The sequence below is a fragment of the Carboxylicivirga longa genome (genome assembly GCF_050589825.1).
Lineage (GTDB): Bacteria > Bacteroidota > Bacteroidia > Bacteroidales > Marinilabiliaceae > Carboxylicivirga > Carboxylicivirga longa.
In genome coordinates this window covers 1-57671 of sequence record NZ_JBNGOZ010000019.1, presented here as the reverse complement: position 1 = coordinate 57671, position 57671 = coordinate 1, and the positions used below count along the sequence as shown (strand labels likewise).

29 protein-coding genes are annotated in these 57671 nt (G+C 39.6%); 27 read left to right on the top strand and 2 right to left on the bottom strand.

Going from position 1 to position 57671, the window contains the following annotated elements; genetic code table 11:
- Window positions 1-1234 precede the first annotated feature (1234 nt).
- From ACRD7A_RS14995 to ACRD7A_RS14900, 20 genes are all read left to right on the top strand, one after another.
- Entirely contained in the window at window positions 1235-4249 is a 3015-nt protein-coding gene (locus ACRD7A_RS14995; protein WP_430812557.1) for a SusC/RagA family TonB-linked outer membrane protein, read from the top strand.
- Between the two features lie 102 nt (window positions 4250-4351).
- Entirely contained in the window at window positions 4352-5833 is a 1482-nt protein-coding gene (locus ACRD7A_RS14990; RefSeq protein WP_430812556.1) for a RagB/SusD family nutrient uptake outer membrane protein, read from the top strand.
- Between the two features lie 324 nt (window positions 5834-6157).
- The gene (locus ACRD7A_RS14985) at window positions 6158-8275 is read left to right on the top strand and encodes a glycoside hydrolase family 2 TIM barrel-domain containing protein (RefSeq protein ID WP_430812555.1); all 2118 of its coding nucleotides are present in this window, start codon (window positions 6158-6160) and stop codon (window positions 8273-8275) included.
- A complete protein-coding gene (locus tag ACRD7A_RS14980; protein WP_430812554.1) occupies window positions 8191-9273 on the top strand; it encodes a beta-galactosidase small subunit family protein in 1083 nt (360 codons plus the stop codon). Before ACRD7A_RS14985 ends, ACRD7A_RS14980 begins: the two co-directional genes overlap by 85 nt.
- Before the next feature lie 279 nt (window positions 9274-9552).
- The gene (locus ACRD7A_RS14975; protein ID WP_430812553.1) at window positions 9553-13584 is read left to right on the top strand and encodes a hybrid sensor histidine kinase/response regulator transcription factor; all 4032 of its coding nucleotides are present in this window, start codon (window positions 9553-9555) and stop codon (window positions 13582-13584) included.
- Between the two features lie 78 nt (window positions 13585-13662).
- Window positions 13663-15747, top strand: a complete 2085-nt coding sequence (locus ACRD7A_RS14970; protein ID WP_430812552.1) for a family 16 glycosylhydrolase — start codon at window positions 13663-13665, stop codon at window positions 15745-15747.
- Window positions 15748-15916: 169 nt separating this feature from the next.
- Window positions 15917-16087: a transposase gene (locus ACRD7A_RS14965; protein ID WP_430812559.1), complete on the top strand. Its 171-nt coding sequence runs from the start codon at window positions 15917-15919 to the stop codon at window positions 16085-16087.
- Between the two features lie 1049 nt (window positions 16088-17136).
- Complete coding sequence (locus ACRD7A_RS14960) at window positions 17137-17472, top strand: hypothetical protein (RefSeq protein ID WP_430812551.1); 336 nt, start codon at window positions 17137-17139, stop codon at window positions 17470-17472.
- Window positions 17473-17690: 218 nt separating this feature from the next.
- Window positions 17691-20318 (top strand): helix-turn-helix transcriptional regulator, encoded by a 2628-nt coding sequence (locus tag ACRD7A_RS14955; RefSeq protein ID WP_430812550.1) that lies wholly within the window; start codon window positions 17691-17693, stop codon window positions 20316-20318.
- A gap of 482 nt (window positions 20319-20800) precedes the next feature.
- The gene (locus tag ACRD7A_RS14950; RefSeq protein ID WP_430812549.1) at window positions 20801-23872 is read left to right on the top strand and encodes a SusC/RagA family TonB-linked outer membrane protein; all 3072 of its coding nucleotides are present in this window, start codon (window positions 20801-20803) and stop codon (window positions 23870-23872) included.
- Between the two features lie 53 nt (window positions 23873-23925).
- The gene (locus tag ACRD7A_RS14945; RefSeq protein WP_430812548.1) at window positions 23926-25449 is read left to right on the top strand and encodes a RagB/SusD family nutrient uptake outer membrane protein; all 1524 of its coding nucleotides are present in this window, start codon (window positions 23926-23928) and stop codon (window positions 25447-25449) included.
- Window positions 25450-25469: 20 nt separating this feature from the next.
- On the top strand, window positions 25470-26453 hold the full coding sequence (locus ACRD7A_RS14940) for a hypothetical protein (RefSeq protein ID WP_430812547.1): 984 nt from the start codon (window positions 25470-25472) through the stop codon (window positions 26451-26453).
- 28 nt (window positions 26454-26481) lie between these two features.
- Window positions 26482-27660: a PKD domain-containing protein gene (locus ACRD7A_RS14935; RefSeq protein WP_430812546.1), complete on the top strand. Its 1179-nt coding sequence runs from the start codon at window positions 26482-26484 to the stop codon at window positions 27658-27660.
- Window positions 27661-27785: 125 nt separating this feature from the next.
- Window positions 27786-30998 carry a cellulase family glycosylhydrolase gene (locus tag ACRD7A_RS14930; protein WP_430812545.1) on the top strand — a complete coding sequence of 1071 codons (3213 nt, stop codon included), beginning with the start codon at window positions 27786-27788 and terminating at the stop codon, window positions 30996-30998.
- 22 nt (window positions 30999-31020) lie between these two features.
- Complete coding sequence (locus ACRD7A_RS14925; RefSeq protein WP_212230084.1) at window positions 31021-31680, top strand: hypothetical protein; 660 nt, start codon at window positions 31021-31023, stop codon at window positions 31678-31680.
- Between the two features lie 133 nt (window positions 31681-31813).
- Window positions 31814-34138, top strand: a complete 2325-nt coding sequence (locus tag ACRD7A_RS14920; RefSeq protein WP_430812544.1) for a glycoside hydrolase family 3 N-terminal domain-containing protein — start codon at window positions 31814-31816, stop codon at window positions 34136-34138.
- A 253-nt stretch (window positions 34139-34391) separates the two neighbouring features.
- Window positions 34392-35717 carry a T9SS type A sorting domain-containing protein gene (locus ACRD7A_RS14915; RefSeq protein ID WP_430812543.1) on the top strand — a complete coding sequence of 442 codons (1326 nt, stop codon included), beginning with the start codon at window positions 34392-34394 and terminating at the stop codon, window positions 35715-35717.
- A 381-nt stretch (window positions 35718-36098) separates the two neighbouring features.
- Entirely contained in the window at window positions 36099-37112 is a 1014-nt protein-coding gene (locus ACRD7A_RS14910) for a glycoside hydrolase family 130 protein (RefSeq protein ID WP_430812542.1), read from the top strand.
- Window positions 37113-37141: 29 nt separating this feature from the next.
- Window positions 37142-38776 (top strand): sodium:solute symporter, encoded by a 1635-nt coding sequence (locus ACRD7A_RS14905; protein ID WP_212230093.1) that lies wholly within the window; start codon window positions 37142-37144, stop codon window positions 38774-38776.
- Window positions 38777-38788: 12 nt separating this feature from the next.
- Window positions 38789-40270, top strand: coding sequence for a sulfatase family protein (locus ACRD7A_RS14900; RefSeq protein WP_430812541.1), 1482 nt, complete (start codon window positions 38789-38791; stop codon window positions 40268-40270).
- Window positions 40271-40672: 402 nt separating this feature from the next.
- Here ACRD7A_RS14900 and ACRD7A_RS14895 read toward each other — a convergent pair whose 3' ends face one another.
- Both ACRD7A_RS14895 and ACRD7A_RS14890 read right to left on the bottom strand, forming a co-directional pair.
- Window positions 40673-42250 (bottom strand): sulfatase family protein, encoded by a 1578-nt coding sequence (locus ACRD7A_RS14895; RefSeq protein WP_430812540.1) that lies wholly within the window; start codon window positions 42248-42250, stop codon window positions 40673-40675.
- Between the two features lie 29 nt (window positions 42251-42279).
- A complete protein-coding gene (locus tag ACRD7A_RS14890) occupies window positions 42280-43185 on the bottom strand; it encodes a carboxylesterase family protein (RefSeq protein ID WP_430812539.1) in 906 nt (301 codons plus the stop codon).
- Between the two features lie 215 nt (window positions 43186-43400).
- On the opposite strand from ACRD7A_RS14890, the gene ACRD7A_RS14885 reads away from it, so the two are divergent.
- The 7 genes from ACRD7A_RS14885 (at window position 43401) to ACRD7A_RS14855 (ending at window position 57605) form a co-directional block, all read left to right on the top strand.
- Window positions 43401-44948 carry a sulfatase family protein gene (locus ACRD7A_RS14885; RefSeq protein WP_430812538.1) on the top strand — a complete coding sequence of 516 codons (1548 nt, stop codon included), beginning with the start codon at window positions 43401-43403 and terminating at the stop codon, window positions 44946-44948.
- Window positions 44949-44986: 38 nt separating this feature from the next.
- Window positions 44987-48814, top strand: coding sequence for a hybrid sensor histidine kinase/response regulator transcription factor (locus ACRD7A_RS14880; protein WP_430812537.1), 3828 nt, complete (start codon window positions 44987-44989; stop codon window positions 48812-48814).
- Between the two features lie 340 nt (window positions 48815-49154).
- The gene (locus tag ACRD7A_RS14875; RefSeq protein ID WP_212230105.1) at window positions 49155-50408 is read left to right on the top strand and encodes a hypothetical protein; all 1254 of its coding nucleotides are present in this window, start codon (window positions 49155-49157) and stop codon (window positions 50406-50408) included.
- Between the two features lie 6 nt (window positions 50409-50414).
- On the top strand, window positions 50415-51623 hold the full coding sequence (locus ACRD7A_RS14870) for a hypothetical protein (RefSeq protein ID WP_212230107.1): 1209 nt from the start codon (window positions 50415-50417) through the stop codon (window positions 51621-51623).
- Window positions 51624-51637: 14 nt separating this feature from the next.
- Entirely contained in the window at window positions 51638-54049 is a 2412-nt protein-coding gene (locus ACRD7A_RS14865) for a T9SS type A sorting domain-containing protein (RefSeq protein ID WP_430812536.1), read from the top strand.
- Between the two features lie 16 nt (window positions 54050-54065).
- Window positions 54066-57311, top strand: coding sequence for a SusC/RagA family TonB-linked outer membrane protein (locus ACRD7A_RS14860; protein ID WP_430812535.1), 3246 nt, complete (start codon window positions 54066-54068; stop codon window positions 57309-57311).
- Between the two features lie 18 nt (window positions 57312-57329).
- Window positions 57330-57605, top strand: coding sequence for a hypothetical protein (locus ACRD7A_RS14855; RefSeq protein WP_430812534.1), 276 nt, complete (start codon window positions 57330-57332; stop codon window positions 57603-57605).
- Window positions 57606-57671 lie beyond the last annotated feature (66 nt).

Here is a 57671-nt window from a genome sequence, read left to right as displayed (position 1 = left end):
ATAGAATCCAATAATTCCTAAGGGTGTCGTTAATATGCGATGCCCTTTTTTGGGAGCCTTATTTCAATTGAGGCCCATTGACAGGGGCGATTAAAAATTAAGTAAACATGACTTATTGAACTTGTTACGCTCTTAGTCATTTTGAAATTTAGTTTCCTGTTTAGCGCTTATGAATACTTGAGTTTTTGGGTGATTTCATGTAGCTTACAACTTATATTAGACGATGAAGATAAATGCAACTTTAGTTAAAATGGTCAAATTTGTTTTAGGATTATATGTTTTGTTTTATCTCAATAGCAAAAGATCTTCAAGTTTTAATTAGAGGCATCTTAGATTGTTTTAATTGACACTTTCTCACAAGGTGTGTGAGTATAGTATTTCAGGGTTCAGTTAATTAGAGCTGAATCCTTTTCTTCAAATGCATTAATGAATTGGATAAGAAGGAGTCCGCAGTTTCTTATTGCTTGGCTCGACTTTTTTGTGGTTAGTAACTGTCTCCACAATAAATCTCGCATATTTCTTAGTCAGCTACTTTATTTTATGAAGAGTGTAGAGAACCAAAAGCGCTTGAAACGAAAGTTTTAAGCGCTTTTGGTTTTGAAAGAATCCAGTTTTGTACGCGGGGCGGGTAGGTTATAATCCTTTGTAATGCTTAAAGTTTATAAAATTAAGAATAGTTACTCTTCAAGCTCCAATTATTGCCTTCAATCCTTACCTATCTTTCAGCGTTTCAAAACACTTGCACATGTAATTATTAAGTTTCGTGTTTGAAATAGTTTACTTCTTAGGTCTTGTACTTGTATATATTCTAATCCATTGTTTGGCATTTGCACAACGGAATGGTCAGGCTCGTAAGGTTTTAATCATGAAACAACTTGCTTATTATTAAGTCGCATGTGATGAGGTGCTTACCGGCTTAATCTGAGTAAAAAAATCCCTTTTCTGAATTATAAAGAGACTGATTATTGCTTAAAATGAGGTGACAATTTGCAAAAATATGCCCTTTCTGAGTGTGAAAAAAAACTGATTTTGTGCATGCATTTAGAAAGGGAAATAGATGATGAATAAACAAAAACAACAGGATGCAAATGTCTCTATAAAGCGGCTCAAATATGCGAGTTATATATTATACGTTCTCCTATTTGTAATAATTGCCGGCGTGATTGCAATACTCTCCTTCTGATTAAGATAAACCCAAATATGTATATAACAGTGTTAATTTAAATTACAGACTATGAAAAAAAGGTTAACGTTATTATTGCACTTTAGTGCAATAGCAATTCTAATGTTTTTTTGTTTGGTGGAGGCCAGTGCCCAGACCAAACAAATTAGCGGACAAATAAAAGATTCATACGGAGGGGTTTTGCCTGGTGCCTCCGTAGTAGTGCAGGGAACAACCACTGGAACGATTTCAGATATCGATGGAAAGTATACACTTAACGCTCAATCGAGCGATGTACTCATATTCTCCTTCATTGGTATGAAGTCCCAAACTATAAAAGTAGGTGATCAGGAAACGATCAATGTAACTTTAAGTGAAGATGCTATTGGCTTAGATGAGGTGGTGGCTGTTGGGTATGGTACAATGAAGAGAAGTGATTTGTCGGGCGCATCAACCACTATTAAAGCCGATGATTATAAAGATATGCCAACTGTTGATATTGCCCAATCCATACAAGGGCGTGTCGCAGGAGTGTCTATTTCTCAAACTTCAGGTTCTCCTGGTGCGACAACTAAAATTCGTATTCGTGGAGGCAATTCCATGTTAGGCTCAAATAATCCTTTGGTTGTTTTAGATGGAGTTGCAATGAATATTGATTTGAACGAATTAAATCCCAATGATATTGAATCAATGGAGATTTTAAAAGATGCCTCATCTACTGCTATCTATGGTTCAAGAGGTGCCAATGGTGTAATTGTGATAACAACCAATAAAGGGCAAGCAGATAAAATGCGGGTTCAAATAAGTTCAAATTATTCTTTTGATCGCATTGCCAATACCTATGATTTGTTAGAAGCCGCCCCTTATGCAGAATTAATTAATGCCATGAATAGTGGATCGGAGATTTTTTCCCCTGCAGAAATAGAGGAGTTTAGGAAAAAAGGGGGTACTGATTGGCAGGATGAAATTTTTCAGCCAGGTTACACAAGTAATAACCAGGTTACACTATCTGGGGGCTCAAAAAAAATTCAATATTTTATTTCCGGAAGTTATATTGATCAGAAGGGGCTTTTAGTTAATACCGGACAAAAAAGATATTCTGTAAGGTCAAATGTTGATGCTCAGATTTCGGAACGCTTTCATTCATCTTTTAATGTTTCTGTAACCAAAAGCGAAAAGAATAATAGCAATGATATGGCCGGCTCAAAAGGAAGTTCGATATGGAACTCTTTAATTTGGTCGCCTACAGAGCCTGTCTATAACGCAGATGGTACTTATAATATCAATGATCAATACGGCTCTATTGCACTAAATCCATATATGGTTTCTATGGAGCGCATGAATGATGTTTTTGAAACCATTACAATGGCCAATGCAACCTTTAAATATGATTTAACTGATAAACTGCAGTGGAGTGCAATTTTGGGTGCAGAAAATAGTGATGTTGAGTATGCAGATTTTACTAATCGCTATGTGAGTACAACTACTGGTTCATCAAGAACTTATGGTAACTCCCTTTTTGCACAATTGAGTACGTTCTTAACGTATAGTAATACGTTTAATGGAGGTCATCGTTTAACTGCCATGGCGGGTTATGAGCAATCTTCACGAACATTTAAAAGTTTCAAGGCCGAAGGTTCAAACCTTATTTCTGAATCAGTAGGGTATCATAATTTATCACTTAACCAATCACAAGGTATTTTATCAGATTATGAGCGTTGGGCCTTGCAATCATATTTAGGACGATTCGCTTACGCTTACAAAGATCGGTACCTTTTAACAGCAACTTATCGTATCGATGGTTCCTCTCGTTTTAGAGAGGATAATAAGTTTAGTGGCTTTCCCTCAGCGGCATTAGGATGGCGTATAAGTGAAGAAGGATTTATGAGTGATATGAGTGCTTTCCAAAACCTTAAATTGAGGGCTAGCTGGGGCGTAACTGGTAATCAGGCTATTCCTCCATACGGAACTATGGCTTTGCTTTCAAAATCAGTCTATTCGTATGGAAGCCCAACAGCACATATCGGTTATTCACCTGTAGGAGCTGAAAATCCTTACTTAAAATGGGAAGAGACAACACAGGTGAATGCTGGTCTGGATGTTACAACATTAAATGGACGTTTGAATTCAACAATCGACATATTTAAAAAGGATACGAAAGGGCTTTTACAGGCCAAGGCTTTACCAGCTTATAACGGAGGAGGAAAAATTATTCAGAATATCGGAGAGATTGAAAACAAAGGGTTTGAGTTGATGATTGCTTATGATATTATTCGGAAAGGTAATTTAACCTGGAATGCTGCCTTTAACTATTCATCCATTAAAAATGAGGTGATTTCAATTGGAGATGAAGAGCAAATATTTCCCGGTAATTCCTATGGAACTGGTTTTTTGGATAGTAAAACATTTATTGTGAAGCCAGGAGAGTCATTGGGGACCTTTTATGGATACCAATTTTTAGGATTATGGCAGGCCGATGAAGCGGCTGAAGCTGCATTGTATGGCTATAAACCAGGCGATTCTAAATATGAAGATTTGAACGGCGACAAAGTAATTGACGGCAAAGATTTACAGGTTATTGGTAATGCCTTGCCAGATTTTAGTTGGGGATTCAATAATCAGATTCGTTACAAGGGCTTTGATATTAATGTGATGATTGAAGGGGTTCACGGACGTGATGTTTTAAATTTAGGTTATGCAGCCGCCGGTGCCGCCGTAGGTGATGCCCGATCAATTACCTTGGCTGAAGCCGCCAATGCCTGGACTGAAAATAATACTAATACAATATGGCCCGCCTTGAACAGCTCTACCAATGTTGATCATATTAACTCATCAAAATGGCTGCAAGATGGAAGTTACATTAAGCTTCGTAATATTAGTGTTGCTTATCATTTCTCAAAGGATAGAATTAAAATTGGTGATTTGAAATTGTCCGTAAGTGCTCAGAACCTTCTGACCATCACCAATTATAAAGGCTTTGATCCCGAGGTGACCTCAACTGGAGGAAGCGATATTGATCAAGGATTAGACTTAGGGTCTTATCCATCTGCAAGATCATACACCTTGGGTCTTACTTTAAATTTCTAATTGATAATGATAAAAAAGTATAATGTGAAGTGTGTCGCTGTTTTAGTAGATACAGATGTATTAACAACAACCTTCGCATTAGTAAAAGAAAAAATTGTACACATGAAAAAGTATATAATTTATTTATTTGCCCTTGGGATCATCTTTTCATCATGCTCTGATTTTTTAGATGAAGATCCTAAAGGAAAGTTAACCAATAGTGGCTCTTTTAAAACAGCCTCTGATTTAGAATTAGGTTTGGTGGCAATGTACAACAAAGTGAATGGTATGTACAATGAAACTAATTTTGCAACTGTACTAATGGGAGGCGATGATGTAACAACACGTTCGGGAAGTAACAAAGGGCCGTTCCGCGAGTTTGATACCTTTTCGGCAACAGATGCTAACCCAAGGATGAGCTGGGGGCAGGCTTACGCCTGTGTATGGGCAGCAAATAATGTCATTGTAAATTATGAATATGCAACAGAGGCGAGTGAAGAAGAGCGTTTAGAGGCAGCCGGGCAAGCTTACTTTATACGAGCTTTGACGTATTTTTATTTAGTGCGTGGGTGGAATGAACTACCACTTGTTACTGATTTGCAGTTTAGCTTTGATATCGAAAAGTCGAGTCCGGAAGCTGTATATGAGTTGATCGTTGAAGATTTGAAAAATGCAGAGAAATACCTGCCGGAAGCCTGGGAGGGAGTTAAAAAAGGAGTAGCACCGACTAAAGGAGCCGCCAAAGCTCAATTGGCATCCGTATACCTGACAATGGCCGGTTATCCGCTTAAGGATGAAACAAAGTATGCGCTGGCAGCGCAAAAGGCAAAAGAGGTAATTGATAATGCAGCTGTTTATGGATATCGATTATTGGATAATTTTGCTGATTTATGGACTCGGAAGCAATTCAATGATGAGATCGTTTTTGGCTTATTTTACGACCGTAACATTGCACCATGGACATGGGAAAATGGTAATATGCGGGCGCCTTTACCCTCAAAACCTGAAGAAGAAGGTGGCTGGGATGACTACTTTGCCGAAATTAATTTCTTTAACGCTTTTCCCGAAGGACCACGTAAGGATGCCACATTTCAAACAGTTATTCGCCCGGATGCTGAAACCACTTTGCACTGGACCGAAGGTGTGCAAAAGCACCCTTATTATAAGAAAATGCGCGATATGGATGGCTATAATCCGGATGAGCCTTGGGCATATGTAGACTGGTGGTCAAGCCGTACGAATATGGTCATCCGTTATGCGGAGGTATTATTGGTATATGCCGAGGCACAAGCGATGGCTGCAGGACCTGATCAGACCGCATATGATGCAGTTAACGTGGTTCGTAATCGTGCAGGGCTCGAGGACTTGCCTGATGGCTTGTCGAAAATTGCCTTTCGTGATGCTGTGGTTATGGAGCGTGCCTGGGAGTTTGCAGGTGCTGAAATCAATACAGCACGCTGGTACGATTTAGTTCGTTTAGAGCGAGTAGAGGAGGCTGCATCGAATAGGCATGAATCAGAATTGCCTATTCTGAATCCTCCAACAAAGGATGATTATTTTGCACCAATACCTATTGGCGAGAAGTTGATTAATCCTAATTTGTAATATTTATAGATATTAAGTGTGTTTGGGTTGGTGATCTTAGTGAGTATTTGAAGGTTTTAAATGGATTTACTTCCAAATAGTATAAGGTCACTACCTGAACATTCTTTCCCCTGTTATATTATCAACGCCTATTCATTTTGTTAAATGGGTAGGTGCTTTTAATGAGCCAACTAATCCTTATTAAAACTTTTGGTATAAAAATAACCCAGTGCTAAAATTTAGTCTTGATGATGGACAATGCACACTGTATACTATGCAAACAGTTTTATAATAATGAGTAGTACGATACTAAAGTGTAACCCCCGGATTTTTTAGATAAAACAAATGAACTATTTTAAAATATTATTGCCTTTACTTTTTATAGCTACTAGTTTGGTAGGGCAGAACGACTGGGAGAATCCTCAGGTATTTCAGATTAATAGGGAAGACGCAAAGGCAACCTTTTATTCTTATTCAACCGAGAATAAGGCTTTAAAAAATGAAGTCGCGGAGGGCGACTTTATTAAATGTTTGAATGGAAAATGGCGGTTTCACTATGCAGCAAGAGTATCACAAAGTCCAACCGACTTCTATCACTTAAACTATGACCACACATCGTGGGATACAATTACTGTACCAGGCAATTGGGAGCTTCAAGGGTATGGTTTTCCACATTATACAAACATTATTTACCCGTTTAAAAAAGACCAGCCAAAGATTGATGATCAATACAGTCCGGTTGGATCTTATATTAGTTATTTTGAGATGCCTGATCATTGGGATGGCCGGGAAATATATATCCAACTGGGTTCAGTTAAATCCGGTTTTTATATTTGGATAAATGGCAAGCAGGTAGGTTATAGTCAAGGCTCAAAATTACCGGCAGAGTTTAATCTTACGCCCTATGTCAAAAAAGGAAAAAATAAGCTGGCAATAAAAGTGTTTCAGTTCACCGATGGCAGTTATTTAGAAGATCAGGATTTTTGGCGTATTTCTGGTATTCAGAGAGATGTTTATCTGTTTGCTCGCCCCAAAATGCATATACGCGATTTCAGCGTTAAAGCCTTATTAGATGAGTCTTATACAGATGGTATATTTCATCTTGACGTAGAGTTATTGAATAAAAGTAAACGATTAGAAAAGGATTATTTGTTAGATTATCAGATATATAATGCTAACAATGCACTTGTGTATCAGGGAGCACCTTCAAAATTGGCAGTAAAAAGTGGAAAAGTTAAAAAGCTGACTTTTAGTGCTGAAATTACCGGAGTGAAGCGCTGGTCGGCCGAAGAGCCCAACCTCTATAAATTATTGATTCGTCTCCGCGACTCAAAAAATGATTTAGTAGAAGCCACTTCTATTAATATTGGCTTCAGAACAGCAGAAGTAAAAGAAGGGCAATTGCTGGTTAATGGACAACCCATATTAATTAAAGGTGTTAACCGACATGAGCACGATGAGTTTTTTGGCCACGTGATAAGTGAGCAATCGATGGAGGAAGATATTAAGCTAATGAAGCAGTTTAATATTAATGCAGTACGAACGGCTCATTACCCCAACGATCCCAAGTGGTATGAGTTATGCGACAAATATGGCATTTATGTTTATGATGAGGCCAATATAGAATCACATGGTTACGGGTACGATCCTGATGAGACCCTGGCCAATAAACCGGAGTGGAAAGCCGCACACATTGAAAGGTGCCTTAATATGGTTCAACGGGATAAAAATCATCCATCTGTTATTGTTTGGAGTTTAGGCAATGAGTCCGGAGCAGGTTTAAATATGTTAGAGGCTTATAATAAGGTTCATCAGATTGATGGTAGCAGACCTGTTCACTATGAACGGGCTGAAAAGCAGACCAACCTAACGGAAAGACAAACTGATATTATTGGGGTCATGTACCTGCCTATTGAGAATGTGAAAAATGACTGGTTAGGAACTGATAACGAGCGACCTTTTATATGGGCAGAGTATGCGCATGCCATGGGCAATAGCACCGGTAATTTTAAAGAGTACTGGGATTTTGTGGATTCTCATGAGCAACTTCAGGGTGGTTTTATCTGGGACTGGATGGATCAGGGAATAGCAGCTTATAAAAATGGGGAAAAATATTGGGCCTACGGTGGACATTTTGAGCCGGAAGGCCTTCATCATGATGAGAATTTTTGTTTAAATGGCCTCGTCGATCCTGATAGAACGCCCCATCCGGGCTTGTTTGAAGTTAAAAAGGTGTATCAGAACATCGACTTCAAAATCAAAGATATAGCGCTAGGTATGGTAACGATCAAAAACCGCCGGTTTTTTAAAGATCTTTCAGATGTGCTTTGTAGCTGGGAGTTACTCAAGGATGGTAAGCTTGTAAACACAGGTCAGTTTTGCCAGGAGCGATCGCGCCTCAAACAGAGCGTGAGTTTAAAATCGGATATGGAGAACTGGAAGAAGGAGCAGAATATTACTTAAACATCTCGGCCATTAATAGGGTAGCGCGCCCATTTATTGCCATTGGTCATGAATTGGCCATGGAGCAATTTCAATTGAGCAAAGGCAGTCTTAAGAAGCTTGTTAATGAAAGTAATTTAAATCTTGCTTTAGACGAAAAGGATAATCAAATTATAATAGCAGGCCAGGACTTAGAGATTTCCTTTTCTAAAGTAAGCGGGGCTTTAAGTTCGTATATCATCAATGGATACGAGTTGATAAAAAGTCCGTTAATGCCTGACTTCTGGAGAGCTCCAACCGACAATGATTTTGGAAACAATATGCCGGAGCGTTGCAAGGTATGGAAAGAAGCAGTGACGAAAGCTGAGTTGAAGAAAATTTCTAAAACTCAAATCTCCGATAAGGAGGTGTTCATTGAGTCGGAGATAGCGCTGCCTTCCATTCAGGGCCTGCTTCATGTTGATTATCGCATATTTGGTAACGGGCAAATCGACGTAGCTTATACTTTTAATGCATCAGCCGATAGCTTACCCGAAATACCGCGCATTGGAATGGTGATGCAACTAGATAAGCAGATTGATAACCTTCAGTTTTATGGAAGAGGACCATGGGAGAATTACATCGACAGAAAATCGGCCTCTTTTGTTGGGGTATACCAGTCTAAAGTAGCAGATCAGTATTTTGCGTATGGTCGTCCCCAGGAGAATGGTCATAAAACCGATGTTCGTTGGATCAGCTTACAAAATCAAACAGGAATGGGGCTTAAGATAGTGGCTATTGACCAGCCATTGGAATTTAATGCCCTGCATGTTGCAACAAGCCAGTTGGATCCGGGTTTGAAAAAGCAACTACGCACGCCTTTAGATGTGAAAGAAGCAGACTTTGTGGAGTTGCATATCGATCATAAAATGATGGGATTAGGTGGAGATGATAGTTGGGGATCTAAACCACATCAACCATATTTAATGTATGCCAATCAGGAATATAAGTATGCGTTTACCATCGTACCTACGTATTGATTGTAGCGAAGCGGTTTATCCCGATATCAACGATGGCTTTTAGACTTATAATTATTTTTAAGGGGGTATGAATATTTGTTTTTGAGAAAAATAAGCACAGAGATGCAGAGTAATTTTCTGTTGGATTACAGAGCTCTGCCTTTCTGTGCTTCAGTGTTGTCATCTTATTTAAGATGTAAAAATGGATTCCTGAAACAGTTTGTGTTTCGCCCTTAAGGGAAATACGAGTTGATCAAGTAAAAAGAATAACTTATTGCGATACCATATAAACGAGTTAATATGATTAATGCAAGGTGCTTATTTTTGATTTTAGTAGGTTTCTTACCATCTGTGCTTAATGCTCATGATTATCAAATAAGTTACCTTTCCATTAAAGATGGCCTTACACAGAATGAAGTTACTTCTATCATCGAAGATAAATATGGATTTATATGGTTTGGAACAAGGGGAGGACTAAATAGGTATGATGGTTATAGCTTTAAGCATTATAAGCCTGAAGAAGGAATGGATGTTTCACTGTCTAACCCTTCGGTGGAGTCATTATTTTATGATTCAGAAGGTTATCTGTGGGTGGGGACGAAGTCAGGAGGAATTAGCTTATTTGATCTAAAGCAGGATAAGTTTATTAGAAAAGCAAATTTAAGCATGTTGCCCAGCCGCATCACTTCATTGATGGAGGATCATAACAACAATATGTGGTTAGGTACTTGGGGAGATGGATTATGGAAATACAATCGCACTGAGGATGTCGTCAATGAGGTTATCTCCAATACCAATGTTAAAGCCTTAGTTGCAAGCAGAGACGGGGAGGTGTGGGCAGAAACAAAAGATGGCGTTTATAATAGCATACAGGAACGCGTGACGATAAATTTTCAATCTAAAGACATTGAAATTGTTGATATGATTGAAGATAATGATGAATCAGTGATCTGGATAGCCGGATGGAATATGCATCTGATCAAATATAATTACCTTACCAATTCGGTTACGCAATACAAAATTAAGGATGTTACAGGGCAGTTGTATGAAGATACTTATTCATTATGTCTTGATGCAGACGGCAATATACTGGTTGGTACCTGGGGGCAGGGATTGTTCGTCTTTGATAAAAAAACAGAAACGTTTCAACCAATAGAAATTGAACCTCCTGTCGTTACAAAATCATCCATTAACTATAAAGTAATACTTGATATTTATCGAGATTCAAACTCTATTATCTGGTTAGGTACGGATGGTGGAGGTATCGTTAAATTAACACATAAAAGTTATTTTAATTGTGTTGGTATCCGCACCAGGAATAAGGTGCTTGATTTACACGTTAATTCCTTTCTTATAGACTCTAATAATAGAAAATGGGTGGGCACAAGAGGGAATGGCTTATATGTTGCTGAAGATAGTATTTATAAAAAAGTAGCGTTTCCGTTAAATAGAAAATACAATGCAGATCCTATCACCATAGTAAAAAAAGTTTTTGAAGATCCATCGGGAAGGATTTGGGCGAGCGTGGATCAAGGGCTTTATTTTGCCCAACAAAATGCAGAAAACAAATATAGTATGCATTTGGCAAGTAGTTTGGGGAGTGATATTGATACAGTCCGAAAAGTGCATGATGTATTATTTTGCAATAATGAAATGTGGGTGGGAACTCAGCAACAAGGACTTTTTCTTTTTGTAAAACAAAAAGAAGGTTATAAACTGCATAGGCATTATAGCAGTCGCAGCCCAAAGTTTTTTATTCCGGATGATAGAGTTACTTCTGTTTTTAAAGTAGATAGTGAATTTTGGATATCGACCTATAAAGGACTTCATAAATTAAATCAGCAAGACTCTACTTTTGTTCCGGTAGATAAACTATTGGACGAGCCAAAGAAGCCTTTATGTAATATTATCTTGTCAACACATACGGTAGCCGATACCATTTGGTTTGGAACTCCCTGTGGCTTAAATAAGTTATTTAAAAATCATGAAGGAACATATAGCTTGTTAGAATTGACCCGAAAGGATGGCTTATTGGATGACTATATAAATGCAATATTAAGCGATCATGATGGTCAGATTTGGGTGAGTACAAATGCCGGATTGTCCTGTGTAAGTCACAAAAACGATGATATTCTCAATTACATTGTCAACGATAGAATAGGGGTTGTAAATTTTTCAGAGGCTTCCTGTTTTCAGGGGCGAGATAGTCTATTGTTTTTCGGCAATTATAAAGGTCTTACTTATTTCGATAGCCGTGATATTGTAACGAATAAAGCAGATTCAAAATTTGCTATTTCAAATTTTAAGGTATTAAATAAGGTGGTCAGAGTATCACCCGATGGAGTTTTAAAAAAGAGTATCAACGAAACGGATACCGTAGAGCTTTCTTATTTACAGAAAGAGTTTTCTTTTGATATTGCCTCATTGGATTTTAATGCACCTGATAAAAACAGGTTTAAATACCAATTGCAAGGATATGGCCTGTCTAATCAATGGATAAATTTAGGGAATCGCCATCACATATCTTTTAGTAATTTACGTCCAGGGAAATATACGCTTCGTATAAGGTGGGCTGGTTCAAATGGAAAGTGGAGTAATGATATGAAAAGTATTGTCATTATCATTAATCCACCGGTTTGGAGATCATGGTATGCTCTTCTGGCTTATGTTTTCATGGCTTTTAGTATTGTGTGGATAATAATAAGAATAAAAATTAAACAAAGCCGATTACGAGATTTAGTTTTATTCGAGAAACAAAATAGAGAAAAAGAAAAGGAACTGATTGATTATAAGCTCAGTTTTTTTACCGACATATCACATGAGCTGCGCACCCCTTTAACATTGATATCGGCTCCTATAAATGAGTTGATGTCAAAAATTACACCTTGTGATAATTTTAGCTTTGTTTACGACAGAATAAAAATAGCCAAGAGAAATGTCGATAAATTAAATAACCTCATTAATCAACTCCTTGATTTTAGAAAATTAGAAGTTGGTAAAATTAAACTCAACCTGACTGCACAAGATATCGTGGAATTTGTCAATCATATAGGAAATGATTTTAAGCAGTTGGCGAATGAAAATTCAGTTCAGTTTCAGATTCAATTGCCAGGCAAACCACATGTAGTGCAATTTGATAAAGAACGGATGCAAATAATATTGCATAATTTATTGTCCAATGCTTTTAAGTATTGTGCTTCTCCTGGGCTTGTAAAATTACACCTTGGTATAACGGAAACTGTGGTGCAAATTAAAGTCTCTAATAACGGTAAAGGTATATCCAAAGAAGACAGACAACATCTTTTTGAACGCTTCCATCAGTCGAAAAGTAATCAAAGTATTCAAAACTCTGGCATTGGACTTAGTTTATCAAAAGCTTACATCGAACTTCATAATGGGCATATCGACATTGAAAGCATACCCGATCAGTTAACGACTTTCACAGTAAAACTAAATCTTAGTAAAATGGAAACTAAGGTTAACACGGCGGCTCAAACAGCAAATCGTATCGAATGCGAAGTAGGAATGCTTGATGTGAAACCAAGACAGGTTAAGTCGCTTAATACAAAAGGGAAGGGAGCTAAGATTTTAATTGTTGACGATAATAAGGAAATTAGACATTACCTGAGCGACTTTCTAAGTTCGTACTACGAAATAATCGAAGCAGTAAACGGTGAATCGGCCTTTGAGGCCATGCTTGAGGATATGCCAGCCTTGTTAATTTCTGATGTGATGATGCCTGGTATGGATGGATTTGAGTTGTGTGAAAAGGTTAAGACAAACCCTAAGCTGAGTCATATACCAGTACTTTTACTAACGGCCAAAGGTTTGCCGGAAGATGAATTGTTGGGAACTAAAAAAGGGGCCGATGCATACATTACAAAGCCTTTTCTCCCGGAATTATTCCTGGAGAAAGTAAAAATGTTACTCTCCAGTAGAAAACAGATGAGTCAAAAGTATTCTAAGCAAATTCACCTGGAAGCAGAGAATGTTCAGATATCAAATAAAGATGCTATGCTAATTGAATCTGCAATTAAGATGATTGAGCAGAATATTGATAATATTAATCTTGACGCCAAATTGATAGCTGATCAATTAGCGATAAGCTTATCGACATTTTATCGTCGCTTAAAAAAAATTACGAATCAGAGTCCCCACGAGTTTATTATTGCAATTAAAATGAAAGTAGCTGCACGATATCTAAGCGAATCATCAGATACCATTTCTGAAATTGCTATGAAGCTGGGCTACAATGAGGTGAAGACTTTTAGAAAGAATTTTAAGGATACCTTTAATATGTCACCAAGTGAATACCGAACTCATCTGAAATGATTTATTCATTAATATTTGATAAGGATAATAGGCGATGAATATTGTCCTTTATTTTATTTACCCTTTAATATCAAAAAAATGAAGCTACTATTTGATTTTATGAAACATCTGCGAAAAGTGAAAAGTTTTATTCTTTTAATTTGTCTCCTTACTTGCGTACATGCAAAAGGTCAGGGAGATCCCAATATGCTTGTGGATTTTCCCGATTTTGATCCCACTTTTGAGACCGGATTAACAACCGGCTTATGGGGAGGATCAATGCTAATAGATAACAATGCTTATACCGGTTCGTTTGCTGCTTTACTTGATGATGATTCACAATGGGGCGGAGGTCTTGAGCTATTAGTTACAGGGCTTAGTCCTTTAACCAAGTACCAATTCTCGGCTTATGTGAAATTATCTTCAGGCAGTGAAGCAGGGAGCCTTGTTGTTAAAGAGTATGGTGGGGAAGAATTAAATAACAAGTTTTTCAACACAACTTACGAGAAACAAACCTTAGTGTTTACCACAGGGCTGGGAGCCACATCTGCTAAAATTGCAATTTATAATGAAATTGGTGGTACAAATGTAATTTATGCCGATGATTTATCTTTATTCGATATGGGGCCTGGCGATCCAAGTAGTCTGGATCCTATCGATAGCACTGATTATAAGTTAATATGGAGTGATGAGTTTAATGTTGATGGACCGATTGATCATACAAAATGGGTGAGCGAAAGGGGATTTCAACGTAACAATGAAGCGCAGTATTATCTTCCGGATAACTTAGTTCAAAAAGATGGTAACCTGGTGATATCGGCAATCAGAGAGCAATATGCAAACGAATATTATGATCCTACCTCTGACAATTGGAAGTTGAATAGGGAATATGCTAGTTGGACATCCGGAAGCATCAATACAGCCGGTAAGTTTGATTTTTTATACGGTAGGGTAGAGTGTCGGGCAAAGGTATCGAATTTAACTGGCACATGGCCTGCTATATGGACTGTAGGGCAAATTGCAGGTGAGCAAACCTATGCTGATGCGGAATTATTAGGAGATTGTCAGTCTGGAGAATGGCCCGCGGGTGGCGAGATTGATATTATGGAGAATTATGGAAATGGCATTTTAGGTAATTTTGCATTGGCCGGAAGTGGAAGATGGAATGCCAAATGGGATGCAAGAAAGATTGCGGTGTCGGAATTTGGTGATCCAGAATGGTCGGATAAGTATCATGTATGGACCTTGGATTGGACGGAGAACTATATGAAGATATATGTAGATGGTATCTTAATCAACGAATTTGATCCAAATACAACCAATAATAGCGATTCATATTCTTGTCCTGGAACGGCTCCATTTAAAGGCTCACCACAACTGCTATGGCTAAACCTCGCCCTTGGGGGTAATGCTGGTGGAAGTACTTCTGCGCTGCCTGATTCCACTGTTTATCTGGTTGATTATATCAGAGTCTATCAATTAAATTCGCAGGAGCCTACATCTCCCATAAATATGATTGATGATCCTGGTTTTGAAACTGGTGCCTCTACTTATTTATGGGGAGGCAGTAGCGTTGTTACGAATGCCCCCTATGCAGGAAGTTATGTGGCGGAACTGAATGACAATTCAACCTGGGGGGGAGGTTATGAGCATTTAGTTTCAAACTTATCACCTAATACCAGCTATAGGTTTTCAGCCTATGTAACAACACAGTTGGGTGAAGGAAGAATTGGTGTTAAAGAGTATGGAGGGAGCGAGATCTATACATCTTTTACGAATACGGCGTATACACAACAGTATATTGACTTTACGACTGGAGTAAATGATACATCTGCAAAAATTTATATATATAATCCACCGGGAGGAGCTGAAACTATTTATGCGGATGATTTGGAGTTAATAGCATTAGAGCCTGTGTTAAAGAGTGGGGGATTGTCTATCGTGGGTGAAGAAGAAATTAAGGAAAACTTTAGCATATACCCTAATCCTGCTTCAGAAAAAATAGTCGTTAATTTTGATGATACAAATGAGCATTATTATTCCATTGTTTCGTTAAACGGGTTAAAAGTTAAAGAAGGTAAAGTATCCTCAGGAGCCATAATCGGCGTGTCTGATATCATCCCTGGAGTTTATCTATTTAAAATTTCATTCTCCAGTAAGGTTAAAAAGATTATTATAAAATAATCCTAACTGCTTTATGACAAAGGCCTGTTGCAACCCGAAATTTGATATTGCTTCCTTACTCACTTTTAAGCCATTTGAGGTCTAAGAAAGCATTTGCTTCATAAGCGCCGTGTACACCCTTCCCTTTGCCATTGAAGGCAAGGGGAAGTACGCTGCCATAGGCGGAGGGATGGGGATCACAAAGGTCTTTTGTAGCAAGGGATTGCAGCTTAATCTAGGAAGAAGTACCAATGCGGCGGCTGAATCATTTAATGCTAAAATCAAAGACTTCAGAAGACAATTCAGAGGTGTTAAGGATGTCAACTTTTTCCTCTACCGTCTCTGCAAAATTTATGCATAGACCCAGAATTTGCACCTGATCCGAATTTACGCCTGATCCCCTGATCCTTTGACCACTGTTTTTGAAGTTTTCTGAAAATAAAAAAGCGCTTAAAACATTCGTTTTAAGCGCTTTTGGTTCTAGATGAATCTAGATTGGTACCCGAGGCGGGACTTTTGGTGTGCCCGCAACGCTTATATTTTCAGTGAGTTATGGTTGTCAAAAATAAGTGGTCGTCAAATGGTCACTTTTGATATAATTGACTACAAACAAAGGTAATTTAAATTGCTCAGGTTTAAAAGTTTCATTCTCCCAATAGTTCATCTGCCAATAGGCAGAGTTCCTTCCCAAAAGAAAATAACAGGCGAATGCCATGTTGTATTCGTCTCTTTTTAATGAGGTAGAAATAACACTCATAAACTACCAGTATGAAACTTAAAGAATTATTTAAAGCCATGCCTTTTTATACATGCTTCAGCAAAGGTGTGACCGGTCGTGGTTTGATGCAAAAGCGTTCGGCATAAACGCGCCAAAATCAATCAAAGACATTTTCTTTTCCATCGCACAGGCCCGAGAGCAAAAAGCTTGGTATTATTGCGTGCCGCAAAATACAAGCCCTTTGCTCTGTCCGCTCAAAATCTCTTTGAATTGATTTCTCTTCCCAGCGCACGAGGCTTTTTATTCCGCTTCCTTTTGCCAAACCATGACCTTTTAAATGGGGTGGCTTACGCATGTAAAAAAGCCCCAATATGCACTATCAGATAAAGAAAAGGAGGTTTTGAAATATCTCTTACGAAGTGGATGCAAGATGTGTTTTTAGGTACCTAAAAACGGGAGGACTTGCCCGGTGGGACTAAAATGAATAAGAGCAGAAAATTACGTAATACCGTAATCAATGCATAAAAAGAAAATACACCGAGCAGCATCGGACTATATTAATTAAGATATACTTGACAAAATATGCATCAACCTGAATCAAGTGGTACACAAGCTCCATTTCTATGATGCCTATATACTGACTGAGAATTATAGGCAAACCTTCATGGCTTGTTTTGAGCTTCAACTGATATGTGTCAGAAGAATATAATGAGGTACTTTTAAAAATGGATGAGCGGGCTAACGCTCTCGTATTATCAATGAACGAGGCGAAGCTGAGTCTTCACAAACGAAAACTTCAGGCTAATAAAGTCTTTGTGTTTCAGATGTTATTTGCAATCGCTGTTTTCTTCTGTTTCTATTTGATTTATGAGAATCAGAACTTAAAAGACAGTGACCTTCAATTAAGATACCTTAAAGCAACCAACAATATTAATATGGAGGTAGCTAGTCGATTAGATACTGTTTTTAATGTTTATCGGAATGAGGAGGAGATGGCGGTTATTCGGCAAACTGTTGGCAGAAGGTAATGTGTAGTAATAGTTATATAAGTGGTTATGTCAGTTAATATACAGGTTTAGTCGTTACTAACTATCAAAATGAAAAAGGAAATAATTACCTACATTTGTATGGCACATTCAAGTAAGAACTTGTTCTGAGTTGTGTGAGGAAGATGGATAACCCAAAATAGCCACTAATCATTATCATGAGATTAAGATATAACCTACTAATAATCCTATGCCTTTTCATGTTTAGCGTTACTAATGCACTTGAATATACATATGTTCCTGATATTACCTCTTATGACAAGAATGATTACAGGGCTGGCAGACAGAATTGGGATATTGAAGTTGATGCTGAAAACATTATTTACATTGCAAACGATAAAGGACTGTTACGCTATATTTACGGACAGTGGATATTAAATGAACTGCCCAATGGCAAATCGTTACGCGCTATTTCTATTTACAAAGATAAAATTTGGTGCGGCGGTGACGAAATAGGCTGCTTCGATATCGATGAAGAAGGGAACTTGACTTACCACCATCTTGCTGATGTCAATGGTAATGTTTGGAATATTGAGGCAAATGGAGACAATGTTTATTTTCAGTCTAATAGTGTAATAACTGTTTATAACATTCAAACAAAAAGCATCGCACAGTTCACATTCCCTAAGACTTTATCAGGTTTAGGCAAATGGCGAAATCAAATATGGACCATAAGTGCTGAAAAAGGCCTGGGCACCTTGAATTCAGATGGGTTTACTTTAGTTAAGCCATTTGCACCTGCCATGGAGCAGGAAGTTAGAGTGTTATTTGAACATGATGATAAACTCTACATTGTATTGTTGAATGGTGAGATTTATAATTACGATGGTGCTTATTTTAATACTGTTGTATTGCCCGAAAGTATGACTTGCTTTTCAGCAATTCATTACGACGAAAATACCTTTTACATTGGTTCCATTCTGGACGGAATAATTCCAGTAAAGACCGAAAATAATAGGGGGGTTATTCAACGTAAGATACAACAGCAACAAGGACTTCTTGATAATACAGTGTTATCATTGGCTGTGGATAAGAATGGAAATATTTGGGCCGGACTTGATTACGGTATTGCAAAGATTAACAAAGAGAGTCTTTTAAAGTCAATCATTAGCAAAGGTGCGACCTACGATATCTTATTAAATAATCAAACAACATATGTTGCCACCAACAAAGGATTGTATGCCAATTATAAGCCAGAAGATTTCTCAATTATATCAGGAACACAGGGACAGGTTTGGGCCTTGAATGAGTCCGCCTCCGGACTGTTTGCATGCCATAATAAAGGTTTGTTAAAGATAAACCAGGCTTCTTCCAGATTAATTTATAGCGAAACAGGGGTGATGGATGTTGCACAGTTTGGCAATTCACATCACTATTTATTTTCTGCATATACTGGTACTTTATGGATGCAAGAAGAAAGGGGCAAATTTAAAGAACGGCAAAATCTAGGTATTTGGGGAAATCCTAAACTTGATTTTGATAAAGCCAATAACTGTATATGGGTGCATGGAGGTAGTGCTGATGCCACTGTTTATCGTGTTCAGATAAATGATGATACATGTGCTGTGACAGCAACTGCCATGCAGAATGTATTTACGACGGGTAATGGCTTTTTCTTTTATGATGGCGCAGCATTATTTGAATATGTAGAGGGGCATTTTGTAAAGAGTCGGATTGGGCTAACGCGAAGTATTGAAGGGAGTGGCATCACAGCTCTTGAAGTATCTCCTGAAAACAATATTGCGGTTTATATTCAAAATGATGAATTAAAGATGATTGAAGAACTGGCGGATGGTTCTACAGTGGTTCACAGTAAACTCTTAAGTGAGGTTAATAATGATATACTTAAGCAGTTTGAATGTTTAAAAGTATTTGAAAAACTACTCTACATAGCCACTGAACAAGGGGTGAAAGTACTGCCATTAAACCTCAAGTATAATTATCAGGTTATAAAAGAGCCAGTCATATCAAAGATTGAAATAACCTATTCAGGGATACATAAGCCTAAAACGTTATATTATCCATATACCAGGGATACCTTAAACCTGGTGAGTCGGCAATTTAAAACACTTACACTCTCATTTGCAAGTGGTAAAAAGCACAATGTTGAATATCGATATAGGCTAATGCCATATGATAATGAATGGTCAGAATGGTCTTCTTCACAGATACAAGTTGCATATGGGGATTTAAAGCCACGGGAATACCACTTTGAACTTGAGAGCCGTTTTAATGGTACGGTAGAAAGAAAAACAACCTTGCCCATTTTTATCGAAGGCATAGGCTATTATTATCTGCGCTTAAGTGTTTTATTGGTTATTATTCTGTCTCTTGCATTGATTGCGATACAATATGCTAAAAATCAGAAGTTAAGATTGAAGCATAAACATTATAAAAAGGTGGCGGCAGCAGCTCAGATACAATCTAAAAAACAACAGTTATTACAATTTACCGAAATAATACGGCATAAGAATACCTTTTTGCTAGAGGTGAGAGGTGCACTGGCTCAAATGAAAAACAGTGCAGCGTCACGATGGGTGAATAAAATAGATCAGGAGATAAACAAAGAAAAGAAGGAATTCTTGTTTCATAAGCTTTTTGCAGAAAATCATCAGTATTTTATTCAACGCATATCATCCCAATTTACTGAACTGACCCAACATGATATTCGCCTGATTTCCTTTATTCGTATTAATGCCAATACCAACGAAATTGCACAGTTCTTAAATATCTCGCCAAGCAGCGTGGATACTGCCCGTTATCGCTTACGTAAAAAGCTAAACCTGGAACACTCTCAGAACTTGTATAAATTCATCAGAGAATTTTAAGATAATTTCTTATTCAGGGTGATAGTTGAAAGCTTATCATACATCTCAAATCAATCTGCCTTAAGTAGCTTGGCTTTGCATTGAAGCATTATGGTGATGGGGCTATTGGTGTGTCATACTCACTTGGCATTTTGCTCATTATTAATCAATATAGTGAGTGCATTATAAAGGTAGCTTACTTTATACTATAGCTAATGCCTGATTTATTCTTATGATTCGAATGATAGTGAATGTTCTTTCGCTTAATATTTGTAAGTAAAAGACGTACCTGCCAGTGTAAAGTTTGGGTCTTAAAAGGTTTTGATTGTCAGGTGCTAATATTAAGCTGTCTATAAGATATCCATATCAAATTTACTCTGTCTACCTATAGTCTATGTGCTTTCTTGGGCTTGGATACTCCGAATAAATAGTTTTACAATCGGCAAATACAAGAAATCTAAATGTCATGGAAAAGACTAAGTCTGATAAAAAGTAAAGTTACTATGAAAAGATTGAAACTATTTTTCGTTGCAATGCTGCTATGCAGTGTAACAGGTTTATTAGCCCAAACATTAGATGTTACTGGTAAGGTAGCTGATGAGCATGGGGAGGCAATACCCGGTGTAAATGTTACGGTGAAAGGAACATCAAAAGGGGTGATAACAGATATGGACGGATTCTATACCATAAATAATGTGGCAGCAGGTGACATCCTGGTGTTTTCATTTATTGGTATGGAGACGCAGGAAGTACAACTAACGAATGCAAGTGGTGGTCAAAAAATGGATATTGTTTTAAGGTCTGGAAACATCAGCTTAAACGAAGTGGTTGCGGTAGGGTATGGAACCCGTAAGAAAAGCTCGCTAACAGCTGCCATATCGTCGGTAGGCGAAAAGGATATAGAGAAAACCCAAAATTTAAGAGTAGAACAGGCATTGCAAGGACGTACGGCCGGTGTTACCGTAACCAGTAGTTCTGCTCAGCCGGGTGCTGGTATGTCGGTACGTATTCGTGGTGCCGGTACCAATGGAAATTCCGATCCCCTTTATATTGTAGATGGCTTGCCGGTTGGTGGCATCGACTATCTCAACCCGGGTGATATTGCGAGCATGGAAATATTAAAGGATGCAGCATCTTCATCTATCTATGGAGCCCGTGGAGCTAACGGCGTTGTACTGATTACCACTAAAAAAGGAAAAGCCCAGGCCTTCACGGTGACGTACGATGGTTTTCAAAGTATTCAAAATCCTGAGCGTAAATTATCATTGATGGATGCCGATCAGTATGTGCTTTTTTATAACGAAGCTCAGTTAAACGATGGTGTCAGACCGATGGATTTTAATCGTCGGGCGAACACGGATTGGCAAGATGAGATTTACAACAAGAATGCACCAATGATGAATCATAGTGTGACATTGAATGGCGGCACGGAAAGGGCAAAGATTTCTTCAGGTATTTCGTATTTCGGACAAGAGGGGTTGGTAGCACCTGATAACTCTAACTATAGCCGTATTACCGCTCGTGTAAATGCAGAAACGAAGAGCCATAATGATAAGTTACGCACAGGTACATCGCTTTACTATTCTAATATAGAAAGCAGTGGTATTGATGTAAACAATATCTATGGCGGTCCTTTGGCTTCAGCCTATAACTTAGATCCGTTAACGCCGGTACGCGATGAGCATGGAAAGTATGGTGTGTCAGAATACGTCAGCCAGGGTATTACTAACCCGGTTGGGAAAATGGAGTACCTGCATTCACAAACCCGAACGGACAAGTTTGTTGGTAATATGTTTGTTGAATACAGCATTCTGGAGAATCTGAAGTTTAAAAGTTCGTATGGTATTGACCTGGCCTACGTAACCTGGGAAAACTATAATCCGGTTTATAAACTAAGCCCCTCTGATTTTAACCTGGTTGATGATGTGCAAAAAAGTATGACGCGCTATTTTAATCACAACTGGGAAAACGTGGTTACCTATGATCTGGAACTCAACAAGCACAGTATTAATGCGGTTGCGGGTAGCACCATCTTAGAAGAAACGTCTCATAGTCTTTGGGGGAGTGGGGTTGATATTACCAAAACACCAAAAGGAGAAGATTACGCATATATTGATAATACCATCAGCGATAAAGAAACACGTAACTCAAGCGGTGGTATGGGGATACCTAACCGATTGCTATCCTTCTTTTCTCGGGTTAATTACGATTATAATGAAAAGTATTTCTTTTCTGCTACGTTCAGGGCTGATGGGTCATCACGATTCGGACCGGATAATAAATACGGTTATTTCCCTTCTTTCTCAGGAGGATGGGTGTTGACCAATGAAGACTTCGCGGCTTCTCTTAAAAGTATTGCCAACTTTATTAAGCTAAGAGCCAGCTGGGGACAAAACGGTAGTAACCATATTGGCAACTTTGTGTATGTTTCAAATATATCAGATGCAGGTAGCTATGTGATTGGCAATCCGCTTACCAGCGGTATATCCATGCAGGGCCTAGCGCCTAACACCATTCCTACACCAGACATTCGCTGGGAAACCTCAGAACAAACTGATATTGGTTTAGATGCACATTTCTTAGATAGCAAATTCACCTTTACCTTTGACTATTATAATAAGCTGACAAAAGATTTATTGCTGGCGGTCAAGATTCCCGGGCATTATGGTAGTAACTCGCCTATAGATAACGCAGCAGAGGTGCGTAACCGTGGATATGAGTTTGAATTTGGTTACAATGATAAGGCAGGTGCATTTAACTGGGGTGTCAATGCCAACATTTCATTTAACGAGAATGAGGTAACCTATATTGGTAATGATGAAAAGGTACTGGGTGGTGCTGTTGTTCAAACATATGGATTGGTAACCAGGGCAGAAGAAGGCGAACCATTGGGCTATTTCTGGGGCTACCAAACCGATGGTTTGTTTCAGAATCAGACAGATATTGATAATATGCCGGTATCAGTTAATGAGAATGGTGATATCGTTAAGATGCAGCCTCATGCACAGCCTGGTGATGTACGCTTTATTGATCAGAATGGTGATGGTGTTTTAGATGATAACGACAAAATTAACCTGGGGAACTCAAATCCGGTGTATTTCTATGGCTTATCACTGTTCGCCGATTGGAAAGGTTTTGATGTATCTGTGTTTATGCAGGGCGCAGGCGGCCATCAAATTGCGAACCTTTCGCGCCGTTTAGATGCAGGACTAACCAATCTGCCTGCTACAATGCTCAACCGTTGGACCGGCGAAAATTCGACCAACAACGAGCCACGCGCATCCATTGAAGATCCTAACAAAAACTACAGTCTATTCTCAGATAGATATGTTGTTGATGGGGATTATCTGCGCATTAAAAATGTTCAGCTGGGATACACTTTTAGTCAGAAAGCCCTATCGCGTTTTAAAATTGAACATCTAAAGCTTTATGTGGCGGCTCAGAATCTATACACTTTTACAGATTATTCGGGTGTAGATGTTGAGTTTGGTTCCGGTACTATTAACTCAGGAGTTGATACTGGTACTTATCCTCAGGCCAGGACCTTTACCGTTGGAATGAATTTAAGGTTTTAATGGAAGGGTTGTTTGAATCACATATTTAAATAGTTACAAAAGATTTATAAAGTATGAAACGATATATTTTACACATCACAATGGCTCTGTTGGTTTTAGGAGCTACTGCATGTGACGATTATTTGGAGGTTGATAACCACACGGCAACCACCGAAGACAATTTTTATCAAACAGAAGAAGATGCTTATGCTGCTCTTTATGCTGCCTATAACGCAACAACAGATGACAAGGGCGGTACCAATGAGTTTGAATTTTTCCTTAATATGTGTTCCGATGATATGTTTACTGGTGGAGGCAGTTCATCCGATGGAACAGATGTCAGACGTTTTGAAAAGCACAAGATGCTGGCTACCGACTGGCAGCACGACCAGTTTTGGTGGAGAGGCTATGTGGGTATTTACCGCACGAATGTAGCGCTTGAAAAAATACCCAACATCACATTTGAAGATGAGACTGAGAAGGCAAGAATACTGGCTGAGCTCAAGTTTATTCGCGCATATATATATTCTAATCTGGTGCGTATGTATGAAAACATACCATTGATTACCGAACCTATCACATTGGCCGATGCTGATGTGGGCCAGGCCGATCCCGATGAGGTGTATGAACAGATAGCGCAAGATTACCTGGCAGCCATCGAAGATTTGCCCGAATCAGTTGAAGGGGAAGAAGGACGTGTTACAAAATATGCCGCACAGGCGATGTTGGCTCGTGTGTATTTATTTTATACAGGCTTTTATTCTCAAACCGACATGCCAGGCGTTACACTAAATGTAATTAGTTCATTGGTTGATAATATTATTGAAGACAATCACTATGGTTTAGTCGATAATTTCGCTGATCTATGGTTAGTTTCCGGCTCCGATGAATCATATTACAGCAGAGAACATGTTTACCAGATTCCTTATTCTTACAATGGCAAAGGGGCCAGCCGTTCCGATGTTCAGTTTTATGGTTTAAGAGACCTGTCCAATACATCAACATATGCGGCAGGTTGGGGCTTTGGAACCATTCATCCAGATGTATACAATATTTTTGACCCGGCCGATGAACGGCGTAATGCAACCATATTAGATGCCAATAGTGAGGTGGGTGAAAATGAATATTCCAATAGCTATCAGCATACGGGGTACTATTTTAAAAAGTATACTCCACTTAGCAAATACGTTGATGATCCAGCGTTCAGTGGTCATCCTGATGGACGGACAGTTGTTCGGTATGCCGATGTGCTTTTAATGGCTGCAGAGTTATCACTAAAGGGGGGAGCATTTACCCGAACTGCCCAAAGCTATTTCGAGGAAGTGCGCATACGTGCTGGTTTCACAACACATCCTCCTGTAAGTATTGATAGAATTTTTGAAGAGCGTAGAAAGGAGTTTTTCGGTGAAGGCCTGCGGTACTGGGATCTATTACGACAGGGTATTGACGTGGCCGACGCAGCTATAACAAATAATTACGAAAGTCCTTTTGATGTCACCTTTGATAAAGCAACGCGCGGGATCTGGCCAATAGCCGATGTGCAGATTCAACTATCAAGCTCAAGCTCTAAGCCACTAAAGCAAAATGCAGGGTATTAAGCAACTAAAAAAAACTAAAAATGAAACATATATCACAAATACTATTGTTAATCCTGGCTGTAGGTTTATGGAATTGTGAACCAACAGAAGTAGGTGTTGTAGACGACTATAAAAAACCAAATCCTGAGAGTTTAAAAGAATTGGCTGATCAACTTCAGATTAATGTGACCGAAATTGCCGCTCAAATATACGAAGTAGAGTATGTGCGTGGAGGAGGTGGTGAGGCCGATAATGCCATCCAATTTATAACATGGGACTTTGGGAATGGCGAAACCAGTAAGCAGGATAAAGACACAGTGTACTACATCAATCCGGGTGAATACACCATTACTTTCAATGCCTACACCTATGATGGCGAGCTATCTAAAGAGGCTGAAACAGTAACTGCCACCGAAACACTTTGGTGTGCTATCGGTCAGCGTATAATGCTCGATAATTTTGATGATGAGGCGACATACGCAGGTACATGGGTGCAAAAACACCCCAATGATGTTGTGCTTTTTAATGATTACCATGTAGATGGCGATGCACCGTATCAGTTTCCTGAAGATAACAATGTATTGTTAATTGGTAAAGCCGGTGGCTGGTGGACCGAAGTGGCCTTTGATTTCGACACTGAGGTGTTTGACTTCTCTCATGCAGGCATGTGGCGTAAAGTGGCCATGCGTTTTTATATCCCAAGCACATTTGAAGTGCCGGAAGGCAATTTCGACTTTAACATACCAGAGTCCTACCTGAACTTAAAGATAGGATTAAACGATGGCTCTGGTCGTCAGGAGATTGAGCGAAAAATAAAGTTGAACGAGTTAGACCAATGGATTGACGTAGAATTTGACTTTACCGACAACGCATTCGATCAGATTGACCCAACCCAAGTCGAAAGCATTTGGGTGATGTTTACCCATGCTTGGGATAATGACAGGGGAGCTGGCCGCGACGGGACAGGTGTTATCATGGTTGATGATATTGAATTGGTCCAAAAGGTACCAGGTTGCTTCGAATAACAGTATGTATTCTAAAATCGTTAATACAATGAAAAAAATATTATATACCATCGCAATTACCTTGTTAACATTAACAGTGGCCTGCGAAGATGAAAACAAACCAAAAGATTGGAGTGAGAACATCATTGACCTCGATGTTACTTTTACAGATGTTTCCGCCGAGATTGGTATTGCCAATAGCTATGCATTTGAGAATAAAACACCTGGGTTGAGTTACATTGAGTGGGATTTTGGAAATGGAAAGACCGTACGTCAGGAGTCAGGTGTATTTATTTACACCGTAGATGGCACTTATCAGCCCAAGGTTACAGCTGTGTTCGGCAATAGGATGAATACTGAAACCTTTGATGAGATAAGTGTTACAGCCGATGAACTTATTTTAGTAAGTGATGTGTCAACTCCAGGCGTGGCCGGTGAGGAAAACTTACGACAACTTAAAATAAATGCCGATGCGTCGACTGTTTTTACAAATAGTCGCTGGGACTTTGGCAATGGTAACTGGGTGAATACTTCAACTACGGATACTACCTTACGCTATTTAGATGCCGGGACATATACCGTGAAATTTGAGTCGGCTGTTCAGGGAGCCTTACTCTCAGCTGAAGCAACTGTTACAATTGAAAGCGGGGATATTCAAAAGCAGAGCATGCTCTTTAACAATTTTGACGATGAAGCAGCCTATGCTGGTGGCTGGGGTGATGCTAATGGAGATACAAAGCTCTTGAATGAGTTTCACCCGGATACGAATCCTTATACATTTGATGGAAGCAATGTATTGCTAATGGGAAAAACAGGCGGCTGGTGGACCGAAACCCGCTATGCTTTGTCGGATGTAACACTTAACTTCTTGGGTGAGTACAGCGAAGTGTCCTTGCGTGTGTATTTAGAGGGAAATACGGTTAATATTGGCGGAACTGATTATAATTTTAATATGCCAGAAAATGAGCGTCTGCTAAAAATAGGACTTTCCACATTGGATACATGGGATGGACGTGTTGAAGTGGAGCACGCTATAACTGAGACAGATGGCTGGGTTGACTTATCATTTGACTTCTCCGATAAGGACTTTTCACACGGCAATATTGATGCCAATGATATCAGATATTTATGGGTAATGTTCAGTCATGGTAAAGGAACCAGTGGTGTTATTTACGTGGATGAGATTGTCTTAAAGAAAGAGTATTCAGGCATTAAAAAACAGAACTAAAAGGTTAGAAGAATGGAGGTGGATGCCAATTCACCTCTTTACTTCCAAATAGTAATAATTGAATCATTGTAGACGCTATTTGCTAACGTAATTTAATTATTACTAGTGATTTAAAACAAGACAAGATGAGACAGATACTCCTTTTTATATTACTGGCTGTTGGCATTGGTGCTATAAATGCCCAGACTCTTACCACCGAAGGCCGGCTGATTAAAGATGACCAGGGAAATAAGGTTATTCTGCGTGGCATTGGAACCGGTAACTGGGTGTTGATGGAAGGGTACATGATGAAAACGGCCGGTGTAGCAGGCACACAGCATGAATTCCGTAACAAACTCAATGAAGTTATAGGGGAAGCCGCCACCGATGAATTCTTCGAGCTATGGTGGAACAACCACATGACTAAGGCAGATGTGGACTCGATGGCCAAATGGGGGTTCAATAGCCTCCGCCTGGCCATGCACTACAACCAGTTTACCCCACCAATTGAAGAAGAAAGTGCTACTGATTTAGGTGCTAAAAATTACACCTGGCATCAAAGTGGTTTCGACCGTGTGGACGATGTGTTAAGCTGGTGCAAAGCAAATAATATGTACCTCATATTAGATTTGCATGCGGCACCAGGCGGGCAAGGTCGTAATGCTGACATCAGTGATTACGACGACAGCAAACCATCTTTGTGGGAGGATGTGAATAACCGACATAAGATGGTGGCTTTATGGAAAAAGTTGGCCGAACGTTATAAAGATGAACCCTGGATAGGCGGCTACGACCTATTGAATGAAACCAACTGGAGTGAACTCAAGGATAATGGCAATGAAATGCTGTGGAGTTTACTTGAAGAATGTACGGATGCTATCCGTTCAACAGGTGATAATCACATAATCTTTCTGGAAGGTAACGATTGGGCTAATAACTACGATGGACTACCTTACCCTCTGTGGGACGATAACTTAGTCATTAGCTTTCATAAATATTGGAATAATGTAGATGCCAACTCACTTGATTGGATCATCGAAAGAAGTGTACAGCACAATGTGCCACTTTGGTTGGGCGAGAGTGGCGAAAATTCCAATGTATGGTACACGCATCTGATTCAGTTATGCGAAAGCAAGGACATTGGCTGGTCGTGGTGGCCGGTTAAAAAGAATGGTATCAACAATGTAATGTATGTTGAAGAGCCTGAATCCTACAAAAAACTTATTGATGGCTGGAGAACCAGTGCCACATCAGATGATGTGACAGGTCAGGCAGCTATTGATGCGGTAACCGAATGGGCCAATAATCATAAAATAGAAAATGTGCGTGTGATGCATGATGTGATTGATGCCATGATTCGTCAGCCACATACCTATGATACAAAGCCCTATAAACAGCACAATGTTGGCGAGAGAACCTGGTTTGCTGACTATGACCTGGGACGTAATGGTTATGCCTACTGGGATACCGATACAGCCAACCTAAGCCAGGTGACCGATTATACCGACTGGAATACCGGTTGGGCCTATCGCAGCGATGGGGTCGATATTCAGCACAGTAGCGACACCAATCAGGATGGCTCATTTGTGGAAGCCCCTTATAATGTTGGTTGGACGGCAGATAAGGAATGGCTACAGTACACGATTAATAATGACTTGGAGCAGTCATATACATTAAATATTCGACATGCCGGTAATACGGCAAAAATAAAATTAATGGCCAATGGCCTGGATATAACATCTGCACTGGAATTACCATCAACTGCTAACTACGAAACGTGGGCAACATCGGCTTTTGATGATATTATATTACCAGCCGGGGAGGTGAAGCTGGTGTTCTATTTTGAACAGGGAGGTGCCAATCTCAATTATTTTGAATTTGTTAACCCACAGCCAATCAGTAATGTTGAGTTCAACGCTTTTTCGGCAGCGTCCAACATCGCAGGAACCGAGGTTTACCTGACGCTTAATAAGGAGGTGACATCGGCCAGCAGTCTGCAGTTAGATGATTTTATTTTAGCTGACAAAGATGGAACAAATTATCAATTAGTTGAGGTTAAGATCAGTTCTGAGAATTCCAAGGTACTGCAATTATCCACGGCTTCTGCTTTTACTTATTTTGATGAGCTATTATTATCCTATAATGGAACTAGCGTTAAAGCCGGAACACAGACCTTAGGTAGTTTTACAAATATGTCGGTGCAGAATAATTTGCCAATGCGTCATCCGGTGCCGGGCAAAATAGAAGCTGAAGATTTTCACTTTAATTATGGTTTTACTTTTGAGAATTGTTCTGACGCCGGAGGAGGTCAAAACTCATCATATGCTCGCGATGGTTATTATTTGGACTATCTGATTACGGTTCAAAACACAGCCTATTATGATTTAAGTATGCGCGTTGCATCGCAAAATAATGCACCAAAGCTATCCATGTGGTTAAGCAGCGATAATGGTGAAACATTTGAATCGCTTGCCACAATTAATTTGAGCAGCACGGGTGGTTGGAGTACCTGGCAAACGCAAAAAGGACCTTCTTTATTATTAAATAAAGGCAATTATATCCTACGATTTAAAGTAGAACAACAAGAGCATAATCTTAACTGGTTTGAATTTAAACAGGTTGGGGAAATTATCTCCGATGATGCTGAAGAAATATTTTCTGCTAATAATTTTCAAATATCGTATGTATCCCCATCATGCTACCAGTTAGATGATGGGAGCATAACGATATTGAGCAAAGTGGCCCCTATAACGGTCACTTTAGATGACGGCAGTTCACATCCGATAAGCCAGAACATGGCATACACGATATCTGATTTAGCAGCCGGCGAATATAAACTTCTTGCTACATCGGTTAATCATTACAAAGGTCATTATACAGTTGTATTAAATCAGGCAGAAGCTCTAAAGGGTGCCGCAACTGTCGCAGGAAACGATGTAACCATTACGATTCAGGGTGGCCAGGCGCCATACACCATTGAGCTAAATGGAGAAAAATATGCAAGTCAATCGGCCACATTCACACTAAACAACCTGTCAACAGGTCATTATGTTGCTAGTCTGATGGATAGCAACCAGTGTTCTGAAGATGGTATGCTATCATTTGCTATTAATTCCCTGGCAGTTTATCCTAATCCTGTAACAACTGGAGTGCTGTCAATCAATTGCCCTGCAAATATTGAGGAAGAAGTGTATTCATTGGAAATCTTTTCAATTAGTGGGCAGCACCTGCTATCGCAACGACGGTATGCATCCAATAATAAGATTAAGGTAAATGTGAGTCAGCTAAAAAAGGGTATCTACCTTTTAAAGATATCTAATGATTGCATGGAAGAAACCATGCGATTTATTGTGCAATAACCCCTCTTCATACGGAAAAATTATGCGAACACAAATAATGATATTTAGTATAGTGACAGTTCTATTGGGTTGTAGTAAATCAAAGGATCCCAATTTGCCACCCACCCAACCAATACTACTTTCACCCGCTGACGGAGAAACCTGCGAGTCATTGCAACCATCTTTTACTTGGGAAGCAAGCGATCCGGAGCAGGATGACCTTACGTACACATTTTGGTTTGGAACAACACAGGATAATTTGAGTATTGCAGGTGATAATCTTCAAAACCCTGGTTATACCCTTTCTCAGGAGTTAAATATAGCCGCAAAGTACTATTGGCAGATAGAGGCCTACGATGGAACTTCGAGCACTAAAAGTGAAATTAATTCTTTTAGTACAATTGGTGAAGGAGAGAGTGGAGTGCTGCCTTCCAGACCTGCACTCATAGCTCCTAAAGCAGATATGCCAGCTGGTGATGTTACTTTTAGTTGGAATGCCTCATCTGCCGGCACAGGAACCATCACCTACGACTTATACATTCAACAAGATGCTGCTAATGGCTTTTCATTGCTGAAAGAAGGTATTGAAGGTACATCGTATACAAGCCATCTGAATGCAGGAAATCTGAGTTGGTATGTAGAAGCCAAAGATAGCAGGGGACAAACCACACAGAGCGCTGTCATCACCATTACGCTCAACTGAACCTACATTAATTACTAATTGAGTTGAAGAAACTCAATTGAAAACATTATAAAGATTCGATTTCAATTAAACCAATTAATGGAGCCTGATGAATACTTTCCGGGTTCTGTCTCATATCTAGAATTAAGAAACAATGAAAAATGTACTCGCAATAGTTACTGTCATATCATTAACTATCTCTTTTATATCCTGCGGTCAGAAAGAAAGTCATTCCCCTTATCATAAAGAAATTGAGGCGCTCTTGACTCAAATGACTATTGAAGAAAAAGTGGGGCAAACAGCCCAATTTACTCTCGATGTGATTGGAGAAGGTGAGAATGTATATTCAAGTCACTTTCCGTTTAAACTGGACGAAGTGATGCTAAATGACGTATTAGTCAATCGGAAAACGGGCTCTATACTTAATACGGCGACCAATACACCACTAACACTGGATGAATGGCAAGCTGTGGTCAGCCGCATTCAGGAGATAGCCATTGAAGCAACAGGTATTCCTGTGATTTATGGTATTGATGCCATACACGGAACCACCTACACACAAAAGGCTACTTTCTTACCTCAGCAAATTGGACAGGCAGCCACATTCAACAGAGATTTGGTACGAAAAGGTGCTGAAAACACAGCGTACGAAACACGAGCATCAAATCTGCCATGGAATTTTTCGCCAGTACTAGACTTGGGGCGTAATGCTGCGTGGCCGAGAATTTGGGAAACTTTTGGCGAGGATGTGTATCTCATTTCAGAGTTGGGAAAGGAAGTGATAAAAGGCTACCAGGGGGCTGATAGAGATGTAGTAGATGAACACCATGTTGCAGCCTGCCTGAAACACTATATGGGCTATGGTACTCCTGTAAATGGTAAGGATAGAACGCCTGCCAATATCCCATTACATGAACTGGTAGAGAAACATTACGAGCCTTTTGTGAGGGCTGTGGAGGCCGGAGCCCTTACAGTAATGGTTAACTCAGGTATTGTGAATGGAGAGTCGGTTCATGCCAGTTATAATCTGCTAACAAAAATGTTGAAAGAAGACCTGCAGTTTGATGGCGTGGTGGTAACAGACTGGCAGGATATTAATAATCTTTACGAACGTGACCGTATTGCTAAAAGCGATAAAGAGGCCATCAAAATAGCTTTTAATGCAGGTATTGACATGGCCATGGTACCTTATGATGTGGATTATACCGACTATTTTATCGAATTAATCAATGAAGGTGAAATATCAATGTCTCGTCTGGATGACGCTGTGCGTCGTATTTTGCTTTTAAAATATCGTCTTGGACTATTTGAAAAACCCGTGTTTGATTACGCTGGTTATGAGAAGTTTGCCAGCATAGACCATCAGGATGAGGCACGAAGAGCTGCAGAAGAGTCAATCACTTTACTAAAAAATGTTGAAAACCTTTTGCCCCTATCGCCTAAGCTACGAGTATTGGTGACAGGACCCAATGCGCACTCAATGCGCACCTTGCAAGGTGGCTGGACCCTTTCGTGGCAAGGCGAAAAGGTCGAACAATTCATTGATAACCACAATACCTTCTTAACCTCAATTAAGAAACATGCTAATGATGTGGTGTATGCACCTGGGGTATCTTACAAAATGGATGCCTGGTGGAAAGAAGAAACGACTAATATCGCCGAGGCTGTAAATGCTGCCAGAAATGTTGATGTAATCGTCGCTTGTATAGGAGAAAACACCTATACCGAGAAACCCGGCGATCTGAACAATCTGTCTTTATCGCAAAATCAACAAGATTTAGTTAAGGCCTTAGCTCAAACAGGTAAACCAATCATATTGGTATTGAATGAAGGACGCCCGCGTACCATTTCGGATATAGAGCCATTAGCCGGAGCTATAGTGCAAACCTACCTTCCGGGAACATTCGGAGGAGATGTGACTGCTGACATTTTATTTGGCGTTACTAATCCATCGGGTAAACTGCCTTATACATACCCCAAGCATCCCAATTCATTGATGAATTATGATTATAAACCAGCTGAGAACAGGACGGAGATGCAAGGTGCCTATAATTACGGTGCTGTTCAGGATTTACAATATGGCTTCGGTCATGGGTTGAGCTATACAACATTTGAATACAGTAATTTGAAGGTTGATAAGCCTGAGTTTACACCATCAGACACACTAACTTTTTCTGTTGATGTAACCAATACCGGAAAGAGAACAGGAAAAGAATCTGTGCTGCTATTTGCATCAGATTTGTATGCTTCCATTACACCTGATAATCGTCGTTTGCGTGGGTTTGATAAAATTGAGCTGAGTCCTAATGAAACCAAGACAGTTCAAATAAAAGTGAAGGCGTCTGATTTAGCCTTTGTTAATCTGGCTGGTGAATGGGTATTGGAAGAAGGGGACTTTAAGGTGCAGGTTGGTAGCGAGGTTGTAATGATTAATGCTACTCAAAGTGGCAGATGGACATGTCCTTTTAGAAGGTTCTAATTAGCTATAATGTTAGAGGTAAAGATAATTGGTTTAACAGCTAGTTACTTTTCCTCTTACTCCAGATGTTTATTTCCGGTTCACTGTTTTTTTGTTGACCCTTGGGGTTTGAGTTTGCGTGTGCATGTAAGTGAAAGAATGTGAGTGTTGAAATGGTAGGTTGGCAACAGTGATGTGGCCTGGTGAATTGATTTCAAGAAGAAGATTCCTGACGAGGAGTAGATCAGTTTAATAAATTCTTAAAACAAAAATCATGAAAAGAATCTCTACAATTTTTACAATGCTCATACTGACAGTTTGTATGACGATGGCTCAGACGCTACCCTTGGATTTCGAATCCGATTATGGCGCTAACTTATTAACAGGTGATGGCGGACAAGCTGAAATTGTCAGTGATCCTGATGCTAGTGGCACTCATGGACAAGTGCTTAAATATATTGAAAGTGGCCCTACCGTAGCGTGGGACCAGGATGGCCCTAAACAATGGCAGCTTGTTAAAATAAAGTTAATCGGCAATTACATTGATCTGACAGGGGTAGATAAAACAGTAACTTTTGACGTTTATACGACTGAAGTGGCAGGAGGTATAATAAAGCTCGAATCGTCTTTAAATGGAGGTTCAAGTGTGGAAGTTGGTTTTACAACTGCAGGTAGTGGATGGGAATCGATTAGTCTTGACTTTAGTGTGGCCTGGAACGGCAGTGTGGTTAGTGCTAATGATGAATATCTGCACGTTCTTTTTCTCCCAGGGTATGACGGTGCTGGCGGAGAAAAAACAATAACTAATGGTGTAGAACTGTACTTTGATAATATTACCGGACCTGTTGGTACGGCGGTAGCTGTGGATCCTTTGCCCGCTACTAATGCTCCAGTTCCTAATCATTCCCAATCTGATGTTACCGCTATTTTTAGTGACAGTTATATAGCGCCTGGTAATGTGGATTACAATCCGGGTTGGTGGCAAAGTACGGAGTTCTCCTTAATCGATATTAATGGTCGATCAACATTGAAGTTTGGGAAACTGAACTATCAGGGAACCACTTTCGATGCAATGGATGTTTCTGCTGCAGATTACTTGCATTTCGATTACTGGACGGCTGATGGAATAGAATTAAGAGCTTCGCCAATTAGTCAGAATACTGGTGAGACAGCATACCATATTAGCACAATAACACAGGAGCAATGGACTAGCGTGGATATACCCATAAGTTATTTCACAAATGCCAAGCCTGATATGCTGTTTAACGATATTTATCAGTTCAAATTCGATACAGAAGGAACACCAGGTAACTTCTCCTATGGCACCTTTTATATTGACAACGTCTATTTTTATAAAGATCAGGCCACTGGCCTTAATGCTATTGATGAGTCAGATGTTTCAGTTTATCCTAATCCCGCAACTGATGTTTTGAATATTAGTGGAGCTGCAGAGGGAGCTGTACTTGAAATATACAGAGTACATGGGGCCATGGTGAAGCAAGCTATAGTTGCTAACGGTACTATTTCAGTCGCGAATTTAGAGGTTGGTGTATACATTGTTAAAGTAGGCGATTCAGTTATTAAGCTTATTAAGAAGTAAACTGCGGCACCATAGATTAAAATATTATCTTTCAGGATGTTAGTGGATTTTAATTATATTGATAGGAGTTGGTTTAAGTTCAGCTCCTATTTTTAGTATTATAAAAAGAAGTTAATAATTCTGGAATGAAATACAGGGATTGTTTATTCAGGAAATTGATAGTATGATTAAGTAATTATAGCAATGAAAAAGATTAATTATTAAAAATGCACATATCTATATGTCACATTAGTAATTATATAAAGATAGGTGAACAACATTTGAAACTCCTTGACCAGTTATAAAACCACATCTTCTTTAATGACCAATATATTTGGCTTATCAGTTTGGGATAATGTCTCCAAACAGCTATAGGAAAAATAACAATTAAAGAAGATAACGATGAAGCTGAAGAAATTTGAAGGAAATCCAATTTTATCACCTAATCCGGATAATGAGTGGGAAAGTTTAGTTGCAACTAACCCTGCTGTCTGGTATGAAGATGGAACATTTTATTTATTGTACAGAGCTGCAGGTGACGATAAGGAACATCATATACATATTGGGTTAGCAACAAGTAAGGATGGTTTTAACTTCAAGCGTGTTCAGGATAAACCTGTTTTAACGCCAGATCCTAATGGTTATGATGCAGGTTCTGTTGAAGATCCAAGGGTCGTTAAGTTTGGCGACGAGTATTATATGACTTATGCATTTCGCCCCTATCCTCCGGGACAGTATTGGAAGAATGAATACGACCAGATAGAAGCGCCTAAGTTAAGTGAGTTTGCCCCTAAGTGTTTAAGAGAGAATGTTGGAAATACTGCTTTAGCGATCTCAAAAGACCTGGTTAACTTTAAAAAGGTTGGTAGACTAACAGAGCCAAGCCTTGATGACCGTGACGTTATTTTATTTCCTGAAAAGATAAATGGTAAATTTTACATGCTTCACCGTCCAAAAAATTATGTAGGTGAAGAATATGGAACTGATGCCCCTGCTATTTGGATTAAATCATCCGATGATATGATGTCGTGGAATGTGGAAAGCAAATTATTGCTGAAAGGTGAAGAGTGGTGGGAGCCGAAAGTAGGTGGTAACACACCACCTCTTAGGACAGATGAAGGCTGGTTGATGCTTTACCATGGTGTGGATAAGGATTTTACTTACCGCTTAGGAGCCTGTCTGTTAGATTTGGAAGATCCAACTAAAATACTGTATCGTACTCAGGATTTTATTCTGGAACCTGAAACAGATATTGAGAAAAACGGCTTATATAAATGGGGTGTCGTTTTCCCAACAGGAAATGTGATCGTTGATGATACCTTGTATGTTTACTATGGAGCTTCAGATCAGTGGTGTTGTGCTGCTACAGCTAATATTCATGAGTTGGTACAATTCATAAAAGACAATACGAAGTAGGAGTTATCCACATAAAAAGTTTCAATATTATGAATATTAGTGCAATAGATATTAGCATCCTAGTTATCTTTTTAGTCGGCATCATTTGGTGGGCTTTGAAGAATGGCAAGAGTTCAGACTCGGACTCTTATTTCCTGGCAGGCCGAAGCATGACCTGGCCGGTGATAGGTCTTTCCTTATTTGCAGCCAGTGTATCAAGTTCCACATTAATGGGACATTCAGGCGAAGGATTTATTAGTGGGATAGCCGTATTCAACTATAACTGGATCTCCGTGTTGGTAATGGTGTTCTTTGGGCTGTTCTTTCTTCCCTTTTATATAAAATCAGGGATTTTTACCATGCCGGAATTTCTGGAGAGACGATTCGATAAGAAGTCGAGATATTACTTTTCATTCATCACCATTTTTGGAAATGTATTTTTGGATGCGGCAGCAACGCTATATACAGGAGCCTTAATTATCAAGTTGATTTTTCCAGATTTAGAGTTGTTCACCATTATTGTTATTATGGCAGCTGTAGCTGGTAGTTATACAATTATTGGTGGATTGTCATCGGCCATAAACGCCGATATGATTCAGGCAGCAGTTTTAATTGTAGGATCGGCTATACTGTATTTCTTCGCACTCGATTCAATAGGCGGATGGGAAGAATTATATACCCTTTTCAATGAAGGCGTATGGTTAAAGTTAACCCGCCCCATGAGTGACCCAACCGTGCCTTGGCTAGGCATGTGGATAGGTATACCCATTTTAGGCTTCTATTTTTGGGGTAATAACCAGGTGATGGTGCAGCGGGTTTTATCGGCTAAGACCATTGACCATGGCCGAAAAGGCGTTTTGTTTGTTGGATTTCTGTACCTTTTTACCCTCTTTATTTTCATATTGCCAGGATTAATTGCTCGTGGTATCAATTTATTTGGAGTGGAAAACCTGCCATTTGAAATGATAGATGGTAGTGCCTTAAAGTCAGGCTTTGGCATTAATACCGACCAGGTTTATCCACGTATGATTGTAAAATTATTGCCGGTTGGATTAATTGGCATTATTCTGGCAGCCATGATTTCGGCATTAACATCCACCTTAAGTGCGACACTGAGTTCTGTTTCGACACTGTTCACCATGGACTTCTATAAACGCTTTCATCCCAATGCAGATGGAAAGAAGTTAGTATGGGTGGGTCGGATTACCTCATTTTTGGTATTGGTATTTGCAGTTTTCTGGGCACCCATCATTCAGCAGTTTGATTCCTTAGTAGCCTATTACCAGGAGGTGACGTCGTATTTGGCCCCGCCTATTGTCGGTACTTTTTTCTTAGGATTGTTCTGGAAGCGTTCTAATGAAAAAGGGGCTTTCTTTGGTTTGATGTCAGGTTTGTTATTGGCAGCCATTATCATGATTAGCAAATATGTGCTGGGTATGGAAATACAACTTCATTTCTTATTATTAGCGCCAATCATTTTGGTATTAAGTGTAATAGTTAATGTTATTGTGAGTTTAGCAACGCACTTGCCAGATGAAGACAAGGTGAAGCAAAATACATGGACCTTGGACATTTGGAAACAAGAGTCGGAAGAGTTGAAAAATGTAGTATTGTACAAGAACTTCAGGGTATTGTCACTGCTACTCGTAATTGCCTGTTTCACGATGTACTTTATGTTTTTTTAAACACAAGATAAAATGATTAGAAATATAATATTGGTATCACTGGTAGTAATGGTTTTTACTTCTTGCCAGGCAAAAAAAAAGAAGGAAAATATACAACCCAACTTCTTGTTTGTATTGGTAGATGACCAACCATATGATGCGTTAGGTGTGAATGAACGCTATCCGTTTTTACAAACACCCAATATGGATCGCTTGGCCAAAGAAGGGGTGTTGTTCGAAAATTATTTTTGTACGCAATCCATTTGTTCGCCTTCGCGTGCCAGTTTTTTAACAGGTACGTATGCCCATATTCATGGGGTAAACCAGAATAACCGCCATGTTGATCCGGATTGGAATCGATTTAAGCCGTACACGCAATTACTACAGGATGCCGGATACCAAACGGCTCATGTGGGTAAAATTCACATGGCACATAAAAAAGGAGCTGAACATATCCGTCCGGGTTTTGATTATTGGTTCAGCTTTAACGGACAAGGCGATTATTTTGATCCACAGGTAAATGATAATGGTCGTGAATACCAGGAGAAGGGATACATGACCGATATCCTGACTGACAAAGCCATTACCTGGTTAAAAGAAAAGCGTGATAAAAATAAACCCTTCAGTTTGAACCTGTGGCATAAAGCGGTGCATGAGGATCATTCGCCGGCACCCCGTCACGATAATTTGTATGCGGATGAGAAACTGCCTGAGCCGCCACATGGCATGCTCAACGAGACTTTTGCCGGTAAACCGGAGTGGCAGCGCATTAAAGCAGCCGATGCCAAGTGGAAAGGATATGTGCCTGTTGATTCACTGCCGATTAAAAAATGGCCGGTGAAAGGTGATAAGTTTATGCGCTTACTCAAAACTTTAAAGGCCGTGGATGAATCGTTGGGTAAAGTATTGGCTACCCTTGAGGAATTAGGTGAATTAGAGAATACGGTTATCATCTATAGCAGCGATAATGGTTATTTTATGGGAGAGCATGGCTACTGGGATAAACGTATTGCCTATGAGGCTTCCATGCGAATTCCAATGCTGATTCGTTATCCAAAATTGATTCAGCCGGAGTTAAAAATTAATGAGCTGTGCCTTAATGTGGATATGGCACCTACCATACTTGAGTTAGCAGGTGTTGAACAGCCGGATTATATGCAGGGTGAATCAATGGTAGAACTATTGAAACATCAAAAGGATGATGCCTGGCGCCAGTCCATGTTATTCCAGTATTATGTGGATGATGAATATCCATACGCCGGACCTGATATGTTGGCTGTACGAACCGATAAGTATAAGTTAGTGGATTGTTTCTTAGACCATGATATTGATGAACTGTATGACTTGGAAAACGATCTGGGAGAGATGAATAACCTGATTGGAATGCCTGAGTATGCCGAAATTGAAGCTCAGTTGCGTCAGGAGATTGAGCGACTAAAAGTGCAATACAACTATAACCCTGACCGCGACTGGTGGCTGCGCCAGGTAGCACCCAAAAAGAAAAAGAAGCATTAATGATAATATTTAAGCGACTTGAGTTGAGCGTAAAAGTGGATTTGTAAGTTTGTATTAGGCCTCTGTCATTATTGATGATAGAGGCTTTTTTTTCAATTGAGAGGACCTGTTAATCGCATTTTATCTTCCTGTTAAAACCATAGAATGGACAGATAAGTATTGGTATCTGAAAAATAAGGTTCACGCTAAGACCGCTAAGAATTACGCAAAGGTCGCAAAATATAGAATGCTTTTTTGTGTGTTTTTCGTTCTTCGCGACTATATAGCTTTGCGCACTTTGTGAGAAATATTTGTGTTATGGATATCTTCTAATTACCAAATAACATAAGCCAGATTCTTTAAAAGACATAAAAAAAGTCAGACTGTTTGCAGCCTGACTTTGATATTTAGTGGTTTATCTAACTATGTTCGGTACATGTACTTCACTTTCTGACCTTTCCACCCAGTATCTTCTAACCAGTTTTGCATGGCGTTTTCCAACTCCAGGACTTGTTCCTTGTAAGCGCTGTCATTAACCATGTTTTCCGTTTCATTCGGATCATTTTTTAAATCATAAAAGAAGCGATCCCCATCATGGTAGATGATTAACTTATATTGTTCATTACGAATCATAAACGACCCTTTGGCATCTTCCAGCACTTCGCGACTACCATTGGGATTAGGTTTAATGCGCTCACAAAATGAGTATTTAGGTGCCAATGATCGAGCCTTTTCTCCCGTGAGGAAAGGAATAAGATCGACGCCTGCCACTTTTTGTTCAAATGCTGTTTCCGTCACCGATAGAATGGTTGGTTTCATATCAACAAGGCTCACGGGTATGTCTGAAACAGCAGCTTTTAGGAGCTTAGGGTAACGGATAATAAAAGGGACAGCCGCCTGTTCTTCGTAAAATGATTCATTCACCTTCCATACCATGCCGTGGCCTCCCATCATATCGCCATGATCGGAGGTGAAGATGATAAGGGTTTCATCCATCACACCTTGTTTCTCCAGTTCCGCCAATATCTTACCTACCCTGTCGTCGAGGTATTTGACAGCACCATAATAGATACGCATAAACTCTTTAAGGCCTTCGTCTCCATAGCCTTTTACCATTCTTCGTGACCATGACTTATCAAACTTCTTATCCGGAAATTGACTTGCAGGCATCTGTAACGAATCGGGATTAAACATGTCATAGTAAGGATCCGGGACAAAGTTAGGGTCGTGAGGCCAAATGAAAGAGGTCGTAATCATAAACGGATCGTTACTGGATGTAGCTCTTCGAATTCTATCAACCGTCAGGCTAGCTAACTTATCGTCGATCCAGTCCTCTTGTTCTAATCTCAATCGACCCATTTTAATAGGAAAGTCTTTATTACTATGATCCGCCCACAATGACTCAAGATAGTTTCTCTTCTCCTTCATATAAGGACTCACTTCTACCGGCCAAAACTGATTGTAAAAATTCATCCAATCCTTACCATCATCTTTACGAACGGTAATGCCCTTGTCTTCCATTTCTTTTTTGTACTGGTAGCCATAGTCGTACTGGTCGGTATAGTAAGGCAAATAATTTAAGGAATCGCTCTCAATGTGCCACTTTCCAAATTGGTGGGTTTTATACCCCTTTTTATTCAATAATTTACCAGTTGTCTCATCCTTGATGGTGATGCCTTCTTTTTGCTTGAACCCCAGGTTATGGGCTACACCATGCTGGTGAGGATAAAGTCCGCTTACAATAGAGGCTCGAGAAGGGGAGCAAAAAGGAGTTGTGCTATAGGCTCTCGTAAATCGTACGCCTTCTTTGGCAATGCGATCGATATTGGGCGTTGGCACAGGGCCGCCATAGCAACTCAAGGCTTCGTAATTCAGCTGATCGCACATAATCACCAATACATTGGGGTGCTTTTCCGCTTTTTTCCGCTTTGAGGGATTACAAGCAGCTCCCAGAATAATCAGGATTAGCCCTGCAAAACCATATTTAAATGTTTTGTTCATAGATTTATAATTAAAATATTAATAGACGTTTATTCCTTCTTATACCTGAACAGCCAATCGTAAATGCTCATGTCAAAAGCATCAAAATTGGGGTTACCTTGTCCCATGCCGGAGCCATCGTAAGTCATGGTCCAGCAATCATGGCCTACACCAGGGTAAAGCGTTAATTTAGGTGTGTAAGTCAAATCCACTTCCAAAGCTTTAATGGCCTTAACCATGTCAATACTTCCATACACATCCACTGTGTTATCATCAATCCCATGGAATGCCCAAACTGGAATGTTAGTAAACTGATGAGCTAAATCAGGATTTCCTTTTCCGCAGATAGGTATGATGGCGGCTACAAGTGCTTGGTCTCCATATTCCTGAATGTAGTTCCAGGTGCCGAATCCACCCATGCTGTTGCCGGTTAAATAAATGCGTTGCTTATTAACCCGGTATGTGTCCATCAGGTATTGAATAAAGGCATGTACTTTCTTGGCATCCCAGTTGGTGGCTGTTAAGGGAGCTACCACAATGGCCGGATACGTAGGATTCCACTCACCTTTCTTTATCAGGTTACCTGGTCCTAGCCAAAGCACCTTCTTCAAATCATCTAAATCAGTGCCATCACCTCGCTTTCCGACACCATGCAAAGAAATAATCAATGGGTATTCTTCTGTTCCCTGGTGGTATGCAGAAGGTGTATAGGCATAATAGCCATAACTGGCTGCTGTAGTGCCTTTGAGGTAGGCTAGCTGTTCGCCACCGGTATCTGCAGGCAGGCTTTCAATATCTGAATAATCAGCTACCTTATCTTTGTTATTATTGTCAGGCGATTCTGCAGGTAACTCTTTTTCTTCTTCAATTGCTTTGTTTGAATCCTTATCGCAGGCGTTAAGTGTAAAAAGTAAAGATAGTCCCAGGCAGGTTAAAATAATCGTTACATACTTCATAATGGATTTTTTTCAAAAGTGAATCGATGCATGCAAAATAAAGTAGCATAAGCTTATTGAGGTTTGTATTCCTGTCAATTAGGTTTGCTTACAATTAGCACTTGTATTAATAGTAGTGTTTGACATGGGAAATGACCAGTATTTACACCTTTTTGAATACCTTATAAACAAAGCTTTTGGAAGTACGTAGTAATTTTATTGGCAAAAATTGAAATATGCAACGGATCTATTTTATAACCCTCTTATTATGCGCATTTGGTTTAATGATGTTCGCATCATCAAAAAACAAACCCAATGTCTTATTCATCACTGTCGATGATATGAACTGGAACTCCATTGGGGCTTATGGATGCCAGATACCAGAAATAACACCTCATATTGACCGCCTGGCTGAGGAAGGAATGCGTTTTGAACAGGCCTATGTACAGGCTTCCAATTGTTCACCATCGCGCAGTGTGTTTCAAACCAGCCGTTACCCACATCAAAGCGGTATGCGTGGTTTCTTTTATGTGGAAGCTGGTTTTAAAACCCTGCCCGAGGTATTAAAAGAGAGTGGATATATTACCGGGGTCATCAACAAAGCAGCAGATAGTAGTTTGAGTCCCGATTTTGAAAAGTATTGGGATGTTAAGATCGATTTTAAAGGCGCCGAGAAACGCTCCGCCATTTCATATGGTCAGCAATTGGAGGAATTTCTTTCCACAGTAGAGCAAGAAAAGCAAGCTTTTTATTGTGTGGTGAACGTGGCCGACCCGCACAAGCCTTTTTTCAACGATGTCAAATCGAAAAAGCAAGGATTTGATGCTTTTGTACCTTCAAAAGTGTTCTCTGTCGATGAGGTGGATGTACCGGCTTTTTTACCGGATGCGCCAAAAGTAAAACAAGAGGTGCTTAATTACTACAACTCGGTGAAACGTGGAGATGATTGCGTGGGTGCCATTCTTGAGGTGCTGAAGAAGAGCCCCTATCATGAGAATACCATTGTGATTTTTGTATCGGACCATGGTATGCCCTTACCGTTTGCCAAGTCATCAGTTTATCCCAATGGTATCCGAACCCAATGGATTGTGGCCTGGCCCGGCGAGGTTGAGGCAGGTGCCGTCAATACGGATAATATGATTTCGGCCATTGACTTTATGCCTACTGTGTTGGATATGGCCGGTATTAAACAGCCTGCAGGAGTGGAAGGTTTGTCGTTTTACGATGCGTTGAAAAGCAATGAATTAAAAAGCTCAGAATATGTGTTTGCCCAATTTGATGAGAATGCAGGTGGTGTACCACGGCCTTCACGAACCGTATTGACAAAAAAATATGGCTATGTATTTAATGCCTGGGCAACGGGTAAATATCCGTTTAAGTGTTCGGCCGATGCTTATGCCAGCCATAAATATATGAAAGCACAAGCCACTTCCAATCAAGAGGTGAAAGAACGCTACGAGCATTGGGTGTATCGCAGTGTTGAGGAACTCTACGATTATGAGAAGGATCCGGATGCCTTACATAACCTGATTGATGACCCGGCATACAAGGATATTGCCGAAAAACTAAGACAAGAGTTGGAAAGTCAGATGCAGGCTACCAATGATTATGTCTTATCGGCTTTTAAGGTGCGTGATAATCTGAATGCCTTGAATCAGTGGATGCAGGAAGAGGATCGGAAAGCCATTCAACGCGCTGAACAGTTGAGGTGGAAGCGCCATAAGAATCGAAATGGTGCAACTAAAGGACATACAAAATTATTTCAGCCAAACGCGAACGATTAATGTTTTATTTTTGTCATTGATAACTAAATAGGTGAATAATGAAAGCAGCAGTTGGGAAGTGGTATTTACTTTTAATTGTATTTTTTTTGAGCCATACTGCAGGTGCTTATGAAATCAAGCACTTGGGTGTTGAGGATGGCTTAAGTAATGGTTATGTCAATGACTTTGAAGTGGATTCACTGGGTTATATGTGGATTGCTACATCAAATGGTCTGAACCGCCACTCCGGGTATGAAGTTCGCAACTATAGCTTTAATCAAAAGAAAAACAAATGGGGTAACAGGGTTATTGAGCTCATCAATCATGAAGGTGAGCTTTTTGTAATAAGCACTGGCGGTAGTATTTATAAGTACCAATATGAATATGACGATTTTTTAACCCTTGGAGAAGCCTATGAACATGAGTTTATTTCTGCTTGTCTGGTAGATGACAACCTTATGGTTATTGGCATGCTCAATGGTTTGTTGGTGTTCGATATCAATTCAAATCAATTTAGCGAAGTGATTTTTCCTGAGTTAACGTACAACCGTCACCTTAAAGTAAAAGATGGGAAGATTTATTTAGCCACATCGAAAGGTATTCATATCTTCCATTTTAATAATGGACAACTTACAAAGAGTAAAGTCTATCTGGAGAAGATGGATATTATTCACTTTGATATTGATGAGAGCAATCAGCTTTGGGTAGGTACTGAAAATGATGGCTTGTTCATTATTAATGAGACGGACAAGTTACATCACCCGGATTTATTTAGATCGGCTGACAGGTATAATACCGTTAGAAGTATTGCCTTTAATAAACAAGGAGAGGCAGTTGTTGCTGTAGACAGGTTAGGTTTATTTATTATGGATAAATCACATAAGGTCAAACAGCAACTTGCGCATGATCCGGATAATACAAATAGCATTCGGCAAAATAGTATTCATGATATTTACATCGATGAGTTTAATACCTATTGGCTGGCCTCAGGAGAAACCGGGATTGATATACTTTACAATAGTAATAACCCATTTAAGAATATAGCACACATTTTAAATGAGAAGAATAGTTTGCACAACAACAGTGTGCGCTCAATCTGTGAGGATAATTATGGTAATATTTGGTTTGGTACAGAAGATGGATTAAGTTGTTTGTCACCAAGCGGTGAATGGTCTACCTTTAATCGATTCAATCAGTTATCAGATATTCCGGTGTTGTCTATCTCAGGGTACCATAGGCATCTGTTGTTGGGAACATATGGTGAAGGAATCATTGAGTTTGATCCACTCAAAGGCTTATCAGATTCTAGGAAATTAATTGAAAAACCGCCTCATAAATTGGTATTTACCACTTTTGTTGACGATGATGAGGTCTGGATAGGGGGGACCGATGGCCCGGTTATGTGTTTTGTTGGTGGTAGACTGCATCAAACCTATCCGGTCGGAAGTGCCAAGTATTTTGTCAAGGGAAAAGATGAGACCATATACGTTGGTGGCATGAATGGTGTATTTGAGTTAAATAAGCGTAATGGTAGTCATCGAAGATTGACATATTCAACTGAAATAGCGAATAATGTACTTACTAATGTATATGGATTATTTTACGATGACCAACATAATTTGTGGATTGGCACTGATAAAGGTTTATTTGTCTATGATTTACAATCTAATGACGTTGAGCAATTAAATCCAGAAAGCAATAAGCAACTTGGAATCGTATACTCTTTGTTGGATGATAATTCCAATAATCTATGGCTGGCAGCCAGCACAGGGCTCTGGAAGCTCGACATGAATAAAAAACACTTTAGGCATTACGATGTAAAGGATGGTATTGTAGCTAACGAATTTGGTTTTGGAGCATCTGCCAAATTGAAGAATGGAGAACTGGCATTTGGAGGTCCTGATGGAGCCGTTATTTTTCACCCCGATAGCGTGAGGGAATATAACAATAGGGGCAAACTACGAGTGTCGGAATTTTTAATTAACGGTTTAAGTCCTGACACATTAACAGTATTGAAAGATGTGAATTATCTCGATGAGTTGGAGTTAAGCTATAATCAAAATTCACTGGCATTTACTTTTGAAGTGGTGGAATTGCATGGGCCGCGTAAAAGCAGTTTTGAGTGGCAGCTGGTAGGTTATGATGAGCAAGCGATTGTTTCATCGGATAAACGAAGAGCCAGCTATCGAAAAATTCGGCCTGGTACTTATCAATTGATTGTAAAGGCCATTTCTCCCGATGGTAAATACCTCGATTCGCAATACCGATTGGATATTAAGATTTTAAATCCATTATGGTTAAGGTGGTGGGCTTTTGTGGTTTATGTCTTCGTGATATTAGGTTTGTTAATACTTGTTATTATGACCAACCAGGCCAGGCAGAAACAACGCTTTAGTGATGAGAAAATACAGTTTTTTGTGAATGTGGCGCATGATATTCGTACGCCCATATCATTAATTCAGCTACTGGTTGAGCAGTTGCCGAAAGATGAGAAGAGTAAGGACGCCATTGAGTTAATTATGCGTAACGCCGGTAGTCTTAATGAATATGTTTCTCAGCTTCTGGAGTTCCAAAAAGCCGAACGTCAGAAGTTAAAACTAAAGGTGCAGAAGGTTGACTTGGGTAAACTACTTTACTCCATAAGTCGTGATTTTCAACCCCTACTGGAAAAACAATCAATGGATATCGAGGTGTCATCTCATGAAGTCAACCTATGGGTCGACAAAGTAAAAATTAGTCGTGTGTTTAATAATCTAATATCCAATGCCATTAAGTACGGTGAAGAAGGTGGGCATATTAAGGTGAAAACCCATTTGTTAGATGGAAAGCTCAGGATTGATTTTATCGATAATGGATTAGGCGTGCCCGAAAAGCAGCAGAAGCAGATTTTTTCCAGGTTCTCACGTGGTGAAAACGTACGCTTAAAAGGTATAGCCGGTACAGGCATCGGTTTAATGCTGGCCAAGCGCATTGTTGAGTTGCACCATGGAACGATTTGTCTGGAAAGTAAAGAAAACATAGGGTCCACATTTTCAGTTGAACTGCCCATGGGTTCGCAGCATTTTGTTAGTGATGAAATCATGCTGGAAGAGGGCCATGTTGATGAAGGACAGAAAGTAGCTGATATCATTGGTGAGAATAAACTCGTATTGCTGGTGGAAGATAACGATGATTTAAGGGCAACCATCAAATCGGAGTTGGCTAAGAACTATCGGATTATTGAGGCACCCAACGGAAAAGAGGGCTTGGTGTTAGCGGTTGAGAAAAATCCTGATCTCATCATTACCGATGTGATGATGCCACAAATGAATGGCAAAGAATTGTGCCAGGTGATAAAAAGTAATTTTAAAACAAGTCATATCCCTGTGGTGATGATTACGGCCTTAATTGGTGTTGACGATAAGGTGGAGGGATTGGAAGTGGGTGCCGATGCCTACGTGGAGAAGCCCTTTAGCATTGAAGTGTTAAAAGCCACCATTAATAACCTGTTGCGTACACGGCAGGCCCTCGGGCAGGTTGAGCAGTCTGGTGAAGAAAAGAAAGCAACGCATGCGTCACCCGATGAAGAGTTCTTGTCCAATGCGGTTCAGCTCATCAAAGAGAATATGACGGACCGTGATTTTACCATTGATGTGCTTTGTGAGCAATTGGGCTTAAGTCGTTCAAACCTCTTTCGCAAGTTAAAAGGCTTAACCGGTATGACACCATCTGACCTGATGATTAAGATCAAACTTAACCATGCCGTAGAGTTGTTTAAATCGGGTAAGAATATGCGCATTGCTGATATTGCCTACGAATCGGGCTTTCATGATCCCAAATATTTTAGCACGGTTTTCAAAAAATTCCATGGTAAAACACCCAAAGAGTTTATGGAAAGTCAGGGTTGATAGTCAACTACTGAAGTTTAAAATATGAATGCGGAGGACTTTTGTTTTATCCGCATTTTTTATGAGTCTATATTTTGTGTAAAAAGGATATTAGTGGATAACAAACTTAATGTTACATGTATAATTTATAGCATGTTTAAATTTGATAAGTGCAAGTGAATTAGTGTCTTATCTTGCTCGGTTGGAGATTCAACCTATCTGCACAGCATTCAAACCCTTGTTTTCTTATTGTTTTTCATATTGCAATCGTGAAAGTACATCATCGCGTAATCAATGGATGAATGTGAATATGTACTTCTAAAAATGAAATTGTCAATAACTATAAAGAAAAACGAGTAATATGAAGATTATCTATTTTGTCATCGCGTTGGTCATACTGGTGAGTGCCTGGGCATTGGCCGGACAAAAAAAAGATGACGTTTCTCAAAAAGTGATTAACGATTATAATTATATGATCGGCACACAAACAGTTGGGTCGAAATACAAATTCACCGAAGAATCCATGTTGGTGGAAACGGCACGACAGATAAAAGACATGGGCTCCAACTTGCTTAAGTTCTCGATGCATCCTCGTTATTGTACTGAGAATTATGGTTTACCCGAGAATAAAGAGATCACTTCTTTAACAAAACTGGCACAGCTGGAGCCATCGGTTAAAGAAGTGTTGAACATGGATTTTAAATATTACCACATTTGGGTGTATGGCTTTTCGCAATATTTACCCGAACCTGTTGGGCAGAAAAACGACACCACGCAAGTTAAGTTCATTGGTGGCTATGAAGATTGCTATGCTGAGGCATTGTATGATGAATTATACGATTTAACAACATACATGCTGAAGGAGTTTAACAACTCCGGTAAGGTATTTTACCTGGGTAACTGGGAAGGTGACTGGCACTTGCGTTGGGACTACGACCGTACAAAGCCAGCAGATGAAGCTACCTTGGAAGGTATCAAAAAGTGGTTTAAAATACGTCAAAAAGCCATTGATGATGCCAAGCGTGATACGGAATACCAAAATGTAGAAATATACCATTACATGGAGGTGAATTTGGTTCAACGTGGCATCGATTTGAATGATAAAGTGCTTACCAACTCTGTGTTAAAAGAGGTCAATCCTGATTATGTATCCTATTCAACTTACGATGTAACCAACCCGCCTAAAACAGAAGCTGAGTTGAACACGAAGCTTAAAACAGCTTTGGATTACATTGAATCGTATTTGCCTGCAAAAGAAGGACTCCCTGAAGGTAAGCGAGTTTGGATAGGCGAATATGGCAGCCCATTTATGAGTCATGGCGAAGATGTGCAGGATGAGCGTGCTAAATGGGTGATTAAAGCAGGCTTGGAGTGGGAGTCTCCTTTTATTTTGTTCTGGGAAATGTATAACAACGAAATAAAGAAGGAAACTGGCGAACAAGTGGGCTACTGGATGATTGATGACGAGGGTAAGAAACAGCAAATTTGGTACACTCATAATAAGTTCTATAAAGAAAGTCAGCGATTTGTCAAAAGGTATTATAAAGAGCATAACCATGTACCATCCTTGGCAATATTTAAGGAAGCGGCTTTGAATTTTAATGCATTAAAATAGAGAACGATGAGAGCTTTAAACATCTTATTAGTTGTCATAGTTATATTGGGCCAGCTTAAGGCCCAAACAGTAGATGGAGAGATATTTGATAAAGCGCCTGAACTGGAAGACTATAACTTTGTTTGCGGAACTCAAGCCATTGGTGCTAACTATAAGTTTACCAAAGAATCGTTTATTGTTGAGCAGGCCAAACATATTCAAGGTATGGGCTCCAATATCCTGAAGATTTCAATGGGTAAAAATTATGCCAAATCTTACGGCATGAAACCGGCTTCAGGTATTAAAACAACACTAGATTTAATTAAGAAGAAAGAAGACTACCAGAAGGTCATGGATATGGATTTTAAATACATATTCGCCTGGGTTCATACGTTTACAGAAGCCAAATGGCAGGATGGCTTAACTTCAGAGGAGAAGTTGATGCTATATCGGGAGATGTATGAACTGACAGAGTATGTATTGAAAACCTACAGTGGGTCCGGCAAAACCTTTTTGTTTGGGAACTGGGAGGGCGATTGGTTGCTACACGGTTTGGGTAAACGAGACAATATTCCGTCCGATGAGAAGGTTCAAGGTATGATTGACTGGTTCAATATTCGTCAGATTGCAGTGGATGATGCTAAAAGGAATACACCTCATGAAGAGGTTGAGGTTTGGCACTATATTGAACTTAACCTTGTGACTAAAGGTCTAGAAGGTAAAAAATGCATTGTCAATAGTGTGCTACCACATACAAACCCTGATTTGGTGTCCTACTCCAGCTACGAAATCATCAAGAAGAAGCCAACCTACTTAGAGTTAAAGAAAGCCGTAGGCGAAGCTATGGACTACATTGAGAGTAAGTTAGCTGAGAAAGATGGGGTCCCTTTTAAACGTCGTGTATATATTGGCGAGTATGGCTATCAAACCAATGCCAATCAGGATGATGCTAAACAGCTCTTTCTGACTAAACGAATGATGAGAGTGAGTCTGGATTTGAATTTGCCTTTTGCATTGCATTGGGAGATGTACAATAATGAATACACAAACGCAGGAGTGTCCAAGGGGATGTCGATGATTAGTGAAGAAGGTAAAAAGAAGCCGGTTTATTATCTGCATCAGAATTTCTATTCAGAGATGAATGAGTTCTTGAAAACCTATAAAAATGAGCACAAAGTTTATCCAGAATATGAGGTCTTCAAAAAGAAAGGGATCGAAGTATTAGGTAAGCTCTAAACTGTAGATAGGTTATGAAGAAAATTCTATACATAATAATAGGTTTATTCTACGCTGTGAATATTAGTGCGCAGATTGATTTTTCCGGGGCTATATACTCTGTTAAAAGTGGCAATTGGTCCGACCCGGGCCTTTGGTCAGGTGGTTTTGTTCCGGGACCTGATGATGATGTGCGAATTGAAAATAATCATTCAGTATACATCGATGTACAGGGAAGCGTATCGGGAGAACGCATTGTACTATGCCGACATCTGAAAGTTAATCAGTCGGCAAGTTTAAGCATGGGGCATGATACCGATAATTTTGCCAAAGACCTGGTGATTAACGGTAGTATTGAGTGTCAAGGCACATTCTCATCTGGTCGAGTGCAGCCCGGTAGTTCGGGCGATGGTTCGTTATACAAATATAATAGTCGCATTTTCATGAATCTGCAGGATGTCACAACTTACATAACCGGTAAGGGTTATTTTCATCCGGGCACATTAAGTATGTTTAGTGATAGTGGCGAAAAAAATGTGTTGATTGATTTGTATAATCTGGTATGCGATGAAAACCTCGTTGTGAAGTCAAATAACAGGGTAATAGTAACCACCGAACGTTATTCGTATATCTATGTAAAAGGTACTCTTGGTTTAACAGGCAGTACCTATCAATGGAGCTCAGCAACAGCTAAAGCCAATTTAATTGTAAATGGTTTAATAGTCTGTAACGATATCAGTTTGTTTACTAAAAATCCAAGTAATGGAGAGAGCTCGTCCATCACCATTAATGATGGAGGCAGTATCTATACACTAATGATTAATAATGGTAATTTAAATAAGAAGTCGGAAGCCGCTGGCTTTACGCTTTCAATTGCGCAAAGCGGTTTATTGCGTTTAGGAGAAGGTATTAATTTTACCAATCTCACATTGGATAACCCCAATTTTAGCCTGGTAAATAATGGTGAGGTTCGTGTACATTATCGCGAAACCTTAACACCGCCTTCAGAGATTGTTAATCAGGTTAATCAGTACAAGCCATCGGTGAATAATGAGAAGGAAGCACTTCGTGATATATTTGGAGCTTCGCACATAGCTGGGTGGTATCACTTTACCGATAAACCGTTTATGACCGAAGGCTTGGACTACTATCAAGAGTTTGGTTCAACAGCCATTAAAACAACTTTGTCGGCAATTAACGGAAAGATGAGTTCGGCCTATCCGTTCAATCATACCTGGAGTAATGTAAATAGGGTGGTGGAATTATTGGATGTGCCGGAGATACAGGATTTATACAGTCGCTCTAATATCAAAACTCATACCTTTTGGGTGACTTCAAAAAATAAGGGAGATTATAAAGATGGACCCGATTTTCAGCATGCTTCTTATGTGAATGAAGAGCAGCAGTGGTACGAATTAACGGTAAAACTGCTCGAAACCTATGGACATCTGGATAAGACTTTCGTTTACCAAAACTGGGAAGGTGACTGGATGTTACGTGGTCAAGGTGTTTTATGGGAGAAAGATCCAGCACTGATACCAGATGATGTAGAATGGCAAATTGCAGGTATGGCACGTATGTTCAGGGCTCGTCAAAGAGGCACGGAAAGAGCACGAAAGGAATTTCCGGATGCCACGGCAAGGGTAATGCATGGGATAGAGCTCAATAAGTTATGGATGCAAAAAGATGGGCAGAGATTAACCATGATGGATAATAACACCCCTTGTCTGGCAGCGGATGTGATACCGCATTGCCGCATTGACCTGGCCTCCTGGTCGGCCTACGATGGCGGATGGGAAAATAACGACTATCCATTTCCATCAGCCATGTGGACAGGGCTGGAGATGATTAATTACTTCACCACTTCAACAGGTGAGTATGGCGATCTGTCTGTTCAGATTGGTGAATTTGCCATCAACGAAAATGCTCCCTATTCGAGTCATAGTCGCTCACAAATTCGTACTAAATATGATAAGTTGTGTGGTTTGGCATTAGCTATGGATTTACCATATTTCTACTTGTGGAACTTATACTGCTCTGGTCAACAAGGTGCACCCGATGGATTTACCTGGGAAAAGGGTGTGGAATATGAAACTTCATTTTTATATGAATGGATGGATGGGAAATGGTTGATTGAACCGGATGGCACCTGGGGGCATGCAGCAGAATTCCTGATGGAACAGTTTGATACAACAACAAACGTAACTAATTTTGAAACGGAAAGATTATCCTATAAAATGACTCCTAACCCGGTAAGTGACTATGCAAAGGTGAAAGGGCTTAGAAATGCCCGGCTGAGCATCTACACACTTAGGGGACAATTACTAAAATCGTATAATAACTATAGCAGTGAACTTCTTGACATGAGTCAATTGCCAACAGGTACTTATGTGCTAATGATTAATGATGGGCTACAGTCGATTGCTTTAAAATTTATAAAACAGTAACTAAAAACATAATCTGATGAAAAAACTATTAATGTTATTATTGTTCTTGGTGCCAATAAGCCTGATTGCTCAAGAACTAAACATTTCAGGGAAGGTATTAGACAGAGAATCCAACCAACCACTTCCAGGGGTGACGGTGTATATAAAAGGCACTACCAATGGAACAATAAGTGGTACTTCTGGAGATTTTAATATTAAAGCTAAAAAAGCAGATGTTTTGGTCTTCTCTTTTATTGGGATGAAAACAAAAGAAGTAGCAGTGGGTGATGAGACCAACTTAACCATTTATATTGAACCAGAAATATCGGAATTGGATGAAGTAGTAGTGAGTGTAGGTTACTTTAATGTGAAGAAGAGTGACCTGACTGGTTCTGTGGCACAGGTCACCTCTCATCAGATGGAAAAAGTGCGCACAAATTCAGTAGAGCGCATGTTACAAGGACAGGTAGCTGGGGTGGTAGTTAACGAAAACTCCGAACCAGGTGGCGGTGTGAGTATCTCCATTCGAGGAACCAATTCGATGTTAGGAGGTACACAACCATTATACGTAGTTGATGGTATACCAATTGATCCGATTCAGGATGCTCAGGGGAACAGTAATTCTGGCCAGTCTCAGAGTTCCTTGAGTTTCCTTAACCCGAATGATATTGAGAAGATGGAAGTGCTTAAAGATGCTGCTGCAACAGCTATCTATGGAGCACGTGGTGCGAATGGTGTTGTGGTGATTACCACCAAGCAGGCTGATGGCAAAAGTACAAAAGACCAATTTTCTGTAACAGCCGATTTTGCCATGTCGGAGCTGAACCAGCAAATTGATGTGCTTAATGGACCTCAATTCGAAGGGTATATGAATCAGCGTACGATCAATCAATTGTATATTGATATTACCAATCCTGGTCGTGACGGAATGGTGTTTGATGGCACACAGGACTTAACACCGGAAAACTTTGAGGAGTTAGATGGTTATACTTTGCCTTACCCAACAACAACCGGTATTAATACTAACTGGCAGGATGAGGTGTATCGTAAAGCTTACTCAAAGGCTTTCAATGTGGCTTATCGTGGAGGTGACCAGAATAGTAACCTATCAGTTAGTTTGGGTTTGTCTGATAATCAAGGGGTGATTATCAATACAGATTACAAGCGTGCCACTTTTAATATGAATGGCATGCGCAAAGCCTTTAATAAAAAGGTGGAGATTTACTCCAAAACAAATGCTTCTTATGGCAAGGGAAGAGCGTCTTCAGTAGGGAATGGTCAAATGTATCAGGACCGAAGTGTGGTATCTAATGCTTTACGTTTTCAGCCAATATTTGACTTGTTAGAGCCAGGTCAGGATGATGATGTTTATGCTGACTTAAATGAAGGTCAAATCATGTCTAACCCTTATACGCTAGCTAAATATGTGGAAGATGAGAAAACAGCCATCACCTTTAATCAGGCATTATCTTTAGTTGGAAAAATAACACCACATTTAAGTGCTACTGCTAAGGGGGCAGTCAATTATCAAATGAGTCTACGAGATAGTTATTATCCTACTTTTACAACCCGAGGTCGCCGTAATAATGGTGAAGCAACACAATCCTATACTCAAAATATTAAAACATACGCCGAAGCCAACTTGCACTATGTGAAAAAGTTTGGTCAGCATAAAGTAGATGCAATTGTGGTCGGAACCTACGAGGTTAATAATATTAGATCCACTTTTAATAAGGCTTATGGATACGGTAGTGATATTACCACTTACTATACTTTTGAATCAGCAACCGATATCATGGTTCCTGTAACACGATTTACAAGAGTCGGGTTGTTATCTGGCCTTTTTAGAGTTGGTTATAGCTACAAAGGCAAGTATTATGTGGATGTCAATTCACGTATGGATAGCTCTTCCAAGTTTGCTGAAAACAAAAAGAGTGCTTTCTTCCCTTCTGTAGCCTTAGCTTGGAGAGCATCTGAAGAGCCATTCTTAAAAAATGTAGAATCTATTTCTAATCTTAAATTAAGAATGTCGTATGGTAAAACTGGTAGTAACCCTATCGCAGCTTTCCAGTCGTTGGGTGTGATGTCACCTATCCGTTACAATTTTAATGGTCAGGTTGTAGTAGGTTATTTTGAACAGAATTTGGCCAATCCTGACTTAACATGGGAAACAACTGATCAGTACAATGTTGGGCTTGACTTTGGTATGTTTAATTCGCGACTAAATCTAACCTTTGATGCTTATTACAAGCTGACACACGACTTATTGCAGCTAGTAAATCTACCTGCTTCAAATGGATATCCTTGGAGAACAGACAATTTTGGAGAAGTTGAGAATAAAGGTATTGAACTAACAATTGGTGGTGATATAATTAGAAATAAAGACTGGCAGTGGAACGTTCTGGGAACATTTAGTGTGAATCGAAACAAGTTAGTGAAGCTAAATTCTAATCTTGAACGTCAGTTAGGACCTGCGGTTGGTTATGATAAAACCTATCCATCTATGTTTATGGAAGGAAAACCTCTCGGTATTTTCTGGGGTGCTGAAACGGATGGTGTGTATGCCAATTGGGATGAGGCAGCAGCCAGTGGTATAAATGATGCTGCAGCAGGTGAGATTAAATACATCAACCACTCTGTAGATTATGATGAAGAAGGAAATCCATTGGATGTTCAAACCATCAATTTCGATGATTATGTGCAGATCGGTGATCCAAACCCTGATTTTACGGCTTCGATAAATAATACCGTAAGCTATAAAAACTGGGATTTAAGCATATTGTTTACCGGCCAAAAAGGTGGTGACATATTATGGGTTGATTCATGGCCTTTAAATGCTTTGAAGAAAAGTACCAATGTAGCTACTGAAGCTTATAATGATTCATGGATAGCACCATTGACTGTAACGCCCGTTTATGATGAGGTAACAGAAGACTATACCTACGAAGTGGCTTATAACCCAGCTGTTGGTCAAACAACAAGAGTAGCTAACCCGGCAGCTGCCACCGATGGTGGACAAAGAGCAATTGTATCTGACCGTCAGATTTATGACGGGTCGTTTATCAAATTAAAGAACATCAATGTTGGTTATACCTTCCGATTCAAAAACAAGAAAAGTCTGAGACTATATGCTTCAGGTCAGAATTTGTTTACCTGGACGAATTACCCTGGTTATGACCCTGAAGTTCAGGCTTTCAATAAAGATCCACAGCGAAGAGGCATTGACTTCGGAGCTTTCCCTGGAACGAGAAACTATGTGTTTGGTGTTAAACTTGATTTCTAATCAGCAAAACTGTAAGCAATGAATAATTTAAAATATATCACATTTTTACTATTGGGTATTGTTGTTTTTTCTTCCTGCGAAAGCTGGTTAGAAGAAGAGCCTAAAACCCAAATTGGAACCGATTACTTCTATCAGGATAAAGACCAGGCCTTAATGGCTTTAACAGCGGCTTATGCACAGCTAAAAAATGGGCCGGGTTATTATAATCAGCAGTTTTTATCCAATGTGTTTGCTTCATCCGACCAGGGCACATCCAGCTGGAAACATGGTGACTATAATAAAGGAAGGCTGTAGTTTACAATAGCGTTTTAATTTTGTAACTTAATGAGAAAATGCCATGGATACCGCCAAAATAAAAGA

Bases quoted from the DNA above. Each gene is read 5' to 3' on its own strand.
- ACRD7A_RS14995 (WP_430812557.1), top strand. From the start codon at position 1,235: ATGAAAAAAAGGTTAACGTTATTATTGCACTTTAGTGCAATAGCAATT.
- ACRD7A_RS14990 (WP_430812556.1), top strand. From the start codon at position 4,352: ATGAAAAAGTATATAATTTATTTATTTGCCCTTGGGATCATCTTTTCA.
- ACRD7A_RS14985 (WP_430812555.1), top strand. From the start codon at position 6,158: ATGAACTATTTTAAAATATTATTGCCTTTACTTTTTATAGCTACTAGT.
- ACRD7A_RS14975 (WP_430812553.1), top strand. From the start codon at position 9,553: ATGATTAATGCAAGGTGCTTATTTTTGATTTTAGTAGGTTTCTTACCA.
- ACRD7A_RS14970 (WP_430812552.1), top strand. From the start codon at position 13,663: ATGAAGCTACTATTTGATTTTATGAAACATCTGCGAAAAGTGAAAAGT.
- ACRD7A_RS14965 (WP_430812559.1), top strand. From the start codon at position 15,917: ATGGGGATCACAAAGGTCTTTTGTAGCAAGGGATTGCAGCTTAATCTA.
- ACRD7A_RS14955 (WP_430812550.1), top strand. From the start codon at position 17,691: ATGTTTAGCGTTACTAATGCACTTGAATATACATATGTTCCTGATATT.
- ACRD7A_RS14950 (WP_430812549.1), top strand. From the start codon at position 20,801: ATGAAAAGATTGAAACTATTTTTCGTTGCAATGCTGCTATGCAGTGTA.
- ACRD7A_RS14945 (WP_430812548.1), top strand. From the start codon at position 23,926: ATGAAACGATATATTTTACACATCACAATGGCTCTGTTGGTTTTAGGA.
- ACRD7A_RS14940 (WP_430812547.1), top strand. From the start codon at position 25,470: ATGAAACATATATCACAAATACTATTGTTAATCCTGGCTGTAGGTTTA.
- ACRD7A_RS14935 (WP_430812546.1), top strand. From the start codon at position 26,482: ATGAAAAAAATATTATATACCATCGCAATTACCTTGTTAACATTAACA.
- ACRD7A_RS14930 (WP_430812545.1), top strand. From the start codon at position 27,786: ATGAGACAGATACTCCTTTTTATATTACTGGCTGTTGGCATTGGTGCT.
- ACRD7A_RS14925 (WP_212230084.1), top strand. From the start codon at position 31,021: ATGCGAACACAAATAATGATATTTAGTATAGTGACAGTTCTATTGGGT.
- ACRD7A_RS14920 (WP_430812544.1), top strand. From the start codon at position 31,814: ATGAAAAATGTACTCGCAATAGTTACTGTCATATCATTAACTATCTCT.
- ACRD7A_RS14915 (WP_430812543.1), top strand. From the start codon at position 34,392: ATGAAAAGAATCTCTACAATTTTTACAATGCTCATACTGACAGTTTGT.
- ACRD7A_RS14910 (WP_430812542.1), top strand. From the start codon at position 36,099: ATGAAGCTGAAGAAATTTGAAGGAAATCCAATTTTATCACCTAATCCG.
- ACRD7A_RS14905 (WP_212230093.1), top strand. From the start codon at position 37,142: ATGAATATTAGTGCAATAGATATTAGCATCCTAGTTATCTTTTTAGTC.
- ACRD7A_RS14900 (WP_430812541.1), top strand. From the start codon at position 38,789: ATGATTAGAAATATAATATTGGTATCACTGGTAGTAATGGTTTTTACT.
- ACRD7A_RS14895 (WP_430812540.1), bottom strand. From the start codon at position 42,250: ATGAACAAAACATTTAAATATGGTTTTGCAGGGCTAATCCTGATTATT.
- ACRD7A_RS14890 (WP_430812539.1), bottom strand. From the start codon at position 43,185: ATGAAGTATGTAACGATTATTTTAACCTGCCTGGGACTATCTTTACTT.
- ACRD7A_RS14885 (WP_430812538.1), top strand. From the start codon at position 43,401: ATGCAACGGATCTATTTTATAACCCTCTTATTATGCGCATTTGGTTTA.
- ACRD7A_RS14880 (WP_430812537.1), top strand. From the start codon at position 44,987: ATGAAAGCAGCAGTTGGGAAGTGGTATTTACTTTTAATTGTATTTTTT.
- ACRD7A_RS14875 (WP_212230105.1), top strand. From the start codon at position 49,155: ATGAAGATTATCTATTTTGTCATCGCGTTGGTCATACTGGTGAGTGCC.
- ACRD7A_RS14870 (WP_212230107.1), top strand. From the start codon at position 50,415: ATGAGAGCTTTAAACATCTTATTAGTTGTCATAGTTATATTGGGCCAG.
- ACRD7A_RS14865 (WP_430812536.1), top strand. From the start codon at position 51,638: ATGAAGAAAATTCTATACATAATAATAGGTTTATTCTACGCTGTGAAT.
- ACRD7A_RS14860 (WP_430812535.1), top strand. From the start codon at position 54,066: ATGAAAAAACTATTAATGTTATTATTGTTCTTGGTGCCAATAAGCCTG.
- ACRD7A_RS14855 (WP_430812534.1), top strand. From the start codon at position 57,330: ATGAATAATTTAAAATATATCACATTTTTACTATTGGGTATTGTTGTT.